The organism is Pseudoxanthomonas sangjuensis (genome assembly GCF_010211755.1).
GTDB classification, from domain to species: Bacteria; Pseudomonadota; Gammaproteobacteria; order Xanthomonadales; family Xanthomonadaceae; genus Pseudoxanthomonas_A; species Pseudoxanthomonas_A sangjuensis.
In genome coordinates this window covers 1-55,350 of sequence record NZ_PDWR01000017.1, presented here as the reverse complement: position 1 = coordinate 55,350, position 55,350 = coordinate 1, and the positions used below count along the sequence as shown (strand labels likewise).

Here is a 55,350-nt window from a genome sequence, read left to right as displayed (position 1 = left end):
GCAGCAGTGGCTCGACCTGCCCGACGAGGACGACCTGATGCTGGCCGAATCGACCGCGCCTGCGGAAGACAGGGACAACGCCAGCGGCTCGGCCGCCAACCGCGCGACCGCTTCGCCGCAGTAACCCCCGGCAGGCGGCCCACGCCGCCCGGGCCCGGGCCGCCTGGTCGGCGTCTTCGGACACCCATAAAAAAAACTCTCCCCCCGCTGGGCAACCGGGGAGAGAGTTCATTCGGGTGTTACGGTATTTCGGGGTTGTTTTTAGATCAGCGGTGCCGGGGTGACCGGGAGGGCCGCAGCGGCAGGCTTGGTCTTTTTCTTGGACTTCGCCTTCTTGGCCTTCTTGGCCGGCTTCTTCTTGGCGGCCTTCTTGGCGGCCTTCTTCACGGTCTTCTTGGCAGCCTTCTTGGCGGCCTTCTTCGCGGGCTTCCTCTTCGCGACCTTCTTGGCGGCCTTCTTCGCGACCTTCTTGGCAGCCTTCTTGGCGGCCTTCCGCACGGTCTTCTTGGCGGCCTTCTTCGCGTCCTTCTTGGCCGGCTTCTTCTTGGCGGCCTTCTTCATGGTCTTCTTGGCGGCCTTCTTCACGGCCTTCTTCGCGGCCTTCTTGGCCGGTTTCTTCTTGGCGGCTTTCTTGGTTGCCATGTGATAGCTCCTCGTCAATGAACTATGGGTTGTACAACGGGTTCAAGGCCCAGTAGCAAAAAGCGCCGCGGGAGTCGGACCCGGCGGCAGCCGTCGACGCGCCAGGCGCGCCGCAACGGATTCGGTGGGGGCTGAAACACGCCCCTCTACAAATGCGAAAACACCCGCGACGCGGACGGCGCGGGTGCTGCGTTGGATTCGGTTCGGGGTTTTTTCGGGGGAAGCGAAGCCTTCGTACTGCTTCGTCAGGGTACGGGCGGCTGGCCGTTTCGTTGTCCGTTTCGTCGCGATGACCCGGCTCACTTGCTTCCGCAGGAAAGTTCTGCTGGGGCGAAACCTAATCACGCTTTTTTCAGGTGTCAACAGTTTTGGAAAAAAATCCGGCGCTGCCGGTCGGCCGCGAACCTCGACCGACGCGCCGGCGCGGAAGCGCATGCGCGCGCGCATCGATCGCGCGCATGCGATCGACGACGCGAAGCGCGAAAAGAAAAGCGCGTTTTTCCCGAAGATTTTTCGCATGCGCTGCGCGAAGGCGTGTCGCGCCGGGCGCGCGCGAACGTCGCGCTCGACGCGAACGCGACGCCCCGGAAGGCATAAACCCGAGCTGACGCGACCACGAAAAAAAGTTCCGGGTTTCGGCGTCGCACAACGCCCCCGATCGCCGATTTGCGCAAACTTCGCGCCGCCTCGGCTTCCGCCCGGGCGGTACCGGAGACACCCGAACGACGCCGACGCGCAGCGCGCGCACGACGCGCCGGCAAGAAAAAACCCGCGCCTGGCGACGCGGGTTTCGTGACTCGCTCCGCGCTTGCGCGCGGCGGCGGCGCCGGCCTCAGTGTTCCTCTTCCTCCAGCAACGCGGCGTAGTCGTCGGGCGAGAGCAGGTCGTTGGCCTGTTCCGGATCGTCGGCCTCGAGCACGAACAGCCAGCCTTCGCCGTAGGCGTCCTCGTTGATGGTTTCCGGCTTGTCCGCCAGCGCCGAGTTGACCTCGACGATCTTGCCGGCGAGCGGGCTGTAGACGTCGGAGGCGGCCTTCACCGACTCGACCACCGCGCAGGCGGCGCCGGCGTCGACGTGGTCGCCGACGGCCGGCAGTTCGACGTAGACCAGGTCGCCGAGCAGGCCTTGCGCGTGGTCGGAGATGCCGACGGTGACGCGTCCGTCGCCCTCGACGCGGGCCCATTCGTGGGACTTGAGGAATTTGAGATCGCCGGGAATCTCGCTCATCGGGGTGCTCCAGTTTTTTCGTAGGCCCGCGGTGCGCGGGTCGGGGGCGGTGGAATTAGTTTAACGGACGAAGCGCGCCGGTAAAGCGTGCTCAGCCGAGCACGCCGGGCTGCGGCTGGCCGTCCCGGACGAACGGGAACTTGACCACGCGCACCGGGATCTCCTTGCCGCGGATGTCGACGCGCACCGCGCCCGGCGCGCCGGCCGGCACGCGCGCGAAGGCGATCGCCTTGCCCAGCGTGGGCGAGAAGGTGCCGCTGAGGATCTCGCCCTCGCCATTGGCGGTAAGCACCTTCTGTCCGTGGCGCAGCACGCCCTTCTCGTCCATCACCAGGCCGACCAGCTGGGTCGGCACGCCGGCGGCCTTCTGGGCCTCCAGCGCGGAGCGGCCGATGAAGTCGCGTCCCTCGTCGAGCGATACGGTCCACGCCAGCGCCGCCTCGTACGGCGTGGTGGCCTCGTCCATGTCCTGGCCGTACAGGTTCATGCCGGCTTCGAGGCGCAGCGTGTCGCGCGCACCGAGGCCGGCCGGCTTCACCCCGGCGGCCAGCAGCGCGTTCCAGAACGCGACCGCGGCCTCCTGCGGCAGCACGATCTCGTAGCCGTCCTCGCCGGTGTAGCCGGTGCGGGCGACGAACAGCGGCACGCCGTCGGCGCTCTGCACCTCGACCGCGGCGAAGCGCGACAGCTTGTCGGCGGCGGCGCGGTCGGACTCGCGCAGCAGGCCGAGGACCTTGGCGCGGGCGTTCGGGCCCTGCACCGCGACCATCGCGAAGTCGGCGCGCTCGGTCACCTTCACGTCGAAGGCCGCGGCCTGCCTGGTGATCCACGCCAGGTCCTTGTCGCGGGTGGCGGCGTTGACGACCAGGCGGAAGAAGTCCTCGGCCATGAAGTAGACGATCAGGTCGTCGATGACCCCGCCCTGCTCGTTCAGCATCGCGGTGTACAGCGCCTTGCCCGACGCCTTCAGCTTGTCGACCGAGTTGGCGACCAGCCGGCGCAGGAACTCGCGGGTGCGCGCGCCATGCAGGTCGACCACGGTCATGTGGCTGACGTCGAACATGCCGGCGTCGCGGCGGACCTGGTGGTGCTCGTCGATCTGCGAACCGTAGTGGATCGGCATGTCCCAGCCGCCGAAGTCGACCATCTTGGCGCCGAGGGCGCGGTGGGTGTCGTTGAGGATGGTCTTCTGGGTCATGGCGTCCGGGTCTGCGAGAGAAAGGCGGCATTATCCCAGACCGGACCCGGCTTGCGCCTCCCATGGAAGAGGACGCGGTCGTCCGCAGCGCGGATGGCGGGGGATTTCACGGGATGCGGCGAGCGGCGAATCCCCTCCTCGATTCCCCTTTTGCAAAGGAGGGGGGCTTCGTGCGTGATGCCTGGAACATCACGCCGGCGGCGCGACCGGCGTTTCCTTCAGCGCACGCAGCGCCGCACCGAACACCCGCCATGCCGAGCGCAGGAACATGACCAGCAGCGCGGCGGCCACCAGCAGGTCGGGCCAGCCGGCGCCGAACAGCCAGACGCCGATGCCGGCGGCGATCACGGCCAGGCCTTCGCGGATGTCGTTGCGCGAGCACTCGTAGGCCGAGGCAAGGTTGATGTCGCCGTCGCGGTACGGGCGGAGCAGCCACAGGCAGAAGGCGTTGGCGGCGAGGTTGAGGGCGCCGACGATGCCCATGGTCTCGAACAGCGGCGTGGCCGGCTCGAGCAGGCGCCAGACGATCTGCGCGGCGACGGCCAGCGCGGCGGCGAGGATCAGCGCGGCCTTGAGCAGGGCGACGCGGGCCTTGGCCTTCAGGCCGGCGCCGACGACGAGGAAGCTGAGCGCATAGGTGGCGGCGTCGCCCAGGTTGTCGAGGCTGCCGGACAGCAGCGACGAGGAGCGCGAATGCCACGCGGCGGCGACCATCATCGCGAAGGTCGCCAGGTTGATGAACAGCACGACCAGCAGCACGCGCTTCTGCTTCGCCTGCATACGCTGGACGTCGGCTTGGCAGTGGCCGCAGCAATCGCTCATCTTTTGTGCTCAACCGTAGGTCGGCCCTACGCGGTCGACGCACCATGCCCCTAGGGATCGCGTGCGCCGGGGGCGTAGCCCCGGCCTACAGCACCTAAAACGTCACCAGGGAATCGTACGCCAGAACAGTACGCGTTGCCCTGTTCGCTCGACCGCCAGCGCAGGAGAGCCCGGATGCTTCCAGCAATCATAGAAATCGAAACCTAGCCATTCGTCCGGTATCCAACCGCGCTTGAAGACTGGCTTGTAGATCTTGCCTTCTTCAGTTGCGCGGCAAGATTCCGGCGGCTGCCATTTCGTGCTGGTGGGCACGCGAAAGACCAATGCACTTTCGTTTGTGTCGACGTTGTGCACTTCACGCAAATTTCGTGCCTCCGACGGGATCCAATCCGGGATCCATCCTGCTCGCATCATCCCGGCAAGCTTAGCCTCTTCAGATGTTGTGAACGACGAATCAAACACGTCGTTCGTACATGACGAGGCAAACACTACTACCGCAAATAGCGACAACAGCCTGAAACATCGCGTCACGCCTCCTGCACCTTCAACGTCATCCCGTCCGTCGCCACGACGCGGACGAGCGAGCCGGCCGGCAGGTCGGGCCCCTCGACCGACCAGAACGCGTCGGCAATCTGCACCCGCCCGCCGCGGCCACTGACGATGGGCTGTTCCAGCTTCGCCACCTCGCCGACCAGCTGGTCGGCGCGACGGTTCAGCAACGGCTTGTCGCTGGCGCGGCCCTTGCCGCGGAACCACTTGACGTAGATCCCGACCGAAATCACCGCGAACACCGAGAACAGGATCGCCTGCGCCAGCCAGCCCAGTCCCGGCAGCGCCAGCACCACGACCGCCATCGCCGCGGCCGCGAAGCCGAACCACAGCATGAAGGCGCCCGGCGCCATCGTCTCCGCCGCGAACAGCAGCAACGCCAGCACCGCCCAGAATGCGAATTTGAAGCTCATCGTTTCGGTTTCCTCGTGGACTCGTGTTCGATCCAACCCGCCCATGCCCAGAACCCGTTCGTGCTGAGCGTAGTCCGCGCAGCGGACGAAGTCGAAGCACCCTTCGACTTCGCGCCTTCGGCGCTACGCTCAGGGCGAACGGGGCCAGAACAAATTACGCCCCCGGCACCCGCGGCGGCCTGGCCGCGATCGCCGCCTGCTGCTTGCCCAGCGCGTCCTTCGCCAGTTCGGCGATACCGGCCAGCGAGCCGATCACGCCGCTGGCTTCCATCGGCATCAGCACGAACTTCTGGTTCGGCGCCGTGGCCAGCTCCTTGAACGCTTCCACGTACTTCTGCGCGATGAAGTAGTTGATCGCCTGCACGTCGCCCTGGGCGATCGCCTGCGACACCATCTGCGTCGCCTTGGCCTCGGCCTCGGCCAGGCGTTCGCGCGCCTCGGCCTCGCGGTAGGCGGCCTCGCGCTTGCCTTCGGCCTCGAGGATCGCGGACTGCTTCTCGCCCTCGGCGCGCAGGATTTCCGACTGGCGCGAGCCCTCGGCTTCCAGGATCGAGGCGCGCTTGTCGCGTTCGGCCTTCATCTGCCGCGCCATCGCGTCGACCAGGTCGCGCGGCGGCTGGATGTCCTTGATCTCGATGCGGTTGACCTTGACGCCCCACGGACTGGTCGCGTGGTCGACCACGCCGAGCAGGCGCGCGTTGATCGTCTCGCGCTGGCTCAGCGATTCGTCCAGGTCCATCGAGCCGATCACGGTACGGATGTTGGTCTGCACCAGCGCGATCATCGCCTGGTCCAGGTTCGCCACCTCGTACGCCGCCTTGGCCGCGTCCAGCACCTGGAAGAACACCACGCCATCGACCTTGACCACCGCGTTGTCCTTGGTGATCACGTCCTGGGAAGGCACGTCGAACACCTGTTCCATCATGTTGACCTTGCGGCCGATGCCCTGCACGTACGGCAGCAGGAAGTGCAGGCCCGGCGACATGGTGTGGGTGTACTTGCCGAACTGTTCGACCGTGTACTCGAAGCCCTGCGGCACCACCCGCACCCCTTTGAAGAAGGTGACGATGATGAAGACGACGATGGCGGCGACGACGAATGCGCTGATCCCCATGAACTTTCCCCTTTCCTGATTGTTCGGATCGATTATAGGCGCGCTTTGCCCCTCTCCCTGCGACGGCAAAGGGAGGTCGTGGGGGGGGCGGGTCGGAGGCGGAGATTTCCCGCAACGGCCATGCGCCGCCTCCCGGCCCGGCCCCACCACCGCAGGGGAAATCCGCTGCGACGCTTTTCCCGCCCGCCGCATCTACATGGACATGCCGCCCCGCTCCAGCTTCGCCATCGACGTTCCCGCCGCCCTGCTCGCCCGCGCGCGCAACGGCCAGGCGGAGGCGTTCGAACAGCTGTACCGGCGCTTCGAGCGGCCGGTGTTCACCCTCGCCTTGCGCATCTGCGGCGACCGCGAGGAGGCGCAGGAGGTACTGCAGGACACCATGCTCAAGCTGCTGCGGCAGGTGGGCAGCTACCGCGGCGACGGCGGCAGCCCGTTCTGGGGCTGGCTTCGCCAGATCGCGGTCAACGAAGCGCTGATGCGGCTGCGGCGCGGGCGGGTGCAGGCGCTGGAAGCCGGCACCGACGACGAGGACCGCTTCGGCGAGGACCTGGCGCCGCTGCCGCCAGCCGCCGCCGACGCCGCGCTGCTGCAGCGCGCGCTGGCGCAACTGCCCGCCGCCACCCGCAGCGTGCTGTGGCTGTACCACGCCGAAGGCTATACCCACGACGAAATCGCCACGCTGATGCAACGCACGCCCAGCTTTTCCAAGTCGCAACTGGCGCGCGGCACCCGCCGCCTGCGCGCCCTGCTCCAGATCGAGGAACCGGCTCATGCCTGACGAACGCATGCCCCACGACAAACTGCCCGGCAATGGCCGCCGCGACGAACCGCGCAACTGGACGGAGGCCTTCGCCGCGCTGCCGCTGGAAACGCCGCCGCGCGACGCATGGGCGCAGCTCGCGGCCGAGCTGCGTCCGGCCACGGGGCCGAAGCGCAATCGTCGCCCGTTGTGGATGGCGCTGGCCGCCGCCGTGGCGCTGGCGATCGCGTTGCCGTTCGCGCGACTGCCGCGCGGCGACGAAACGCCGCCGAGCGTGGCCATGCAGCCGGCAACCGACGCGCCGGTTGCGAGCGCGGACAAGTCGCCCGTGGACCCGGCCGTCGAATCCCCCGGCGAAAGCCCGGCCGTCGAACCGGCTCCCTCGCCCGCACGCGTCGCCCGCACGACTGCGAAGCCGAAAACGGCGCCGACGCCGGTCGCGAAGGCGCCGGCAAACGATGCGGCCGCGCTCGCATCGCTGTACACGCAGTCCGCGCAACTCGAGGGCCTGCTCGCGCGGATGCGCGACGACCGCGTGTCCACCGGGCCGGCGGCGGTACTGGCCGACCGGCTGGAAACCCGTGTCGCGTTGATCGACGCCGCGCTGGCCGAGCCGGCATTGGACGACGCGCGCCGCACCGACCTGTGGCGCGAGCGCGTCGACGCGCTGCGCCAGCTGGCCGGATTCGAAAGTACCCAACGCTGGCTGGCCGCGCAGGGCGAAAGCTACGACGCGCAGCTGGTGGCCGTTTACTGATTGCCCGAGGAGACACAAATGAAAACTTCCCGACTTGCCGCCGCCCTGCTGGCCTGCTTCGCACTCGATGGCGGGGCAACCTTCGCCCAGTCGTCGCCGAAACCGGCCGATGCCGACAAGGAACTGGCCGCCGCGCGCGAAGACCTGGCGCGCGCCGCGCGCCGCGTGGCCGAACTCACCCGCGACACGCTGCCGCAGGCGATGGAACAGGTCCAGCAAAGCTTCCGGTTCTCGCGGCGACCGGTCATCGGCGTGGTGCTGGCGCCCGACGCCGCCGCCGGCGTGCGCATCGGCGGCGTCACCCCGGACAGCGCCGCGGCCAAGGCGGGATTGAAGGCCGGCGACCGCATCGTCAGCCTCAATGGGACGGAAATCCTCGGCAACACCCCGCAGCTGCGCATCGACAATGCGCTCCGCCTGTTCGAAAAACTGGAAGAAAACAAGCCGGTGAAGATCGGCTACGTGCGCGATGGCCGCATGGCGACCGTCAGCGCGACGCCGAAACTGGATGACCGGGTCTTCGTGTTCAATGATGCGGATGGCGGCCTCACCAAGATCTCCGGCCCCGTCTCCATCCGGCACCGCAAGGACGGGGCCATCGAAATCGAAGGCAGTGGGATCGAAGGCGCCTTCAAGGCCGACAGCGACGCCATCAAGAAACAGGTCGACCAGGCCTTTGCCGAAATCCACCGCATCGCACCCGACGGCAAGGGCGGCTTCGAGGTCGGACCGTTGGTCGAAGCCTTCCGCTGGAGCGGCCTCAACCTGGCGGCGATCGATCCGCAACTGGGCCGCTATTTCGGAACCGACAAGGGCGTACTGGTGATCAGCAGCGGCGAGGACCTCGGCGAATTGCAGGCCGGCGACGTGATCCAGAAGATCGATGGCAAGCCGGTGGACACGCCGCGCGAGGCAATGGCCGCCCTGCGCGCCAAGCCCGCCGGCAGCGCGATCGAAGTCGAATTCCTGCGCGACCGCAAGTCGCAACGCGCCAGCGTCAAGGCGCCGAAGGCAGTGCCGTTCCGCCTCCAGTTGCCGTCGCCGCCGGCACCGCCCGCCGCGCCCGCAGCGCCACCTGCGCCGGACACGGCAGCGATGCCGGCTCCTCCCGCGCCGCCTGCTGCGCCGGCGCCCATCGTCCGTTCGGAACGGCACGTGGTGATTGCCGGCGACGATGGCAAAGTGTTCGAGTGGAGCGACGGGGGCGATGGCGAACTGCCGGCGCCACCCGCCCCGCCCGCCTCGCCCGTGCCGCCGGTCGCGCCGAAGGGAGATTGATCCAAGCGCTGGCGATCGGCCTGCCTCTCTCCTCCGCATGAGAGGGAAATGCGTGCGCAGCACGCCAGGAAGAGGGTTCGGCTTTTGATGTCGCCGTCATTCCCGCGGAAGGGGGAATGACGAGCCGACAACGCTTATTTGGTCAGGATCAGCTTGTCGTTGCTGGTGTGGCGCAGGCGGTAAACGCGGTCGCCGTGACGGATCAGGATTTCGCGGTGGCCCTGCAGCAGCGTTTCGCTGCTGAAAACCGCTTCGGCGGCTTGGGGCCGGACCGCGGCGAAATGGGAAACGTTGCGGGCCGGCGACGGGAAAGCGTGGGGCTGGGCGCTCATGGGGGCATCCGGTGAATGGCTCGATTAGAATGATAATAATTCTCATTCATGAGTCAATAGCCCTGCGGCCGGCTACAATTCGCGCACTTACCTCCGGGGAGTAGCCCGTCCGCCCCGCCTCCACAGGCACCTGGCGGATGCCGCGCGTCAACACACTCGGCTCGCCGCATGGACCATGCGGCGCCGTGGCGCGCGGGGCCGAAGCATGCCGCTTCGCTGCCGGGCAAGACCGAAGGCGAGCGTCGCGCGTACCCGGGCCGGGCCGCGTGGCGTCCGCCTTCGCGTCCGCGAATGCCTGGCCCCGGGAATTCCATGCTGACCCTGCAAGCCCTGTCGGTATCGACCGCGACCGTTGCGCTGGCCGAAATCGGCGACAAGACCCAGTTGCTGGCGCTGTTGCTGGCCACCCGTTTCCGCAAGCCCTGGCCGATCGCCTTCGGCATCCTCACCGCGACCGTGGTCAACCACGGCCTGTCGGCGTGGCTCGGCGTCGGCCTGAACCAGTGGCTGTCGCCGCAACTGTTGCGCTGGATCGTCGCGACCAGCTTCCTCGCGGTCGGCGCATGGACGCTGGTCCCCGACAAGCTGGGCGAAGAAGACGAGAAACTGCCGCGGCGCGGCGCCTACCTGGCGACGACGCTGGCCTTCTTCCTGGCCGAAGTCGGCGACAAGACCCAGGTCGCGACGGTGTTGCTGGCGACCAAATACCAGCCGCTGTGGCCGGTGGTGGTCGGCACCACGGTCGGCATGCTGCTCGCCAACCTGCCGGTGGTGTGGCTGGGCCATCGCTTCGCCGACCGCCTGCCGCTGAAGCCGGCGCGGATGGTCGCCGCGGCGGTGTTCGTGCTGTTGGGACTGTGGGTGGCGTGGCGCGGGATCGGCTGACGGCCGGCGATTGAGGGTAGGCCGGCGCAGGCCTATGCTGCGCCGGCAAGGGGGGAACTTACGTGTCCCAGACGATCTCCGGTCTGCGCGACTTCTGGCGGCGCCTGCTGGCGCGCCCGGACGCGGTCATGCTGGAAATCGGCGCGGGCGGCGAACTGCTGGTGGCGCGGTTGCGGGCTCTGCTGGCGTGGCTGCTGCTGTTGCTGCCGTCGATCAATGCGCTGGCCGGCGGCACGCCCAAGGAAACGGTGATCGGCCTGTTCGGCGTGGCGCTCGCGATCTCGATGGCGCATGTCTGGCTCGCGCTGGCGCGCCAGCGCGGCCGCCACCGCTGGCTGCCCTGGACCACCACCGCCTACGACGTCACCAGTACCACGCTGGTGCTGGCGCTGCTGGCCTGGAGTTCGCCGGTGGCCAGCCTGAACAGCATGGTGGTGTGGGCGTTCTACCTGATCTCGATCTGCATGACCGCGCTGCGCAACGACGGCCGCCTGACCGTGTTCGCCGGCGCGCTGGCGCTGGTCCAGTACGCCTTGCTCGCGCTGTGCATCTTCGCCACGGTCGACGATCCCGGCCAGCTGTTTTCGGTGGAATACGGCACCGCCACCCCGGCCAACCAGATCCAGCGGCTGGTGCTGATCGGGCTGATGACCGGCCTGACCGCCACCGTGGTCTACCGCATGCAGCGCCTGGTGGAAATGTCGGGCACCGACGGCCTGACCGGCCTGCCCAACCGCACCTGGCTGGTGCACCGCTTCCCGAGCCTGCTCGCCGCCGCGACCGGCAGCGCCAACGCACTCGCGCTGTGCCTGATCGACCTGGACTATTTCAAGCGGATCAACGACGAAGTCGGCCACCTGGCCGGGGACCGCGCGCTGCGGCACGTGGTGGACGTGCTGCGCGGGCAACTGGGCCCGAAGGAATGGCTGGCGCGCATCGGCGGCGAGGAATTCACCCTGCTGCTGCCGCTCCCGGCCGGCCTGGCCTGGGAGCGGCTGGAGGCGATGCGCCGCAACGTGGCCGCGCAGCCGTTCCTGCCCGAGCACGACGCCGAGCCGATCCGCCTGACCTTCAGCGCCGGCATCGCCTGCTGGCCGCGGGATGGCGCCGATCTCTCCGCCCTGCTGCGTTGCGCCGACCTGCGCCTGCGCCGGGCCAAGCTGGAAGGCCGCAACCGGGTGCTGGCGGGCACCTCCTGAAAGGCGCCGCTGGACGCCGCCACCGCGCCTGACTACCCTGCGGGCTTTGTTGCCGGTCAGGGGAACTGCATGTTGGAAGGTCTGGGGCGCGTCGGTTTCGGCCTGTTCGGGTTGGCGGTGCTGGTCGGCATCGCCTGGTTGTTCTCCAACAACAAGCGCGCGGTCGACTGGAAGCTGGTCGGCACCGGCGTCGGCCTGCAGATCGGCTTCGCCGCGCTGGTGCTGCTGGTGCCGGGCGGGCGCGACGTGTTCGACGCGCTGGGCAGGGGCTTCGTCAAGGTGCTGAGCTTCGTCAACGAAGGCAGCAACTTCATCTTCGGCAGCCTGATGGACACCTCGAAGATCGGCTTCATCTTCGCCTTCCAGGTGCTGCCGACCATCATCTTCTTCTCCGCGCTGATGGGCGTGCTGTACCACCTGAACGTGATGCAGATGGTGGTGCGGGCGATGGCCTGGGCGATCACCAAGGTGATGAAGGTGTCCGGCGCCGAGACCACCAGCGTCTGCGCCAGCGTGTTCATCGGCCAGACCGAGGCGCCGCTGACCGTGCGCCCGTACATCCCGCGGATGACCGAGTCGGAACTGATCACGATGATGATCGGCGGCATGGCGCACATCGCCGGCGGCGTGCTGGCCGCCTACGTCGGCATGCTCGGCGGCGGCGACCCGGTGCAGCAGGCGTTCTACGCCAAGCACCTGCTCGCGGCCAGCATCATGGCCGCGCCGGCCACGCTGGTGATCGCCAAGATCCTGATCCCCGAGACCGGCGAGCCGCTGACCCGCGGCACGGTGAAGATGGAGGTGGAGAAGACCACCAGCAACGTGATCGACGCGGCCGCGGCCGGCGCCGGCGACGGCCTGCGCCTGGCGCTGAACATCGGCGCGATGCTGCTGGCCTTCATCGCCCTGATCGCGCTGCTCAACGCGCCGCTGACCTGGCTGGGCGACGTCACCGGGATCGCAGGCGTCATCGGCAAGCCGACCAACCTGTCGACGATCTTCGGCTACGTCCTCGCGCCGATCGCGTGGGTGATCGGCACGCCGTGGGCCGACGCGACCACGGTCGGCTCGCTGATCGGGCAGAAGGTGGTGATCAACGAATTCGTCGCCTACACCGACCTGGCCAACATCGTGAACGGCAAGTCGCCCGGCGTCGCATTGAGCGAGGAGGGCCGCCTGATCGCGACCTACGCGCTGTGCGGCTTCGCCAACTTCAGCTCGATCGCGATCCAGATCGGCGGCATCGGCGGCCTGGCCCCGGACCGCCGCCACGACCTGGCCCGCTTCGGCCTGCGCGCGGTGCTCGGCGGCTCGATCGCGACCTTCATGACCGCGACGATCGCCGGCGTGCTGACCCACTTCAGCTAACGATTCGCTAATCCCGCCCCGCTTACCCTCGGCATTCCTTTCATCCGCACATGGAGGTTGTAATGGCAGGCAAGTTCGTCATCAGCAAGCGCAGCAACGGCGATTTCCAGTTCGTGCTGAAGGCCGGCAATGGCCAGGTCATCCTGGCCAGCCAGGGCTACAACGACAAGGCCGGCGCGAAGAACGGCATCGAATCGGTGCGCAAGAACAGCCAGGACGACGGCAAGTTCGACCGCAAGACGTCCAGCAACGGCAAGCCGTACTTCAACCTGCTGGCAGGCAACGGCCAGATCATCGGCAGCAGCGAGATGTACGAAAGCGAGGCCGCGCGCGACAACGGCATCAAGTCGGTGCAAACCAACGCGCCGGATGCGGCGATCGCGGACGAGACCGCCTGAGCCTTCCCGCCCGCGGCATCCCGGAGGAACCCGGCTGCGGCCGGGTTTTTTCGTGCTGTCCTACAATACCGGCATGCGCATCGGGCCCCATTCCATCGACACCCCGGTCGTCCTCGCGCCGATGGCCGGGGTCACCGACAAGCCGTTCCGGCAGCTGTGCAAGCGGCTGGGCGCGGGCCTGGCCGTGTCCGAGATGACGATCAGCGACCCGCGCTTCTGGAAGACCAGCAAGTCGCGCACGCGCATGGACCACGCGGGCGAACCGGCGCCGGTCAGCGTGCAGATCGCCGGTACCGAACCCGGGCAACTGGCCGAGGCGGCGAGGTACAACGTCGCCCACGGCGCGCAGATCGTCGACATCAACATGGGCTGCCCGGCGAAGAAGGTCTGCAACGCCTGGGCCGGCAGCGCGCTGATGCGCGACGAAGCGCTGGTCGCGCGGATCCTGGCCGCGGTGGTGAAGTCGGTCGACGTGCCGGTGACGCTGAAGATCCGCACCGGCTGGAACGCGGAGAACCGCAACGCGCCGGCGATCGCCCGCATCGCCGAGGACTGCGGCATCGCCGCGCTCGCGGTGCACGGCCGCACCCGCGACCAGCAATACGGCGGCGAAGCCGAGTACGACACCATCGCCGCGATCAAGTCGCAACTGCGGATCCCGGTGATCGCCAACGGCGACATCGATTCGCCGCGCAAGGCCGCCTTCGTGCTGGCGCGCACCGGCTGCGACGCGGTGATGGTCGGCCGCGCCGCGCAGGGCCGGCCGTGGATCTTCCGCGAGATCGCGCATTACCTCGCGACCGGCACGGAGCCGGCGCCGCCGTCGCTGCAGGAAGTCCGCGACATCCTGCTGGGCCACCTGCGCGCATTGCACGCGCACTACGGCGAACAGGCCGGCGTGCGCATCGCACGCAAGCACCTGGGCTGGTACGCGAAGGACCACCCCGAGAACCTCGCCTTCCGCGCCGTGGTCAACCGCGCCGAAACCGCCGAGGTGCAGATCGCGCTGACCCGCGGCTATTTCGACGCGCTGGTTGCCGGCGTGGCGCCGGAACTGCCGGCGGCGGCATAAACGCCGGCGCCCGAACCCGGATCCCCGCTTCCCTGCCGTTCGTCGGTGTGCCTTCGAGCACATGCAACGCGCATCGCGTTTTTTCGATCCTTGGTAGCGGAGGCACTCCGTGCGCAAGACGCGCGACGGCAGCACCCTCCACCCGCAAACCTCGGAGGAAACGTCGATGAAAACTTCGTCGCTCACACTGGCGCTGCTCGTCGCGGCGGCCTCTCCCGCCCTCGTCGTCGCCGATGCGGACGCACAGGAAACCAACTTGCGTCCGATTCGCGCCGAAATGGCCGCGCCCGCCCCGATCAGCGGTTTCCGCGCCTGGCAGTTGCTTGCGCTGGAAACCAACCTGACCGCGCGGGATGTGGGTTTGGTACTGACCACGGTCGCCCACAACGAACGCTTCCGCTTCCGCGCCGACCGCGACATGGCCCGCGGATTCGAGCGCGCGTTGGGATCCGAACGGTATTCGGACCTGATCGCCGGCCTTCCGGTCGAACTGCATTCGCCGGCCGTGCTGGAAGCGGCCCGCGGCATGGCGCAGGCGGATCCGCCGGGACGGTCCGCTCCGGCGCGCGGCCTGTGGGTGGCGGTGACCCCATGATGGCCGTGCCGGGAAAGCAGACGGCCCGGACCCGCTCGCGCGAATCCGGGCCGCTGTCGGCGTTGCCGCGGTGCCGGGCGCTTACGCGAACACCTTGAAGCGGCCTTCGTCTTCGATGAAGGCCTTCTCGCCGATCGGCGCTTCGTTCGAGCCGAACGGCATCTGCGCGCGCAGCTTCCAGCTGGCCGGCACGCCCCATTCCTTCCGCACGTCGGCGTCGACCAGCGGATTGTAGTGCTGCAGGCTGGCGCCGATGCCGGCGTTGGCCAGCACGGTCCAGACCGCGAACTGGGCGATGCCGGTGGAATGTTCCGACCAGACCGGGAAGTTGTCGGCGTACAGGGCGAACTGCTCCTGCAGGCCGGTGACCACGTCCTGGTCCTCGAAGAACAGCACGGTGCCGGCGCCGGCGGCGAAGCCGTCGATGCGCTGCTCGCTGGCCGGGAAGGCATCGACCGGCACGATCTTGCGCAGCGCCTCCTTGACGAAGCCCCAGAACTTCCCGCTCTGCTCGCCGAACAGGATCACGACACGCGAGGACTGCGAGTTGAACGCCGACGGCGACTGGCGCACGGCGTCCCTGATCAGCGCGGCGGTGTCTTCCTTGCTCAGGGGCAGGTTCTTGCCCAGCGCGTACTGGGTGCGGCGGTTCTTGATCGCCTCGAGGGCGATGTTGCCCACCTTGGCGGTATCGAAGGCGAAATTGGTCATGGCGGAGTTCCTCGGCTGCGTGGCGGAATTGCTGCGGGCCGCCATGCTAGCCAGCCGCCGCGCCGGCGAAACCCGCGCCGCGGAAATGGATTGTTCCAGCGGATGACGGCATCAGGGCACGCCTGCGCCCGCGGCCGGCTCGACGCGGATGCGCCGCCACGTCGCATCGAACAGCGCGCCGGCATCGCGCGATGCCGGCAACTGTCGCGGCGGCACCGCGCGCCAGCCCGGGTTTCCGTGCTCGGCGACGATGAAGCGGAAGAAGTAGTCGGGCTCGCTGCCCATGCGCAAATCGCTGAGCACGAGCTCGCCATCGCGCAGCTCGGCCTTCTGGAATCCGTGGTTGAACCAGGTCAGCCGTTGCACGGTTGGAACAGCCCGTGCCGCGTCCAGCACGGTCGCGTCGCTGGCATGGCGCCGGAAGCGCATCGGCCCGCGGTCGGCGACGAGCGATCGGAAACCTTCGACGTAGCCGTCCGGGGTCATCGCGACCACCCGCCACAGCAGGGTGTTCATCGGCGTCGGCACCGAGAAGCGCGGCGCGACGCCGAGTCCCATCGCGACGAGGGAGCGTTGCGCCTCGCGCTCGACCAGCGCCTTGGCGACCAGCGACCAGCCGAGATAGGCGGTGCCGAGCGCGACGCCGGCCAGCAGCGCGCGCCGGCCGACGGAACTTTCGCGCGCGAACCACGCGACCACGCAGGCGGCGAACCACGGCAGGGTGAACAGCGGATCGACGATGAACAGGCTGCCGCCCATCAGCGGCCGCACCGGCAGCGGCCAGAACAGCTGGGTACCGTAGATGGTGAAGCTGTCGATCAGCGGGTGCGACATCAGGCAGGCGAAGATGGCCCACCACCAGCGCACCGGCGATTGCGCCACGCGCCCGCCGCGACGCTTGAACCAGGCCCACAATGCCCAGGCGACGAACGGCAGCACGAACCACGAATGCGTCGCCGCGCGATGGCTGGTCATCTGCGCGACCGGGTCGGCGAACAGGACCAGCGGGATCACGTCGAGGTCGGGCAAGGTATTGAGCGCGGCACCGGCCAGCAACGCGGCGCGGCGGTGCTGCTTCGGGGCGATGGCCGCGGCGATCGCGCCGCCGTAGAACAGGTGGGTGATCGAATCCATGCCTGAATGCTAGCAGGCCGGAATCCGCGCCCGACCGCCGACCGCGCGCATCGACGCAGCGGATGCGTGCCGATGCGGGTATCGTGGCGGCCGGCCTTTCCCGGAGCTGCCAACGATGAACCCGCGTCGCCGCCTGCTGATCGCTTCCGTCGCCATCGTCCCGTTCGCGCTGGCCGGATGCGCCGGCCTGGACACCATGGCCGCGCTGCTCGGCAACCAGTTCTCCCTGTCGCAGATGCAGATCCAGCAGTCGCTCAACGGCAACTTCCCGAAGCGCTACGACAAGCTGGGCGGACTGATATCGCTGAGCCTGATGAATCCGCGCCTGAGCATTCCGGCCGACAGCCATCGCATGCGCGTCGACTTCGACCTCGGCATCGGCACCTTCGGCGGCGGCAGCAAGCCCAATGGCCACTTCGCCCTGTCCAGCGGCGTGCGCTTCGACGCGCGCACGCTGGGCATCCACCTCGACCAGCCGGCGATCGAAAGCGTCGACGTACCGGCGCTGGGCGGCGCGATGAACTCGACCGTGCGCGGCGCGCTGAACGCCTGGCTGGCCGACTACTCGCGCGACGAGCCGATATACGAGTTCGACAACACCCTGCTCGGCCGCATCGGCTCGCGCCGGGTCGGCAGCACCGAGATCGCCAACGGGCAGGTGGTGGTCAAGCTGCAGTGACGCGCGGCCATCCGGCAGCGCAGCCGGTTGGCCGGGTTGTCGGCGGACACGGGGTCTTGAGGAAAGCGGCCGCGCAACCGCCACGGGAGCCGTTCGGCGAATCGCAGCTCCAGTGCCCGCATCGCGCCGGGGCTTCCCGGCCGCCCCCGGCGACCGTCCCGGTGGGGCGACCCGGGCCTGCGGTGCGACAGCGTCGCCGCGGCTTTGCGGCAACGCGGCGGCAAGCCGCCGTTTAACCCCGCTGCCATGCTGAACGGCGCACAATGCACGCCGCCGCGCGGCCGTGTATCATGCGCGCCCATCTTTTCATCCGAATAAAGGGATATAAGCCGATGTCCAGCTACCTCTTCACCTCGGAATCGGTCTCGGAAGGCCATCCGGACAAGATCGCCGACCAGATCTCCGATGCCGTGCTCGACGCCATCCTGGCCCAGGACAAGCGCGCCCGCGTGGCCTGCGAGACCCTGGTGAAGACCGGCGCGGCGATCGTCGCCGGCGAAGTGACCACCACCGCGTGGGTGGACATCGAGGCGCTGGCCCGCAGCGTGATCAACGGCATCGGCTACGACAATTCCGACGTCGGCTTCGACGGCCACACTTGCGCCATCATCAACATGCTCGGCAAGCAGTCGCCGGACATCAACCAGGGCGTCGACCGCAAGAAGCCGGAAGAACAGGGTGCGGGCGACCAGGGCCTGATGTTCGGCTATGCCTGCAACGAAGCCCCGGAATACATGCCGGCGCCGCTGTACTACAGCCACCGCCTGGTCGAGCAGCAGGCCAAGGTGCGCAAGAACGGCAAGCTGCCGTGGCTGCGCCCGGACGCCAAGTCGCAGGTCACCCTGCGCTACGACGGCAACAAGATCCTCGGCCTCGACGCCGTGGTCCTGTCGACCCAGCACGATCCGGACATCAAGCAGAAGGACCTGGTCGAAGCCGTGCGCGAAACCATCCTCAAGCCGGTGCTGCCGAAGAAGTGGCTGGAATCGCTGGCCAAGAACAAGGTGCACATCAACCCGACCGGCAAGTTCGTCATCGGCGGCCCGGTGGGCGACTGCGGCCTGACCGGCCGCAAGATCATCGTCGACACCTACGGCGGCATGGCCCGCCACGGCGGCGGCGCGTTCTCGGGCAAGGATCCGTCGAAGGTCGACCGTTCGGCCGCCTACGCCGCCCGCTACGTGGCCAAGAACATCGTCGCCGCCGGCCTGGCCGACAAGTGCGAAGTGCAGGTTTCCTACGCCATCGGCGTGGCCGAACCGACCAGCATCTCGGTCACCACCTTCGGCACCGGCAAGGTCGGCGACGACGTGATCGAAAAGCTGATCCGCAAGCACTTCGACCTGCGCCCCTACGGCATCACCCGGATGCTGGACCTGGAGCACCCGATCTACCAGGCCACCGCCAGCTACGGCCACTTCGGCCGCAAGCCGAAGGAAATCTCCTACGTCGACGGCGCCGGCAAGAAGCACACCGCCACCGCCTTCTCGTGGGAAAAGACCGACAAGGCCGAGGCGCTGCGTGCGGCGGCGAAGCTGAAGTAGGCGACACGCACCATCGCAACACCGGGACGGGCCGCGCAAGCGGCCCGTTTTCGTCGGGCGCCATTGGTTATGATCCCCACCATGTACACCCTCCTCATCGGCAACAAGAACTACTCTTCGTGGTCGCTGCGGCCGTGGCTTGCGCTGCGCGCGGCGGGCATTCCCTTCGCCGAGAAGAAGCTGTGGCTGGACACGCCGGAATTCGCCGCGCAGTTGCAGGGCCTCACCCCGGCGTTGCGCGTGCCGGTGCTGCTGGACGAAGGCTTCGCGGTGTGGGATTCGCTGGCGATCTGCGAATACGTGGCCGAACGCCACCCCGATGCCGGCCTGTGGCCCTCGGACGCAAGGGCGCGGGCGCGCGCCCGCTCGCTGGTCGCGCAGATGCACAGCGGCTTCGGCCAGCTGCGCTCCACCCTGCCGATGAACGTCGAGGCCAGCCTGCCGCACGTGGACGCGTCGCCCGCGCAGGCCGACATCGACGCCGTGCAGGCGCTGTGGCGCGACACGCGCGTGGAATTCGGAGGCAATGGCCCGTTCCTGTTCGGCCGGTTCTGCATTGCCGATGCCTTCTTCGCCCCGGTGGTGTCGCGCTTCGCCACTTACGCCATCCCCGCCGAAGGCGAAGCCCGCGCCTACCGCGATGCGGTGCTTGCCCTGCCCGCGATGCAGGACTGGTGCCGCGACGCGCGGGCCGAGGCCACCTTCGTCGCCATCGACGAACCGTACCGCACGCATCGCTGACGGCGGCGGGCCGCGCGCCGCCGGTACAATGGCGGCATGTCCCTGCTCCAACTCCAGCGCGTCGACTACGGCGTCGGCGGCCCCCTGCTGCTCGAACAAGTCGATCTTTCCATCGAGGCCGGCGAGCGCGTCTGCGTCGTCGGCCGCAACGGTGCCGGCAAGTCGACGTTGATGCGGCTGGTCGCCGGCGAGCTGCAGCCGGACGACGGCGAGGTCCGCCTGCAGTCCGGTACCGTCGTCGCGCGCATGGCGCAGGAAGTGCCGCAGGAAACGCACGGCACGGTGTTCGACGTGGTTGCGCAGGGACTCGGCGACCTCGGCGAACTGCTCGCCCGCTACCACCACGCGCTCGACGCCGGCGACATGCTGGCGCTGGGCGAGTTCCAGGCGCGGATCGAAGCGCGCCACGGCTGGGACCTGGACCGCCGCATCCAGCAGGTGATCGACCAGCTGGAACTGCCCGGCGCCGCCGATTTCGCCGCACTGTCGGGTGGCATGAAGCGCCGCGTGCTGCTGGCGCAGGCGCTGGCGCGCAAGCCCGACATCCTGCTGCTGGACGAGCCGACCAACCACCTCGACATCGAGGCGATCGCATGGCTGGAAGGTTTCCTGAAGTCGTTCGCCGGCAGCCTGGTCTTCGTCACCCACGACCGCAGCTTCCTGCGCGCGCTGGCCACGCGCATCGTCGAGATCGACCGCGGCCGGGTCACCAGCTGGCCCGGCGACTACGACAACTACCTGCGCCGGCGCGAGGAACGCCTGCACGCCGAGGCGATGGAAAACGAGCGCTTCGACAAGCTGCTGGCGCAGGAGGAAGTCTGGATCCGCCAGGGGATCAAGGCCCGGCGCACCCGCAACGAGGGCCGCGTGCGCGCGCTGAAGGCGATGCGCCGCGAACGCGCGCAACGCCGCGAGCTGTCCGGCAACGTCAGGATGGAAGTCGCCGAGGCGCAGGCGGGCGGACGCAAGGTGATCGAAGCCGCGCGGGTATCGCAGTCGTTCGGCGGCCGCGCGCTGCTGCGGGACGTCTCGACCACGATCATGCGCGGCGACCGCGTCGGCATCATCGGTCCCAACGGCGCCGGCAAGTCGACCCTGCTGAAGATCCTGCTCGGCGAACTCAAGCCGGATGCAGGCGAAGTGAAGCTCGGCACCGGCCTGCAGGTCGCCTACTTCGACCAGCACCGCAGCCAGCTGGACGAAACCCGCAACGCGCTGGAGAACGTCGCCGAGGGCCGCGACTACGTCGAGATCAACGGCAGCCGCAAGCACGCCATCGGCTACCTGCAGGATTTCCTGTTCACCCCCGAACGCGCCCGTGCGCCGATCACCCGCCTGTCCGGCGGCGAACGCAACCGCCTGCTGCTGGCGCGGCTGTTCGCGCAGCCGTCGAACTTGCTGGTCATGGACGAACCGACCAACGACCTCGACGTGGAGACGCTGGAGCTGCTCGAGGAGCTGCTGGCCGACTACAAGGGCACGCTGCTGCTGGTCAGCCACGACCGCGACTTCCTCGACAACGTGGTGACCAGCACGCTGGTGCTGGAAGGCGACGGCAAGCTGGGCGAATACGTCGGCGGCTATACCGATTGGCTGCGGCAGCGGCCCGCGCCCCTGGCGCCGAAGCCGGAAGCCGCTGCGACGCGGCCGGCCACGGCCCAGCCAACCGTGCCCGCCGAAGCCGCCGCCGCTTCGAAGAAGAAGCTGAGCTACAAGGACCAGCGCGAGCTGGAGCAACTCCCGGCCAGGATCGAAGCGCTCGAAGCCGACATCGCCGCACGCAGCGACGCGATGAACGACCCGGCCTTCTACCAGCAGGACAGCGCCGCGATCCTGGCCGCCAACCAGCAATTGGCCGGGCTGCAGGCGCAACTCGACGCGGCGTACGCGCGCTGGAGCGAGCTGGACGGCTGACCCGCCTCCCGGATGCACGGACCGGCCCCGATGCGCTAGCTTCGTGGCGTTCGACGAGAGGGAACGCGATGGACGACACCCGACCGCCGCAGGCCAGGTTCACGCTGCACGACGGCACGCGGCTGCAATGGCACGACTGGCCGGCGCCGCAACCGCGCGCGCGATTGCTGGTCGTGCACGGCCTCGGCGAACACGCCGGGCGTTACGCGCGACTCGCCGCCGATCTCAACGCGCTCGGCATCTCGGTGCGTGGCTTCGACCTGCGCGGGCACGGCCTGTCGGACGGCAGGCGCGGCGTGGTCCCGGCGCGCGAGGCCGCGTTGTCGCACGACCTGCTCGAAACCTTCGCCGCCTATGCCGCCGAAGGCGACGACCTGCCCTTCCTGCTCGGCCACAGCCTCGGCGGCCTGGTCGCCCTGCACGCGGTGGCCATGCTCGGCTTGCGGCCGCGCGGCCTCGTCGTTTCGTCGCCGGCATTGGCCACCCACGCCGGCCGTTTCGACCGCTGGCTGGCGCGCGCGCTGCTGCGCATTGCGCCAGACCTGGCCGTGGCCAACAAACTGGAAACCGGCCGCCTGTCGCACGATCCGGCGGTCGGGCCGGCCTACCGCAGCGACCCGTCCGTCCACGACCGCATCAGCGCGCGGCTGGCGCAGTACATCTTCGAGACCGGCCCACGGGCGATCGCCGCCGCGTCGCGACTGGCGGTGCCGACGCTGCTGCAGTTCGCCGGCAGCGACGCGCTGGTCGATCCGGCGGGCGCACGCGAATTCGCCGCACTGGCGCCGCCCACGCACCTGACCGCGCACGAGTATCCCGCGCTGTACCACGAGATCTACCACGAGGCCGAACCGGGACGCGGCGAAGTGCTGCGCGATCTCGGCGCGTGGCTGCGCGCCCGGCTTTGAAGCCCTCCCCCTCCTGCACGGGGCCGGACACGCGGGAACGCTGCATTTCATGGCGGCCCGCCGCCACGTTGACGGGCCATGGATTAGATTGTCGGTCCCCCTTGGATCGACACAGGAACCGCGCATGCCCAACGTTCCCACCCTGGCCTTTTCCGACGGCCGCAGGATCCCGCAATTCGGCCTCGGCGTGTTCCAGACCCCGGCCGACGAAACCGCGCAAGTGGTTGCCACCGCCTTCGGGCTGGGCTACCGCCACATCGACACCGCCGCGATCTACCGCAACGAGTCCGGCGTCGGCCAGGCGATCGCCGGCTCGGGCATTCCGCGCGACGAACTGTTCATCACCACCAAGCTGTGGAACGCCGACCAGGGCTACGACAGCGCCCTGCACGCGCTCGACAGCAGCCTCCTGAAGCTGAAACTCGATTACGTCGACCTGTACCTGATCCATTGGCCCTGCCCGGCCAACGGCAGGTTCGTCGACAGCTGGAAGGCACTGATCCAGGCGCAAAAGGACGGCAAGGCGAAATCCATTGGCGTGTCGAACTTCCGCATCGCCGACCTCGAGCGCATCGTCGGCGAGACCGGTGTGGCGCCGGTGGCGAACCAGATCGAACTGCACCCGCTGTTCCAGCAGGCGGAACTGCGCGAATACCACGCCCGGCACGGCATCGTCACCGAGTCGTGGAGCCCGCTGGCGCGCGGCGGCGAGCTGCTGGGCGACGCGACGCTGCAGGCCATCGCGGGAAAGCACGGCAAGAGCGTGGCGCAGGTCGTGCTGCGCTGGCACGTGCAGCTGGGGCTGGTCGTGTTCCCGAAGTCGGTGACGCCGTCGCGGATCAAGGAGAACATCGAAATCTTCGACTTCGAACTCGACGGCGACGACCTCGCCGCGATCGCCGGGCTGGACCGCGGACAACGGATCGGCCCGGATCCTGCGACGCTGAACTGATCCGGTCCAAGCCCCTCTCCCGCCGGGAGAGGAGTTGGGGTGAGGGTACGGCGAAGTCCACGATGATTCGGACGTCGCTGACTTCGCCATACCCTCATCCGCCCCTTCGGGGCACCTTCTCCCGGCGGGAGAAGGGAAAGATCACCCGGTGTTCTGCACGCCCTGCGACACGCCGTTGACGCTGGCGACCAGCGCGCGCAGCAGCTGGTCGTCCTCGCGGCCGGCATCGCGCCAGCGCTTGAGCAGGTCGACCTGCATCACGCTGATCGGGTCGACGTAGGGATTGCGCAGGCGGATCGACAGTTCCAGGCGCTGGTCGTGCTGCAGCAGGGTGTCGCTGCCGTTCAACGCCAGCACCCACTCGCGGGTCAGCGCGTGCTCGCGCTCGATGCGCGGGAAGAATTCGTCGTGCAGCGGCCCGGCCATGCGCGAGAACATCGCGGCGATGTCCATGTCGCCCTTGGCCAGCACCATCGCGATGTCGTCGAGGAAGATGCGGAAGAACGGCCAGTCGCGCGCCATCTCGCGCAGCGCATCCTCGCCGCCGGCATCGGCCAGCGCCTGCAGGCCGCTGCCGACGCCGTACCAGCCGGGGATCGCCGCGCGCGCCTGGCTCCACGCGAACACCCACGGGATCGCGCGCAGGTTCGACAGCGCGGCGTCCTGGCCGAGCCGGCGCGACGGGCGCGAGCCGAGGGTCATGCGCTCGATCACGTCGATGGGCGTGGCGCTGCGGAAGTAGTCCATGAAGCGCGGCGCGGCGACGAACTCGCGGTAGACGCGGCTGCTTTCCATCGCGACCTTGTTCATCGCCTCGCGCCAGCGCGCCTCGCGCGGTTCCGGCGGGCGCGGGCGCAGGCTGGCCAGCAGCACCGCGCCGGCGGCCTGCTCCAGCGAACGCAGCGCCAGCGCGCGGATCCCGTACTTGCGGTGGATCACCTCGCCCTGTTCGGTGACGCGCAGGCGCCCGTCGACGCTGCCGCGCGGCGAGGCGTCGACCGCGCGCGTGGTCTTGCCGCCGCCGCGGCTGATCGAACCGCCGCGGCCGTGGAAGAAGGTCAGCTTGATGCCCAGCTCGTTCGCCGCTTCCAGCAACTCGACCTGGCCGCGCTGCAAGCCCCAGCGCGACGCGGCGATGCCGCCGTCCTTGCCGCTGTCGGAATAGCCCAGCATCACCATCTGCACGCCGCCGCGCGCGGCCAGGTGCGCGCGGTAGACCGGGTCGGCGGCGAGGTCGCGCAGCACGTCCGGGCCGTGGCGCAGGTCGTCGACGGTTTCGAACAGCGGCGCGATGTCGAGCGGCACGTGGCCGTCGCCATCGACCAGGCCGCCGCGCCGCGCCAGCGCCAGCACGGTCAGCACGTCGGCGCGGTTGTGCGCCATGCTGATGATGTAGGCGCCGAGCGCGTCGCCGCCGTGGATGCGCCGCGCCTCGGCCAATGCGGCGAACACCGCGTCGAGCTTCGGGTTGCCCCCGGCATCGCTGGGCGGGAGGGCCTTCGCGCCGCTAGCGTAGTCGGCGAGCAGCGCGGCGCGCTCGACCGCGTCGCGGTCCTCCCAGCCGCCGTCGCCGAGCGCCGTGGCGACCGCACGCGCGTGCACGCTCGACTCCTGGCGCACGTCGAGCCGGGCCAGGTGGAAGCCGAAGGTGCGCACGCGCCACAGCAGGCGGCGCACCGAGAACCAGCCGGCATGCACGCCGCGATTGGCTTCCAGGCTGCGCAGGATCAGTTCGATGTCGGCGGCGAATTCGTCCGGCGCCGCGTAGCCGTGCGCCGCACCGTCGCGCGTGCCCCGCAGGCGCGCGCGCATCAGGTCGTTGAGCAGGCGGTACGGCATGTCGGCGTGGCGCGGGCGCGACAGCGAGGCGGACTGCGGGACCAGCGCGCGGTATTCGTCGATGCGCCGGCGCACCTCCGGCGCGACGTCGACGATCGTGTCCGACTGGCTCAGCAGCGTGGCCAGTTCGTCCATTTCCTTCAGGTACTTGCGCAGGATCGCGCGGCGCTGCGCCAGCAGGGTCTCGCGGATCGTGTCCGCGTCGACGTTCGGATTGCCGTCCATGTCGCCGCCGACCCAGGTGCCGAAGCGCAACAGGCGCGGCAGTTCGACCGTTTCGCCGTAAACCTCGCGCAACGCGGCTTCCAGCGTTTCGTAGAACACCGGCATCACCCGGTACAGCACCTCGGTCAGGTAGAAGCCGACGTGCTCGCGCTCGTCCTCCACGCCCGGCCGCACCGGCGACGAGTCCGCGGTCTGCCAGGCCGTGGTCAGCGCCATCCGGAAGCGCGCGGCGTCGACTTCCTTCTCGTGCGGGGTCAGGTGGTCGTCGAGGCCGTTGATCAGGCTCGCCGCCATCAGCTGCTCCTTGGTCAGCAGCGCGCGCCGCACCGCCTCGGTCGGGTGCGCGGTGAACACCGGCTCGATGTCGATGCGCGGCAGCCATGCGCGCAGCTCGTCCAGGCCGACGCCCTGCGCCTTCAGTTTGAGCAGGCTTTCGTGCACGCCTTCCGGCTGCGGCGCGCCGCCGCGGCGCTGGTAGTCGCGGCGGCGGCGGATGCGGTGCACGCGTTCGGCCAGGTTCACGACCTGGAAGTAGGGGCCGAAGGCGCGGATCAGCTGTTCGGCGTGCCGCGGCGACAGCCCCGCCAGCAGCCCGGCCAGCGACGCCATCGATCCGCCGTTCTGCCGCCGCGCCTGCTCGCGCCGGGCGATCGCGGTGGTGCGCACGCGCTCGACTTCGGCGAGGAACTCCGGCGACGCCTGTTCGGCCAGCATGTCGCCGACCCAGGCGCCGAGCCTGCGCACGTCCTCGCGCAACGGGATGTCGACGGCGGCGAATTCGAGGGGGCGCTCTGCGGAGGGGCGGCTGGCGTTCATCGGGTTCGCAGTGGGGGCTCGCGGAAAGAAGGGCGGACGCGGCGCGGCTCGCACGGAGCGGCGCCAATCGCAGACCAGTTACAGGCCATTTGCTGCATGGCAGCGAACCACTGCAAGCCTACCCAAACCCTTCCGGCAAAGCATTTATCGTTTCATCCGCAACAAGAGATATAATGCCGCGTCCCCGCCGAGGGGCGCTGCGACCGTCGTATGTGGATCCCTCCACGGGAGTTCGTGCATCCATGCGCGGACTTCCTATCTACCCGGCCAGGCTCGGCGACATGACTTCGCAACAACGGCGCCCGTAATGTCTGAGCCATGCCGGCTCGCCACTACGGAGAAATGCCATGAACGCGCAAGTGAAAACCTTCTCGACCGAGGGCGACTACAAGGTCGCCGACATCAAGCTGGCCGACTGGGGCCGCAAGGAACTGGACATCGCCGAGCACGAGATGCCGGGCCTGATGTCGATCCGCAAGAAATACGCCGCGACCCGGCCGCTCGATGGCGTGCGCGTGACCGGTTCGCTGCACATGACCATCCAGACCGCGGTGCTGATCGAGACGCTGAAGGACATCGGCGCCGACGTGCGCTGGGCCTCGTGCAACATCTTCTCGACCCAGGACCACGCCGCCGCCGCGATCGCCGCGACCGGCACGCCGGTGTTCGCGTGGAAGGGCGAGACGCTGGAGGAATACTGGGACTGCACGCTGGACGCGCTGACCTTCAAGGCCGCCGACGGCACCCTGCTCGGCCCGCAGCTGGTCGTCGACGACGGCGGCGACGTGACCCTGCTGATCCACAAGGGCTACGAGCTCGAGAACGGTTCGGACTGGGTCGATTCGCCCTCGTCCAGCCACGAGGAGCAGGTGATCAAGAACCTGCTCAAGCGCGTCGCCAAGGAGCGCCCCGGCTACTGGCACCGCGTGGTGCAGGACTGGAAGGGCGTGTCCGAGGAAACCACCACCGGCGTGCACCGCCTGTACCAGCTGGCCGAGGCCGGCAAGCTGCTGGTGCCGGCGATCAACGTCAACGACTCGGTCACCAAGTCGAAGTTCGACAACCTGTACGGCTGCCGCGAATCGCTGGCCGACGGCCTGAAGCGCGCGATGGACGTGATGCTGGCCGGCAAGGTCGCGGTGGTCTGCGGCTACGGCGACGTCGGCAAGGGTTCGGCGCACTCGCTGCGCGCCTACGGCGCCCGCGTGATCGTCACCGAGATCGACCCGATCTGCGCGCTGCAGGCGGCGATGGAAGGCTACGAGGTGAAGACGGTCGAGGACACCCTCGGCATCGCCGACATCTACGTCACCACCACCGGCAACAAGGACATCATCACCCTGGCGCACATGAAGGCGATGAAGGACCAGGCCATCGTCTGCAACATCGGCCACTTCGACAACGAGATCCAGGTCGACGCGCTGTACGCCTCGGGCGCGAAGAAGACCAACATCAAGCCGCAGGTCGACAAGTTCACCTTCGACGACGGCAAGGCGATCTTCCTGCTGGCCGAGGGCCGCCTGGTCAACCTGGGCTGCGCCACCGGCCACCCGAGCTTCGTCATGTCGAACTCGTTCTCGAACCAGACCCTGGCGCAGATCGACCTGTGGGCGAACAAGGACTTCTACGACCCGAAGGTCTACATCCTGCCGAAGAAGCTGGACGAGGAAGTCGCCCGCCTGCACCTGGAGAAGATCGGCGTGAAGCTCACCAAGCTCACGCAGGCGCAGGCCGATTACCTCGGCGTGAAGGTGGACGGCCCGTTCAAGCCGGACCACTACCGCTACTGATCGATGCGAACGGGCGGCTTCGGCCGCCCGTTTCCTTCCCGTTCCGCACGAGGCATGGCGATGGCAGCGGTTCCGCTTTCCTTCGAGTTCTACCCACCGAAAAACGACGAACAGCGCGCGCAGCTCGACCGCACCGCGGCCAGGCTGAAGGAATACGCGCCCGAATACGTGTCCTGCACCTTCGGCGCCGGCGGTTCGACGCTGAGCTACACGTCGGAAACGGTCCGCCACCTGAAGCAGGACCACGGCTTCGATGCGGCGCCGCACCTGTCCTGCGTCGGCGGCACGCGCGAGCAGATCCGCGAGCTGCTGAAGCTGTACCGCGCGATCGGCTGCAGGCGCATCGTCGCGCTGCGCGGCGACCTGCCCTCGGGCATGGGCCATCCGGGCGACCTGCGCTATGCGTCGGAACTGGTCGGATTCATCCGCGCCGAACACGGCGACCATTTCCGCATCGAGGTCGCCGCGTACCCGGAAACCCATCCGCAGGCGGACGACGCGCTGAGGGACCTGCAGCATTTCAAGGCCAAGGTCGATGCCGGCGCGGACGGCGCGATCACCCAGTACTTCTACAACGCCGACGCCTATTTCGGTTTCGTCGATGCGGTGCGCAAGCTGGGCGTGGACCTCCCGATCGTGCCCGGGATCATGCCGATCTCGAACTTCAGCCAGCTGCGCCGCTTCTCCGAGCAGTGCGGCGCCGAGATCCCGCGCTGGATCGTGAAGCGCATGCAGGCCTACGGCGACGACGCCGACGGCATCCGCGAATTCGGCGCCGACGTGGTCGCGAAGCTGTGCGAGCGGCTGGTGGCGGGCGGCGCACCGGCGCTGCACTTCTACGCGCTGAACCTGGCCCGGCCGACCCAGGCGGTATTGGCGCGGCTGGACTGAATCCCGCCCGGCGCGGCGCGAACGCGACCGGGCGCCGGCGCTCCCGGCGCGGTTACACTCGATCGCTCCCGATAGCCGTGCCGGATCGATGCGCATCGCCCGACTCCAACCGGTCCTGATCCTCGCGGCGCTGGCCGCGTGGCAATCCCCTGCACCGGCACGGGCGCAGGACACCGCCGTCCATCGCTGCACGCTGATGGACGGCGAGACGGTCTACACCGACAAGCGCTGCGAGGACGTCGGCGGCATGGACCGGTTGCCGGAAACCGGCGACGCTTCGGCCAGCACCCGTCCCTACCTGCGCGGCGGCTGCTCGCGCACGCTCAGCGGCCTGGTCTACGAAATCACCGCCGCCATCGACGCGCACGATGTCAACCGCCTGGCTGGCGTCTACCAGTGGGCCGGAACCTCCAACGACGTGGCCAACCGCATCCTCGACCGCCTGGAAGACGTGGTGCAACGGCCGCTGGTCGACATCGTGCCGATCCGCCCCGCGCCGCCGCCGATCGTCGACGACGCCGGCAACGTGGTCGACGACAACGCCGACGGCTATTACCCGCAGACCGCGTCGGCGCAGCCACGCCCGACCGGCCTGCGCCTGGAACAGACGCTGCGCAACGCCAGCACGCCGTCGCGGACCGTGTTCGGGCTGCGCCGCGAATACGGTTGTTTCTGGATCACCCTGTAGGTCCGCAGGCTCGTCCGGTTCCGCGGTCGCGCCGGGTGCGCCCCTACGCGTGCGAGAACTTCAGCGTGGCGACCACGCCGCGGTCCGCGCCGGGACGCACGCCGACCTGCCAGCCATACAGTTCGCACAACCGGCTGACGATCGACAGGCCGATGCCGCCGCCCTGCGAACCGCCGGCATGGGTGCCGCGATAGCCGCGCTCGAACAGCCGTGCCGCATCCTCCTCGCTCAGGCCGGGGCCGGTGTCGACCACCTCGACCGCGCCGGGCAGCAAGCGCACCAGCACCCCGCCTTCCTGCGTGTACTTGACCGCGTTGCCGATCAGGTTGCCCAGCGCCACCGACAGCACCGCCTCGGGCGCGTCCACGGTCAGGCCGCTTTCGCCTTCCATGCGCAGCTCCAGCGGCTTGCCGCCGAGCTGCGCGCGATGCGATTCGAGCAGTTGTTCGACCACCTTGGCCACCAGCGTGTTGCCGTGCCCGCGCTCGTTGCGCGACAGCAGCAGCAGCGAGCCGATCAGGTCGGTGCATTGCTGCTCGGCGCGCTGGATGCGCAGCACGCGTTGCCGCAGCTTTTCGTCCAGATCGGGCCTGCTCAGTAGCAACTCGGTCGCGCCGCGGATCACCGCCAGCGGCGTGCGCAGTTCGTGGCTGACGTCGGCGTTGAACTCGCGGTCGCGCTGCACGACGTGGGTCAGCCGTGCGGAATAGCCGTCCAGCGCCTTGGCCAGCTCGCCGACCTCGTCTTCCGGGAAATGCGTGGCCAGCGGCCGGGGATTCTCGCTGCCGCGGTAGGCGCGCAGGCGCGCGGCCAGCTCCGAAACCGGGCTCATCACCCGCGCTGCCGACCACCAGCCGATCAGCAGCGACAGTGCGCCGAACAGCACCACGGCGACGTACAGCCAGCGCTTGAGCTGAACCTCGCCCTTGCGCGTCTGGGTCATGTCGTAGGCGAGGAAAAACCACTCCGACGGCTCTTTGCGCACCGCAAGCTTGTAAGCGAACTCGTTGCCGTACTGATCCGTACCGAAGACGTTGTGGTTGCCGTCCGGCAGCGAGACCCACTCGGGGAATTCGTTGCGCAGGCGCTCACTGTCCGGCGAGAACACGTACGCCCTCATCTGCTGCACTTCGATTTCCGGATTCGCGGTCCGATCCAAGTAAAACTGGCGCCTGTACTCGTCGATGTTGCGATTCATGACGTCTTCGACCAGCTGCGTTTCCACGCGCTGGCGCGCCACGTCGGTCAGGTAGGCGAACAGCGCGGTCAGCCCGGTGCCGAGCAGGAAGAACGACAGGATGATGCGGGTGCGCAGCCGGCGCCGGAACGCGCGGCGCCGGGCCGGTCTCGCGGGGCTTTTCGCCGGGTCGCCGTTGGCGGGATCAGTTGCTGCCATCGGGCGCGGCGATGCGGTAGCCGATGCCGTGGCGGGTCTGGATCAGCGGTACGTCGAAAGGCTTGTCCACCACCGCGCGCAGGCCGTGGATGTGCACGCGCAACGAATCGGAGTCGGGCAGTTCCTCGCCCCAGACGCGGGTTTCCAGTTCCTGCCGGGTCACCACCGCCGGCGACGCCTCCATCAATGCCTGCAGGATCTTCAGCGCGGTCGGGTTGAGCTGCAGCAACTTGCCCTGGCGGCGCACTTCCAGCGTGTCCAGGTTGTATTCGAGGTCGCCGACCTCCAGCAGCCGGGTCTGCACGCCCTTGCCGCGGCGCGACAGCGCATTGAGGCGCACCTCGACTTCCTGCAGCGCGAACGGCTTCACCAGGTAGTCGTCGGCGCCGGAATCGAAGCCGGCCAGCTTGTTGTCCAGCGAGTCGCGCGCGGTCAGCATCAATACCGGGGTCTGCTTGCGCGCTTCGTTGCGCAGCTTGCGGCAGACCTCCAGGCCGTCCATGCCCGGCAGGTTCAAGTCGAGCACGATCGCGTCGAACTCGTGCACCACCGCCAGGTGCAGGCCGGTGACGCCGTCGGCGGCGAAGTCGACGGTGTGGCCGCGTTCCTCGAGGTAGTCGCCCAGGTTGGCGGCGATGTCGCTGTTGTCTTCGATGACCAGAATGCGCATGTGGGGTTTCCTTTCGCGTGAGCCTTATCGACAGCGCGGCGGCCGGCCGGTTCCCGGTTCGGCCAACGAAATTAACAAATTGAACTTAACAAATCCCGCGTCGGCCGCGTGCATGCGCCGGCCGTCTTGCCGGCAGGCATAAAAATGCCCGGGCCGGCGTTCCCGGCCCGGGCCAAAGTACAACCCCGATTACCGTAATCCTGTCGTTTCCCAAGTGATCGCACACGAGGAGCGTGCAGAGTTGCGGCAGGGGCAAGCCTACCCGGCCGGCGATTAAACCCGGGTTAAAAATTCCGTTAAGCTTGGGGCAAAAGCCTGCCAGCCGGCCCGGACACGGGCGATTCAGCCGATTTTAGCTACACATTCGGCGACGTAGTCCATTATATCGACGCAGATGTCGTGGCCGCAGGCGGCTTCGATGCCTTCCAGGCCGGGGGTCGAATTGACCTCGAGCACCAGCGGTCCGCGCAGCGAGCGGATCAGGTCGACGCCGGCCACGCCCAGTCCCAGCACCTGCGCGGCGCGCACCGCGACCGCCTTTTCCTCGTCGCTCGCCACCACCGCCTCGGCGCTGCCACCACGGTGCAGGTTGGAACGGAAATCGCCTTCCGGCGCCTGCCGGCGCATGCTCGCGACCACGCGGTCGCCAACCACGAAACAGCGCAGGTCGGCGCCCTCGGCTTCGGCGATGAACTCCTGCACCACGAAGTTGGCGTACAGCCCGCGCAGCGCTTCGACCGCGGCGCGCGAAGCCGACGGCTTCTCGGTCAGCATCACTCCGGCGCCCTGCGTGCCTTCGTTGAGCTTGATCACGTGCGGCGGCGGGCCGAGCATCGACAGCAGGTCGGCGGTGTCGTCCGGGTTGTCGCCGAACACCGTCGCCGGCAGGCCGATGCCCTGCTTGGCCAGCAGCTGGTGCGCGCGCAGCTTGTCGCGCGCGCGCAGGATCGCGTCGGACGGGTTCGGCGTGTAGCTGCCCATCAGCTCGAACTGGCGCAGCACCGCGGTGCCGTAACGCGTCACCGAGGCGCCGATGCGCGGAATCACCGCGTCGTAGTCGGCGATCGCCCGGCCCTTGTAGTGCAGGGCGAAGCCGTCGCTGGCAATGCGCATGTAGCAGCGCAGCGGATCGAGCACGCGCACGCTGTGGCCGCGCGCGCGCGCGGCCTCGACCAGCCGGCGGGTCGAATACAGCTTGCTGTTGCGCGAAAGGATGGCGAGTTTCATGCGGGCGTCCCTGGCCGGTTCCGCCAAGCATGACATGCCGCGGCGGCGCCGCGACGGCAGACGCGGAGGCCCCGGGATGAACCGGGGCCTCGACGGGAATGCGTGGAGCGGGCGATGGGAATCGAACCCACGTCAGTAGCTTGGGAAGCTACAGCTCTACCATTGAGCTACGCCCGCGCGGGGTGGCAGTGTAATCGCCGGCCGAACGCCGGCGCAACGCGGGCCGTGCCCGCGCCGGCCGGCGCCCCGCGGCTCAGAAGCTGCCGCCCACGGTCAGGAACACGGTGGCGTTGTCGCCGCCGTCGCGTTCGAAGGTGCTGCTGGCGCCGATATCGGCCTGCAGGCCGAACAGCTGCGTGCGCACGCCGAAGCGCAGGGTGCCGTAGTCGTCGTCGACCGCCAGCCCCGGCACGGCGTATTCGCCGGCCTGCGGGATGCTCTGCAACTGCGCATGGGCCTGTTCCGGCGCGTCCTCGAACTCGTGGTCCCAGGTCAGCCGCGCGTACGGGCGGGCGTGCTCGTTGATCGCGAAACTGGCCTGCCAGCCGGCGCTGCCGACCAGCGAATCCAGTTCCTGCTTCGGATAACTCAGCGCGGTCGAACCGCCGCCGCTTTCCGCGTAGCCGTCCACTTCGATCGACTGCGACACCACGCCGGCCACCGGGCCGTGGCGGAACGCGCCGTCGCCGAACTCGTAGCCGGCGGCGATCGCCGCGGTCAGGTTGTCGCCGTCCGGCGAACCGCTGTGCCGGCGCTTGACCGGCCCCAGCTGCACGTCGCGATCGACGTCGAAGGACAGCTGCGTGTAGCTGACCTGGCCGTTGACCCAGAGGTTGTCGCCGTACCAGCCGATGAAGCCGCCCAGCGTCGCGTCCGCCTGGTCGAAGCCGCCGGTGCTCGGGCCGAAATCGAGCTTGCCGCGGCCGTAGCCGACGAAGCCGCCGAACACCATGCTGCCGCGCGCCCAATCCACGCCGAAGCTGCCGGCCGGGGCCAGGCCGTCGTAGAGGTCGCCGTTCTCGTAGCGCTGGTTGTCGCCGCGCAGGTCGCCCCACCAGCGCATGCCGTCGGACGCGGGCTTGCCGTCCACGTGCAGCGCGACCATGTCGGCGCGGGCGCGGCCGGTGTTGGCGGCGGACAGCGGCAGGATCGCGATCTGGCGCGGACCTTCCAGCACCGATTCGGCGTACTGCGCCAGGATCTCGTGCGTGCGCGTGGTCGGGTGCACGCCATCGGCGAACAGGTAGCTCGACGGCGCGTTCGGATCGACGTAGTTCGCCGGGCTGCAGGTCAGCGACGACGTCGCGCCGCAGGCGGTACCGGTGACGTTGGAGTAGCCGTAGGCGGCCGGGTTGGCGATGACTTCGCCGAGGAAGCCGAAGGTGTCCAGCGGGATCACCTGCAACCCGGCCGACTGCAGGCCGGCATACAGCGCGTTGTTGTAGGCCATCGCCAGCTGCGTGCCGCCGGCGGAACCGGCGGCGCCCTGCGCCAGGAACGACGGGGTCTTGCCGAGGTCGGGGATGTTCGGCACCAGCACGTATCGCGCGCCGGCCTGCTGCAGCTGGCCGATCAGGCCGATCTGCGTGGTCACCGCGGTGACGATGGTGGTCTGCGGCTCGCCCGCCGCCACCGCGAACAGGTCGTTGGCGCCGCCCCACACCGTGTACAGCGCGTTCGGGTCGGCGCGACCGCCATTCGCAGTCAGATACGCGCCGACCTGGGTGGCCAGCGACGGGATCGGGCCGAACGGACTGGTGCCCTCGGTCGCCACGCGCGCGCCGCCGACCGCGTAGTTCTCGCCGCCCTGGTTGAGCGCGACCGCGTCGCCGGGATGGCCATAGAAGTCGGCCAGGAACTCGGACCAGACCAGGCCCGGGTTGGTAGTGAAGCGGCCCAGCGCCACCGCCTGCGACCCGCCCACCTGTACCAGCCCCGGCCGGAACGCGCCGGAATCGGTCAGGCTGTCGCCGAAGAACACGGTGCCGCTGTACTCGCTCTGCGCGAAGGCGGGTGCCGCCGCCGCCAGCGCCAGGGCCAGCACGGAACGGACGGGAATTCTGGACAAGGACATGTTGGTTTACCCCAGGTGATGGATGCTTCGGGAAAGGCGGTCGGTCGTGCGCCGTACGGCGGCGCATGGCATGTAATGGTTTCATTAAGCGGTGCGCCTGACACGCTGCGCCGCGTCATAAGGGCGCGGGATCGACGACAATAGACACATGGACATCCGACTCAATGGCGAAACCCGGCAGCTGGCCGACGGCGGCACCGTCGCCGACCTGCTGCGCAACGAACACCTGGCCGAGCGCCGCGTCGCGGTCGAGGTCAACGGCGAGATCGTGCCGCGCTCGACGCATGCGACGCACGCCCTGCGCGACGGCGACCGGGTCGAGATCGTGCACGCCCTGGGCGGCGGCTAGCCTGGCCGGCAGGAGCGCGCCAGGGCGCTGCTGCGGAAACCCGCCGTCGAATGTCCCATGGGTTTTCGGCGATAATCCCGGCATGAACGACGCACTTCCCCACGACCCGCTCGTCATCGCGGGCAAGCCCTACCGTTCCCGCCTGATCACCGGCACCGGCAAGTTCAAGGACTTCGACGAAACCCGCCGCGCCACCGACGCCGCCGGCGCGGAGATCGTCACCGCGGCGATCCGCCGCATCAACCTGGGCCAGTCGCCGAACGAACCGAGCCTGCTCGACGCGCTGCCGCCGGAAAAATTCACCCTGCTGCCCAACACCGCCGGCTGCTACACCGCCGAAGACGCGGTGCGCACCTGCCGCCTCGCCCGCGAGCTGCTCGACGGCCACAAGCTGGTGAAGCTGGAAGTGCTGGGCGACCAGAAGACGCTGTACCCGGACGTGGTGCAGACGCTGAAGGCCGCCGAACTGCTGGTCGCCGACGGCTTCGACGTGATGGTCTACACCAGCGACGACCCGATCCTGGCCAAGCGCCTGGAGGAAATCGGCTGCGTCGCGGTGATGCCGCTGGCCGCGCCGATCGGCTCGGGCCTGGGCATCCAGAACAAGTGGAGCCTGCTGGAAATCATCGACAACGCCAAGGTCCCGGTGATCGTCGACGCCGGCGTCGGCACCGCGTCGGACGCCGCCATCGCGATGGAACTGGGCTGCGACGGCGTGCTGATGAACACCGCGATCGCCGGCGCCAAGGACCCGGTGCTGATGGCCAGCGCGATGAGGAAGGCCGTGCAGGCCGGCCGCGAGGCCTTCCTCGCCGGGCGCATCCCGCGCAAGCGCAACGCGAGCGCGTCGAGCCCGATCGAGGGGCTGATTGGATGACACGCCGGTAGGACGGGTCGCGACCCGCCATCGCCATCCCGACACCACGCGCAAAAGCTGGCGGGTCAAGACCCGCCCTACCCGAGACGATGACCGACCCTTTCTCCAGTCCCGGCGCAAAGATTCCTCCGAAGCCCTTCACCAAGACCGAAGGCCGCCGCGAGATCCGCAGCTTCGTGCTGCGCCAGGGCCGCTTCACCGAGGCGCAACAGCGCGCGTTCGACGAACAGTGGCCGCGCTTCGGCATCGACTACCAGGGCGGTATCCGCGACTACGCGCAACTCTTCGGCCGCGAAGCGCCGCTGGTGCTGGAAATCGGTACCGGCAACGGCGAGGCGCTGCGCTTCGCAGCGAAGCAGGACCCCTCGCGCAACTACCTCGGCATCGAGGTGCACGCGCCCGGCGTCGGCCGCCTGCTCAACGCGCTGGCCGAGGACGGCAGCGGCCACGTCCGCGTCTATCACCACGATGCGGTCGAGGTGCTGAAGCACGAAGTCGCCGACGGCGCACTCGACGAGGTGCGCATCTACTTCCCCGACCCTTGGCACAAGAAGCGCCACAACAAGCGCCGCCTGGTCCAGCCCGAGTTCGCCGCGCTGCTGGCGAGGAAGATCCGCACCGGCGGCCGCCTGCACCTGGCGACCGACTGGGAGCCCTACGCCGAACACATGTGGGACGTGCTCGACGCGGCGCCGGGCTTCGCCAACCGCGCCGGCGCTCGCGGCCACGTGCCGCGGCCGGAATGGCGGCCACAGACCCACTTCGAGACGCGCGGGCAGAAGCTGGGCCATGGCGTCTGGGACCTGCTGTACGACCGCGTCGGGCCCTGAGCGCGATGCCGGTCGCCGGGCTGGACCATTTCAACCTCCGCGCCCCGCGGGCGCTGCTCGACGAATTGCGCCGCTTCTATGTCGAAGCGATCGGGCTGGAGGAAGGCTGGCGCCCGCCGTTCCGCAGCCGCGGCCACTGGCTGTACGCGCAGGGCCGCGACATCCTGCACCTGACCGAAGCCGGGCCGGGCGAAGCGCGCGCCACGCACGCGGCGACCGTCTTCGACCACATCGCCTTCGCCTGCACCGATGCGGACGATGCCGAGGCGCGGCTGCGGCGGCACGGCGTCGATTACCGCATCGCCGAGGTGCCCTCGACGTCGCAAAAACAGATCTTCCTGCGCGACCCGGCCGGCAACGGCATTGAGTTGAACTTCGCCTTGGGCGCACAATCCACCGAACCAGACGGAGCATCCGGCGCGTAATGGACACCGCCCTGACGTTGACCACCGACATGAAGCTCGTCCTCGGGCTGGTGGTCTTCACCATGGCGATGTTCGTGTTCCCGCGCATCCGCAGCGACCTGGTCGCGCTGGTGGTGCTGGTGGTGCTGGGCCTGAGCGGCCTGATCGCGCCGGAAGAGATCTTCGGCGGCTTCTCCGGCAACGCGGTGATGAGCATCATCGCCACGATGATCCTCGGCGCCGGCCTCGACCGCACCGGCGCGCTGAACCGCCTGGCCAGCTGGCTGCTACGCCGCGGCCACGGCATCGAGCGGCGCCTGCTGACGATGACCACCGCGATCGCCGCACTCAATTCGTCGTTCATGCAGAACCCGTCGGTGATGGCGCTGTTCATGCCGGTGGCCGCACGCCTGTCCTCGCGGACCTCGCTGTCGCTGCAGCGCCTGCTGCTGCCGCTCGCCGCCACCATCGTGATGGGCGGCGCGCTGACCATGGTCGGCAACTCGCCGCTGATCCTGCTCAACGACCTGCTGCAGTCGGCCAACAACAACCTGCCTTCGGGCATGGCCACGCTGGAGCCGCTGCGCATGTTCGCGCCGCTGCCGGTCGGCGTGGCCCTGGTCGCGGCGTCGCTGCTGTACTTCCGCTTCCACGGCGACCGGAAGCTGCGCGACGGCGACGGCACCAGCGTCGCCCCGACCCGCGTCGAGAACTACTTCGCCGACACCTACGGCATCCACGGCGACGTGTTCGAACTGGTGGTCGGCGCGGAAAGCCCGCTGGTCGGCATGAGCGTCGGCGACGCCGAACTGCTGCACGGCGCGCCGCTGGTCCTGGCCCTGCAGAGCGGCGACGACACCCGGCTGTCGCCGCCGGTGGACATGCGCATCTGGGTCGACAGCGTGATCGGCGTGATGGGGCCGAAGCAGGAAGTCGCCGATTTCGCGCAGAACAACTTCCTGCGCATGTCGTCGCGGCTGCGCCACCTCGGCGACCTGTTCAACCCCAGCCGCTCGGGCATCTCGGAGGCGGTGATCCCGCCGAACTCCAGGTACATCGGCAAGAGCGCGGCCGACCTGCGCCTGCGCAAGCAACTGGGCATCAGCCTGCTGGCGATCAACCGCGACAAGCACGTGCTGCGCGACAACGTGCGCCAGGTCAAGCTGCGCGCCGGCGACATGCTGGTGTTCCACAGTATCTGGACCGACCTGGCGCAGGCGGCGGAAAGCCACGACTTCGTCGTGGTCACCGACTATCCGAAGGACGAGCAGCGCCCGCACAAGTTCAAGATCGCGATGGCGATCTTCGCGATGACCGTGCTGATCGCGCTGACCTCGAAGCTGCCAGTGGCGCTGACCCTGATGACCGGCGTCGCCGGCATGCTGCTGACCGGCGTGCTGCGCATGGACGAGGCCTACGCGGCGATCAACTGGAAGACGGTGTTCATGATGGCCGGGCTGATCCCGCTGGGCTGGGCGATGGACAGCAGCGGCGCGGCGGCGTGGGTCGCCGGGCACACCGTCGAGCGCCTGCCCGAAGGCATGCCGGCGTGGCTGCTGGAACTGGCGGTGGCGCTGCTGACCACCGCGTTCTCGCTGGTGATCAGCCACGTCGGCGCGACCATCGTGATGGTGCCGATAGCGATCAACCTGGCGCTGGCCGCCGGCGGCAACCCGACCGCGTTCGCGCTGATCGTGGCGCTGTCGGCGTCGAACAACCTGATGACCGCGTCGAACCCGATCATCTCGATGATCATCGGCCCGGCCAACTACACCAGCAGGCAGCTGTGGCGCGTCGGCGGCCCGCTGTCGCTGATCTACACCACCATCGTGGTGCTGGCGATCAACCTGATGTTCTGGTGGCAGGCGCGCGGCGGCTGAAATGGCGCCGTCACCGCAGCTCGAGCTCGAACTGCTGCCCGCGCGCTACGCGGTCGTGCGCCTGCCGCCCGACGCCGCGCTGCCAGCCTGGCTGCAGCCGGAGGGATTCCGCAACGTGGCGTGGACCGCGGACGAACTGTCGATCGTCTGCGATGAGGCGATGCCGCCCGGCGACGCCGGCGCCGAACGCGGCTGGCGCTGCTTCAAGCTGCGCGGTCCGTTCGACTTCGCCCTGACCGGCATCCTGCTTGCCGTGCTCGAACCGCTGGCCGGAGCGGGCATCGGCATCTTCGCCGTCTCGACCTTCGACACCGACTACGTGCTGGTGAAGCAGGCGAAGCTGCAGGTCGCCATCGAAGCGCTGGCCGCGGCCGGGCATCGCCTCCTGTAGCCCCGGGCCGGCGCTGGTGCGATGCCCGGATCGGCGCAAGAATGGCGCGCCGCCCCCTCCCCGACGACCGGGCCGTCCATCCAACGCGAGGAGAAACCCGATGCTGAAGAAGATGCTGACGTACGGCGCCATCGCCGGCCTGGTCGCCGGCGGCGCGCTGTCCCTGGTCGTCGTCGCGCTGGGAGAGGACGCACCGCACGGCGGACTGGGCATGCTGGTCGGCTACCTGATCATGCTGGCCGCGCTGAGCCTGGTGTTCGTGGCGATCAAGCGCCACCGCGACGACGCCCCCGGCGGCACGATCCGCTTCTGGCCGGCGTTCGCGCTGGGCCTGGGCGTCAGCTTCGTCGCGGGGGTGATCTACGCGCTGGCCTGGGAAACCACGCTGGCCGTCACCGGCATGGACTTCGCCGGCTCCTATGCCAACTCGATCATCGAGCAGCAGAAGGCCAGGGGCGTCAGCGGCGAAGCGCTGGCGAAGCTGGTCGCCGAGTTGGAGCGCTTCAAGGCCAGCTACGCCAACCCGGCCTACCGCCTGCCGATGACCTTCATCGAAATCTTCCCGGTCGGCGTGCTGGTGTCGCTGCTGTCGGCCGTCATCCTGCGCAATCCGCGCGCGCTGCCGGCGCGGCGCGGCTGACGACGCGCCTTCCGCGGGGCGGGCCCCGCCCTGCGGCGCGTCAACGGACTGTTTCGCGGATGGACCGGCATCGCGGGTCGATTCCGCTACGCTGGCAGCCATGTCCACACTGCCTTCCCTGTTCGTTTCGCACGGCTCGCCGATGACCGCGCTGGCGCCCGGCCGGGTCGGCGCGCAGCTGGCCGGATTGGCCGCCGCGCTGCCGCGCCCGCGCGCGATTGCGGTCGCCACCGCGCACTGGCTGGCGCGGCAACCGCTGGTCGGCGGCGCGGCGCAGCCGGAGACCGTGCACGATTTCGGCGGTTTCCCCCGCGAGCTGTACGAACTGCAGTACCCGGCGCCGGGCGATGCGGCGCTGGCCGACGAGATCGCGCAGCGGATCGCGCGTGCCGGCCTGCCGGCGACGGTCGACCCGCGGCGCGGCCTCGACCACGGCGTCTGGGTGCCACTGCGCTTCCTGTATCCGCAGGCCGACATCCCGGTGGTGCCGGTGTCGATCCAGCCGATGCTGGGCCCGCGCCACCAGTTCGAACTGGGCCGTGCGCTGGCGCCGCTGCGCGACGAGGGCGTGCTGTTGCTCGGTTCCGGCAGCATCACCCACAACCTGCACGATTTCCGTGCCGGCTACGGCGACGGCAACGAAGCGCCGTACGTGAAGCCCTTCATCGAGTGGATCGGGCAACGGCTGGCGGCGGACGACGTCGACGCGCTGCTCGACTACCGCCGGCAGGCGCCGTTCGCCGAGCGCGCGCATCCGACCGACGAACACCTGCTGCCGCTGTTCTTCGCGATGGGCGCGGCGGGAAGCGACGCGCTGGGCGCCCGGCGCATCGACGCCGGCATCGACCTGGGCTTCCTGGCGATGGATATCTACCGCTTCGACGGCGCGGCGGCCTGAGCCTCAGGCCAGGCGTACTTCGCCATCGACGACGACGACTTCGACCGCGCGCAACGCGTCGCCGCGGCACGGCCCGGCCACGCAGTCGCCGTTGGCCAGTTCGAACGAAGCGCCGTGCGCGGCGCAGACCAGCAGCCCTTCCTTGCTGCGCAGGAACTTGCCCGGCGCCCAGTCGAGGCGGCGGCCGGCGTGCGGGCAAACGTTGAGCCAGGCGCGGACGCGGTCGCCCTCGCGGTACAGGACCAGCGATTCGGCATCGCCGTCGATCATGGCCTCGACCTCGGCCAGTTCGCCGTCCTTCAATGCGTCGAATGCGATCAGCGGCATGGTTTCTTAACGAAGTTCTCACACTGTCATCGTCCGGTCATCCGATACTTTCAGTCACCGGTCCGGCCCGACCGCATTCTGTCACACGCCACCCGCATGTTCCGAACCTTCCGCTTCGACGGTTTCCGTCTGCGCTCGGTCTTCGCCCCGCGCAAACCCCGCCATCCGCTGCTGCGCCTGCTCCTTGGCCTGGTCGGCGTGGGCCTGCTGTGCCTGCTGCTGGTGTTCGGCCTGTTCGTCGGCGTGGCCATGCTGGCCGGCGGACTGCTGTTCAGGGCGCTGCGCCAGCGCCGCAAGCCGGCCGAACCCATCGCCGGCGATGGCGGCCGCGTGGTCGAAGGCGAATACCGCGTGGTGCGCAAGCCGGCGCTGCCGCTGGCGCGTTGACGCCGGCGTGCCGGCGTGGAATCGTCGCGCTTTTCGCAAGCGCGACGCCATGGCCGACCCTGCTTCCAACGACGTGATCCCCGCCCCTGCGCAACCGCGCGTTCCCGTGCGCGGCGGCGGCTTCTTCCCCGTGCACCGCATCTACTGCGTGGGCCGCAATTTCGCCGACCATGCGCGCGAAATGGGCGCGACGCCCGCCAGCGAGCAGCCCGATCGCGGCATACCGATGTTCTTCGCGAAACCGGCCGACGCCATCGTCACCGGCAACGCCGACGTGCCGTATCCGCCCGGCACCAACCAGCTGCACCACGAAGTCGAACCGGTGGTCGCACTCGGCGCCGACGCGCCGCCCGGCGTACTGCCGGTCGAAGCGGCGATGGAACTGGTGTTCGCCTGGGGCGTCGGCCTGGACCTGACCCGCCGCGACCTGCAGGCCGCGGCCAAGGCCAAGGGCCATCCGTGGGACATCGCCAAGGGCTTCGACCATTCCGCGCCGGTCAGCGAACTGGTCCCGGCGGCGGCGGTCGCCGATCCGTATTCGCTGCAGCTGGACCTGTCGGTCAACGGCGAACCGCGCCAGCACGGCGCGCTGCGCGACCTGATCTGGAACGTGGCCGAGATCCTGCACGAGCTGTCGAAGCTGTACGCGCTGAAGGCCGGCGACCTGGTGTTCATGGGCACGCCGGCGGGCGTCGGCCCGCTGCGGCCGGGCGACCGCTTCGCCGCTGCGCTGGGCGGCGTGGCCACGCTTCAGGGACGCGTGACCGGCGCCGCGGTATAGTCCCGCGCGGGAGAACCAGTTCCCGGAATTCAGCCAACAAGGAGCGTAGCAATGAGCGTAGTCAGCGAGTTCAAGGAATTCATCGCCAGGGGGAACGTCATCGATCTGGCCGTCGGCGTCGTCATCGGTGGCGCATTCGGCAAGATCGTCACGTCCCTGGTGGAAAAAATCATCATGCCGGTGGTGGGCCTGCTCACGGGCGGCGTGGATTTCTCCAAATGGTCGATCACGCTCAAGGAAGCGGTGGTCGATGCCGCCGGCGAGGAAACCGCACCGGCGCTGGTGCTGGGCTTTGGCGATTTCGTCAATACCATCATCCAGTTCCTCATCATCGCCTTCGTCATTTTCCTGGTGATCAAGGCGGTCAATCGGATCAGGAAACCGGCCGAGGAAGCGCCCGCCGGCCCGTCCGAAGACGTGCTGCTGCTGCGCGAGATCCGCGATTCGCTGAAGAAGTAAGCCAACTTCCGTCACGGTGCACCGGAGCCGCGGGCTGCTAAGCTCGCGGCTTCTTCATTTTTCGGAGCCCCCGCATGCGCCGCCTGCCGCTGCTGCTCGCCCTGACCTGCGCCATCGCTTCCGCCGCCGCGGCCGAACGCGAAACCCGCATCGCCGACGCCGCGCTGGCGACGGCGGCGAAACTGCGCGAGGCCGCGCTGGCCGACGACACCGGCTGGAAGGTCACCGAATCGCTGACCACCGAGGTCGGCCCGCGCATGGGCGGCAGCGAGGGCGATGCGCGCGCGGTGGCGTGGGCGCAGGCGAAGTTCAGGGAACTCGGCTTCGACAAGGTGTGGACCGAGCCGGTGACCTTCCCGAAATGGGTACGCCGCAGCGAACGCGCCGAAGTGCTCGGCGCGCATTCGCAGCCGCTGTACGTGACCGCGCTCGGCGGCAGCCCCGGCGGCACGGTCGAAGGCGAAGTGGTGCGCTTCGAGGGCCTGGAGGCGCTGCAGGCCGCGCCGGAGGGTTCGCTGAAGGGCAAGATCGCCTTCGTCGACTTCACGATGGAACGCAAGCGCGACGGCGCCGACTACCGCATCGGCGGCGGCATCCGCGGCCGCGGCCCGTCCGAGGCGATCCGCAAGGGCGCGATCGGCTACGTGATGCGCTCGGCCGGCACCGATTCGCATCGGGTGCCGCATACCGGCATGACCCGCTTCGCCGACGGCCTGACGCCGATCCCCTCGGCCGCGCTGTCGGTGCCCGACGCCGAACAACTGTCGCGGCTGGTCGCGCTGGGCCCGACCCGCATCCGCCTGTCGCTCGATTGCGGCATCGACGGCGAATACACCTCGTACAACGTGATCGGCGAGATCACCGGGCGCAAGAAGCCGGATGAGGTCGTGCTGATCGGCGGCCACCTCGATTCCTGGGACCTCGGCACCGGCGCGATCGACGACGCCGCCGGCATCGGCATCAGCATGGCCGCCGCCAAACTGGTCAAGCCGCTGAAGCCGGCGCGCACGATCCGCGTGGTCGCCTTCGCCAACGAGGAACAGGGCCTGCACGGCGGCTTCGCCTACGCGAAAAAGCACGCCGCCGAGATCGAACGGCACGTCATCGCCGCCGAGAGCGATTTCGGCGCAGGACGCATCTACGCCTTCGACAGCAGCGCGCCGGACTACGCGCAGAACGCGATCCGCCGGATCGCCGGCGTGCTGGCGCCGCTCGGCATCGAGCTGCAGCCGGGCGAAGGCGGGCCGGAATCGGACATCGGCCCGTTCGCGGCGCAGGGCATGGCCTGGGCCTCGCTGAACCACGACGGCACGCAGTACTTCGACCTGCACCACACCGCCGACGACACGCTGGACAAGATCGATCCGAAGGACCTGGCGCAGAACGTCGCCGCCTATGCGGTGTTCACCTACCTGGCCGCGGAAGCGCAGGGCGATTTCGGCAGCGCGCCGAAGGCCGAGGCGCCGCCCGCCCGCTGAGCGGTCAGCGGATCGCGCGCAACACCCACTGCCCTTCCGGCAAGCCGGCGTCCGCGTCCCAGACGCGGCACGCCGCCGCGTCGGAAAATCCCGCCTCGCGCATCGCATCGAGCAGGTCCCAGCCGAAGTGGTGGAAACACAGCGCGCCGCCGTGGACCGGATCGCCGTGGTATTCGGGCTCGCCGAGGAATTCCAGGCCGCCCTTCCCGTCGGGCCACGCCACGCGCGTGCTTTGTTGCGCATCGTGGTACCAGGGCACGGTCAGCACCAGCACGCCGCCGGGTTTCAGCACCCGGGCGAATTCGCGCAGCGCCGCGGCATGGTCCGGCACGTGCTCGAGCACGTCCTGGCAGACGATGCCGTCCAGGCCCGCGTCCGCGAAGCTCAGCGCGGTGACGTCTTCGAGGCGGACCAGCTCGCAGGCCCCGCTGCGCCACAACCAGCTCGACATCTGCAGGCGCCGGCGCCAGCCGATGCCGTACTCGCTGCCGCGCAGGCGACCGACCCGGTTGCGCAACTGCACGTAGAAACTGCTGGCGTTCTCGGTGGCGTAGACCCGCGCCCGCGCCGGATCCGCGAGCGCGTCGAACAGCACCATCGCGACCGCGCGCTGCCGCGCGAACACGCCGCAGGCGCTGCAATGCAGGGCCTCGCGGATCGATCCGGCTGCCGGACCCGCGCGGAATACCGTCGTCTTGCCGCAAAGTCCGCAACGCCCTTGCATCCGCCCCTGCGCGCGCATCGCCGCAACCGGCCCGGCTTCGCGCGCGAGCGCGGCCGCGGCATCCGCCGACCAGCCGGCCAGGCCGCGCCAGTGCGGCCACGGGATATCGTTCACCGGCGCCATTGCGCGAGGAACACCGCGGTCGCCGCCGCGACGTTGAGGCTTTCGACCGCACCGGTACCCGGGATCGACAGGCGCAGGTCGCATTGCGCGGCGAGGTTCGCGTCCATGCCATCGCCTTCCGCGCCCATCACGTAGACCAGCCGCTGCGGCAACCGCTGCGCGAACAGGTCGCTGCCGCCGCGCACCACCGTCGCCGCCAGCGCGAAGTCCGCCCCGCGCAGTTGCGCCATCGCCTCGCGCGACGCGGGCAGGCGCACCAGCGGCACGCTTTCCGCGCCACCCTCGGCCACGCGCGCGGCCGCACCGGACAACGCCAGCGTCGAATTCTCCGGCAGCAGGATCGCGGCGACGCCGAAATGCGCGGCCGAACGCAGGATCGCACCGAAGTTGTGCGGGTTGCCGACACCGTCCAGCCAGATCGCCAGCGCCGGCCCATCGGGCAATCCGCGCAGCCACGACGACAGCGGCGCCGGTTCGACGCGCAGCACGTCGGCGACCACGCCTTCGTGGTGCGAGCTGGCGGCGAGCCGGTCGAGGTCGGTTTCTTCGACCACGCGATAGCCGATGCGGTTCTTCACGCACCAGGCCAGCAGTGGCTTCAGGTCGCCGATGCGCGATTCGGCCAGCCAGAGCTTGCGGATCGCCTGCGGCCGCCGCTCGAACACCGCGCGCACGGCGTTGAAGCCGTACAGGCGCAACTCGTTCTTCTGCCCTTCGCCCCTGCCCTTAAGCCCTTCCCCCTTGACGGGGGACGGGTTGGGATGGGGGTGCGCCGAAGTACGCTCGCGCGCACCCCACGGCGATCTTTCCGAAGCCGGTGGTCCCTGATGCTTTTTCAATTCAGCCTCGATCGTCTGGTAAACGCCGTCGGTGTTCGACAACACATCATGGTTACAAAAACGCAGCACGACAAATCCCTGCCCACGGAGCCAGGCATCGCGCCGATGGTCCGCCTCGTCGCCATGTTGTCCGCCATCGACTTCGAGTACCAGTCGCGCCTCAAGACAGATGAAATCGACGATGTAATTCCCAAGCGGTTGCTGGCGGCGGAATTTGAAACCGCGAATTTGGCGTTCGCGCAGGATGTCCCACAGGCGGCGTTCAGCATCCGTCATCTGCGAACGGAGTTCCCGGGAACGTTGCTTGAGCCAGCTGGGCACGCCAAGCATCGTAGCGTGTCGATGGCTGGCTTGGGAAAAAATCCGGAACACCGACTTCGCCAGCTCCGGCGCGCCCCCATCCCAACCCTTCCCCCCCCTCAAGGGGGGAAGGGCTTCCTACTCGTGCCCGCCCACCGGCGGCACTTCGGCATCGAGTTCGGCCAGCTTGTGCGCCACCGCCTCCGGCGACTTCGTGTACGGCGCCAGCAACGAATAGAACGCCGGCACCACGAACAGCGACAGCAGCGTCGAGAAGGCCACGCCGAACACGATCACCACGCCGATGCTGGCGCGGCTGGCGGCGCCGGCGCCGCTGGACAGCATCAGCGGCAGCGCGCCGCAGATCATCGCCACCGAAGTCATCAGGATCGGGCGCAGGCGCACCGTCGCGGCCTCGACGATCGCTTCGGCCACGCTGCGGCCCTCGTCGCGCAACTGGTTGGCGAATTCGACGATCAGGATGCCGTTCTTCGCCGCCAGGCCGACCAGCATGACGATGCCGATCTGGCTGTACAGGTTCAGGCTGACGCCCCAGATGGCCAGGCCGAGCAACGCACCGAGCATCGCCAGCGGCACGGTCAGCATGATCACCAGCGGATGCAGGAAGCTCTCGAACTGCGCGGCCAGCACCAGGAACACCACCAGCAGGGCCATGCCGAAAGTGAAGAACACCGCGCCGCTGGACCTCATGAACTCGCGCGACTCGCCCTTGTAGTCGACCTGCGCTTCCGGCGGCAGCTCCTCGGCGGCGATGCCGCGCAGGTATTCCAGCGCCTCGCCGACGGTGTAGCCGGGCGCCAGGCCGGCGCTGAGGGTGATCGCGCGCATGCGGTTGAAGCGGCTCAGCGTGCCGGCCTCGGCGTTCTCGGTCAGCTTGACCAGGTTCGACAGCGGGATCAGCTGGCCGGTGGTGGCGGAGCGCACGTACAGGCCGGAGATGTCGGTCAGGCTGCGCCGGTTCTCCAGCGGCGCCTGCATGACCACGTAGTACTCCTCGCCGTCCTTCTCGTAGGTGCCGGCGCGCAGCGAGCCAAGCATGGTCTGCAGGGTGCTGCCGATCGCCTGCACCGGCACGCCGAGGTCGGCGGCGCGCGCCCTGTCGATGTCGACGCGGATCTGCGGCAGGGTTTCCTTGTAGTCGGAATCGACGTTGAGCAGGCGCGGGTTCTCCTCCATGCGCAGCAACATCCGGTTGCGCCATTGCGCCAGTGTTTCGTAGGTCGGGCCGCGGATGACGAACTGCACCGGCCGGCCGGAACCGCGCACCAGGCCCTGCCGCGCCTCGGTGGTGATGCGCACGCCGGGGATGTCGGCCAGCCGCTTGCGCACGTCCTCCATCACGTCCTGCGTGCTGACGTCGCGCTCTTCCCAGCGCTTGAGGAACACGGTGGCGCGGCCGCTGTTGAAGGCGGAACCCTGGCCGCCGAAGCCGCCGGGCACGCGGGTGATCACGCGCGAGACCGGCTTGTCGTCGCCGGCATAGGTCAGCAGGCGCTTCTCGATCTCGGCCATCTGCCCGACCATGTAGTCGAAGCCGGCGCCTTCCGGGCCGGTGATCGACACGTTGAAGTCGCCGCGGTCCTCGGCCGGCGCCAGTTCCGACGGCACCAGCTTGAACAGCACGCCGCTGGCGGCGAAGGTGGCGAGCATCACCGCGGCAAGCAGCCAGCCGCGACCGACCACCTTGCCGACCAGGCCGCGATACCAGCGGGTCAGCGCGTCGAGGCGGTCGTTGACCCAGTTGTTGAAGCCCTTGCGGTGCGTATGCGGGCGCAGCAGGATCGAGCACATCGTCGGCGTCAGGGTCAGCGCGACGAAACCGGAAATCGCCACCGCGCCGGCCACCGCGACGGCCAGCTCGCGGAACAGGCGCCCGGTGTTGCCTTCCATGAACGCGATCGGCAGGAACACCGCGATCAGCACCACCGTGGTCGCGATCACCGCGAACGCGACCTGCCGGGTGCCGCGCTGCGCCGCCAGCAGCGACGGCTCGCCGAGGTCGGTGCGGCGCTGGCAGTTCTCCAGCACCACGATCGCGTCGTCGACCACCAGGCCGATCGACAGCACCAGCGACAGCAGGGTCAGCTGGTTGATCGAGAAGCCGCAGGCATACAGCGCCATGAACGCGGCGGTGACGCACACCGGCACGGTCACCGCCGGGATCAGCGCCGCGCGCACGCTGCCCAGGAACACGAACACCACCAGCAGCACCAGCGCGATCGCTTCGGCCAGGGTCTTGTAGACCTCGTGCACCGCGGCCTCGGTGAACACGGTGGTGTCGTAGGGCACGGTCATCTGCATGCCCTTGGGCAAGCTGGGCGACACCCGCTCGACCAGCGCGCGGACATTGCGCGCCACTTCCAGCGAATTGGCGGTGGACGTGGCGACGACGCCGAGTCCGATCTGCGGCACGCCGTTGCCGTGGTAGTAGGCGCGCCTCTCCTCCGAGGCCAGCTCGACCCTGGCCACCTCGCCGAGGGTGATGACGTGGCCGTCGCTGCCCTTGCCCACCACCAGGGTCTGGAAGCTCTCCGGGGTCTGGTAGCCGCGCATCACCCGCAGCGCGAACTCGCGGGTCCGCGATTCGATGCTGCCGCCGGGCAGCTCGATGTTCTCGCGGCGCAGCGCGGTGCCGACGTCGTCGGCGGTCAGGCCGCGCGCGCTCAGCGCGTCCGCGTCCAGCCACACCCGCATCGCGTAGCGCTTGCCGCCGCCGATGAACACCGACGACACGCCGTCGATCGAAGAAAGCTGGTCGACGAGGTTGCGTTCGGCGTAGTCGGTCAGTTCCTCCGCGCTCAGCCGTGGTTCGCTGAGGTTGAGGTACATGATTGGCCTGGAATCGCTGTCCTGCTTGGCCACCCGCGGCGGGTCGACGTCCTCGGGCAGGCGGTTGCTGACCCGGCTGATCGCGTCGCGCACGTCGTTGGCCGCACCCTCGATGTCGCGGGTCAGGGTGAACTCGATGTTGATGTCGGAACGACCGTTGCGGCTGGTCGCGGTAATCAGGTCGACGCCCTCGATGCCGCTGATCGCGTCCTCGAGGACCTGGGTGATGCGGCTCTCGACCACCGCCGCCGACGCGCCGGTGTAGCTGGTGTTGACCGACACCACCGGCGGGTCGACGTCGGGCAACTCGCGCAGCGGCAGGCGGGTGAACGAGACCACGCCGAGCACGATCAGGATCAGCGACATCACCGTCGCGAAGACGGGGCGCTTGATCGAGACGTCGGACAGCAGCATGGCTCAGCGCTCCCCGGCGGGCTTCGCAGCGCCTTCGTCGCCCGCGGCCGGTTTCGCGCCCACGTCCTTGATCTTCGCGCCGTCGCGCAGCTTGACCGTGCCTTCGACGACGATGCGGTCGCCGGCCTTCAGGCCTTCGACGACCTCGACCTGGCCGAAGCGGCGCGCGCCGATCTTCACCGGCGTTTCCCTGACCTGCTCGCCGGCGTCGACCAGGAACACGCTGGCGACCGCGCCGTTCTGCTGCAGGGCGAGCTCGGGAATCGCGAGCGTGTCGCGCGCGGCGCGTTCGACGCCGACGTCGAGCAGCATGCCCGGGCGCAGCTTGCCGTCGGGGTTCGGGATCTCGGCACGCACGGTGACCGCGCGCGACACCGGGTCCACGCGCGAATCGATGCTGGCGATAACGCCGGTGAAGGTTTCGCCGGGCCACGCCTCGCTGCGCGCGTTGACGCGCTGGCCGACGGCGAGCTGCGACAGCGCCGATTCGGGGACGGTGAAGTCGAGCTTGATGACCGAGACGTCGTCGAGCGTGGTGATCGGCGTGCCCGGCGTGACCAGCGAGCCGGCGCTGACCAGGCGCAGGCCCAGTACGCCGGCGAACGGCGCGCGGATCACCCGGTCGGCGACGGTGGCGCGCTGCGTGGCCACGCGCGCGCGCGCGGCTTCCAGCGCGGCGCGTTGCGTTTCCAGGTCGGCGCGCGCGATCAGTTGCTGGTCGGCGAGCCTGCGGCTGCGCTCGTACAGCTGCTCGGCGTTGCGCAGATCGGCCTGGGCCTCGGCGACGCTGGCCGCCTGCTGGCCCTGGACCAGGGTCACCAGCGGCTGGCCCTTCCGCGCGTACTGGCCGCTGTCGAACTCGACCGAGGCGATGGTCTGGCTGACGCTGGCGGTGACCGTGACCGATTCGCGCGCCTTGGCCGTGCCCAGCGCCTCGAGTTCGTCGCTCCAGCGCACCGGCTGCACGCGCATCGTCGTCACCGTCGCCGGCGGTTGGCCGCGACCGGCGTTGGCGTCGCCTTCACCGCAGGCAGACAACGCGGAAGCGAGTGCGACGCAGGCGATCGCTCGCAGGAACAGGGGCTTGAACATGCAGGGATCCGGGGCCGGAATGGGTCGAGTTTACCGAGTTCGAATGAACGCTCGGGTGCGGCCCGCGGATGACATGACCATCGGCATATTCCCTCGCCCGGCCGAATTCATTCCGCGCCGGCATAAGCGCATAACCAGTCGCCGTTTCAACCGGCCGCCGCCGCTGCCTAACATCGCTCGCCCCCCCTCACGAACGTGGCCCCGATGTCCGCGCAGCCAGCATCCCTGCCGCCCTCTCCCTTGCCCGAAGACCGCAAGGCTCCACTGGCACGTGCGCTGGAAGGCCTTGATGCGCCGTCGCTGTGGTGGTTGTCCGGCTACGCTGCAGGTCTGGCCCAGGCCGCCGCGCCTGCGGTCGCGCTGGCGAAGCCGTCCGTGGCCGCCCCGCCCGCCGCATCGCTGCGCGCGACGGTGGTCTACGGCAGCCAGACCGGCAACGCGCGCCGCGCCGCCGAGCAGTTGCTGGGCGATCTGGAAGGGGCCGGCCTGGCCGCGCGCCTGGTCCGCGCCGATGCCTACCCGACCCGCGAACTGACTCAGGAGAAGCTGCTGTTCGTGGTCATCAGCACCCAGGGCGAAGGCGATCCGCCGGACGATTCGATCGGCTTCGTCGAATTCCTCAATGGCAAGCGCGCGCCGAAGCTGGCGGAACTGAAGTTCGCCGTGCTCGGCCTGGGCGATTCCAGCTACGCCGATTTCTGCGGCATCGCCCGCAAGCTGGACGCGCGCCTGGCCGCACTGGGCGCGCAACGCCTGTTCGCGCTGGGCGAAGCCGACCTGGACATCGACACCGCCGCCGCTCCATGGCGCCGGCAGGCGCTCGAGCAGGCGCGCGAACTGCTGAAATCCGCCACGCCGTCGGCCACGGTCACGCCGTTGCGCCCGCACGCCAGCGCCGCGGCGCATTCGCACGACAAGCCCTTCGCCGCCGAAATCCTGCTCAACCAGCGCCTGACCGGCCGCGCGCCGAAAGGCGCCCGTTACGGCGAATACGGCGCCGTCGGCAAGGACGTGCGCCACATCGAACTGTCGCTGGAAGGCAGCGGCCTGCATTACGAACCGGGCGACGCACTCGGCATTCGCCACCGCAACCCGGCCGCGCTGGTCGAGTCGGTGCTGGAAGCCGCGAAGCTGGACGGCAATGCCGACGTCGCCATCGATGGAGAACCCCGCCCGCTGCACGAATGGCTGTCGGACAGGCGCGAACTGCCCCGCCTGTCGCGCCCGTTCCTCGCGGCGCTGGCCGAACGCGGCGGCGACGCCTCGCTGGCCGCGCTGCTGCAGCCGGAACAGCGCGCCGGATTCGCCGGGCTGGTCGACACCCACCAACTGGTCGACGCGCTGCGCCGCTGGCCGGCCGCATGGGACGCGAATGCGCTGGTATCGGCCCTGCGCGCGCCGACCACCCGCCTGTATTCCATCGCCTCCAGCCGCAAGCGCGTCGGCGACGAAGCCCACCTCACCGTCGACGTGCTGCGCTACGACGCGCACGGCCATGCCCACGGCGGCGCGGCCAGCGGCTTCCTGTCGGCGCTGGACGAAGGCGACCGCGCCGAGGTCTTCGTCGAAGCCAACGAGCGCTTCCGCGTGCCGGCCGACGCCAGCCGCGACATCCTGATGGTCGGCCCGGGCACCGGCGTGGCGCCGTTCCGCGGCTTCGTGCAGGAACGCGCGGAAACCGGCGCTTCCGGCCGCAACTGGCTGTTCTTCGGCGCGCAACATTTCGATGCCGACTTCCTGTACCAGGCCGAATGGCAGGACGCGCTCAAGCGCGGCGAACTGCAGCGCCTGGACCTGGCCTTCTCCCGCGACCAGGCCGAAAAGATCTACGTGCAGCAACGCCTGCGCGAACGCGGCCGCGAGGTCTGGGACTGGCTGCAGGGCGGTGCGCACTTCTACGTCTGCGGCGCGATCGCCATGGGCAAGGGCGTGCATGCCGCGCTGATCGACATCGCCGCCGAACACGGCGCGCTAGACCGCGACGCGGCCGGCGAATACCTGACCGGGCTGCAAGCGGAAGGCCGCTACCTGCGGGACGTGTACTGACATGAGCCATCCTTCCGTCGAAGACATCAAGGTCAACAGCCGCGGCCTGCGCGGCACCCTGCTGGAAGGCCTGGCCGACCCGGTGACCGGCTCGCTGTCCTTCGAGGACCAGCGCCTGGTCAAGTTCCACGGCAGCTACCAGCAGGACGACCGCGACCTGCGCGACGAACGCCGCCGGCAGAAGCTGGAGCCCGCGCACCAGTTCATGATCCGCGTGCGCGCACCGGGCGGCGTGTTCACGCCCGCGCAATGGCTGCAGCTGGACGCCATCGCCACCACCTACGCCAACCGTTCGCTGCGCATCACCACGCGCCAGACCTTCCAGTTCCACGGCGTGGTCAAGCGCGAACTGAAGGCGACCATGCAGGCGATCAACGCCGCGCTGCTGGACACCATATCCGCCTGCGGCGACGTCAACCGCAACGTGCTGGCCGCCAGCAACCCGCTGCAATCGCGCCTGCACGCCGAGGCGCACGCATGGGCGCAGCGCCTGTCGGAAGCGTTCCTGCCGAAGACCCGCGCCTACTACGAAATCTGGCTGGACCAGGAAAAGCTGGCCGACAGCGGCGAAGAGGAGGACGCGCTGTACGGCAAGGCCTACCTGCCGCGCAAGTTCAAGATCGCGATCGCGGTTCCGCCGTACAACGACGTGGACGTGTTCGCGAACGACCTCGGTTTCATCGCCGTGGTCGAGAACGGCAGGCTCGCCGGCTTCAACGTCGCCATCGGCGGCGGCATGGGCGCCAGCCACGGCGATGCCAAGACCTATCCGCGCCTGGGCAACGTGATCGGCTTCGTCGAACCCGAGCGCACGATCGAACTGACCGCGGCGATCATCGCCGTGCAGCGCGATTACGGCGACCGCGTGGAGCGCAAGCATGCGCGCTTCAAGTACACCATCGACGAGCACGGGCTGGACTTCATCGTCGCGCAGATTCAAACCCGCGCCGGATTCTCTCTCTCCCCCGCGCGGGCCTTTTCTTTCGACCACAACGGCGACCGCTACGGCTGGGTCGAAGGCGAGGACAGCCGCTGGCACCTGGGCCTGCACCTGTTCTCCGGGCGCATCGCCGACCGCGACGGCGCGCCGCACCTGACCGGCCTGCGCGAGATCGCGAAAATCCACCAGGGCGAATTCCGCGTCACCGCGAACCAGAACCTCATCATCGCCGGCGTGCCCGCCGACCAACGCGGGCGCATCGACGCACTGGCGCGCGAATACGCGCTGGACGACGGCAGCGCGCGCGGCAGCACCCTGCAACGCAACGCGATGGCCTGCGTCGCGCTGCCGACCTGCGCGCTGGCGATGGCCGAGGCCGAGCGCTACCTACCCGATTTCACCGCGAAGCTCAACGCGCTGCTGGAGAAGCACGGCCTGCTCGATTCGCCGATCCTGCTGCGCATCAGCGGCTGCCCCAATGGCTGCTCGCGGCCGTACCTCGGCGAAATCGCCCTGGTCGGCAAGGCGCCGGGCCGCTACAACCTGATGCTCGGCGCCGACCATCGCGGCCAACGCCTCAACACGCTGTACCGCGAGAACATCGCCGAGGCCGACATCCTCGCCGCGCTGGACCCATTGCTGGCCCGCTACGCCGCCGAACGCAACGACGGCGAAGGCTTCGGCGACTTCCTGCACCGCAGCGGCATCGTCGCCCTGCCCGCCTACCCCACCCACAAACGGATCGCCCTGGAACTGCAAGCATGACCGTCGTCGCCCTCCAGCAACCCCAGCCAGACATCGCCGAGCTCAACGCCGCGCTCGAAGCCATGGACGCCGGGCAGCGCGTCGAATGGGCGCTGGCGAACGGCCACGGCGCGCACGCGATGACCACCAGTTTCGGCGCGCAGTCGGCGGTGTCGCTGCACCTGCTGACGCAACGGAAAGCGGACATTCCGGTGATCCTGGTCGACACCGGCTACCTGTTCGAGGAAACCTACCGCTTCGCCGACGAACTGGTCGAACGCCTCAAGCTCAACCTGAAGATCTATCGCCCGCTGCTGAGCCGCGCATGGATGGAGGCGCGCCATGGCCGCCTGTGGGAACAGGGCGTGACCGGCATCGAGCGCTACAACGACCTGCGCAAGGTGGAACCGTTGCGCCGCGCGCTGGAGGAACTGAAGGTCGGCACCTGGTTCACCGGCCTGCGCCGCAGCCAGTCCGAGAGCCGCCGCAACACGCCGATCCTCGAAGTCCGCAACGGCCGCTGGAAGCTCAACCCGATCGCCGACTGGAACGACCGCGACATCTGGAACTACCTGAAGCGGCACGACCTGCCCTATCACCCGCTGTGGCACCAGGGCTACGTGTCGATCGGCGACTTCCACACCACCCGCCCGTGGGAGCCGGGCATGCGCGACGAGGACACCCGCTTCTTCGGCCTCAAGCGCGAGTGCGGCATTCACGAAGGGCTGTAGCGCGGGCACTGCCCGCGCTACAGCCCTTCGTGAATGC

Annotated in this window: 55 protein-coding genes, 1 tRNA gene, 1 pseudogene and 1 riboswitch (1 of these 58 only partly in view); of the genes and pseudogenes, 34 read left to right on the top strand and 23 right to left on the bottom strand. The window is 69.0% G+C overall.

From position 1 onward, the window contains the following. Positions 1 to 124, top strand: the 3' portion of a protein-coding gene (locus CSC71_RS10295) for a serine hydrolase domain-containing protein (RefSeq protein WP_162374289.1). The gene continues 1,277 nt to the left of window position 1, outside the view; the window shows 124 of its 1,401 coding nt (coding positions 1,278–1,401); the start codon falls outside the window, past its left edge; it ends in the stop codon at positions 122 to 124. A 137-nt stretch (positions 125 to 261) separates the two neighbouring features. On the opposite strand, the gene CSC71_RS10290 is transcribed toward CSC71_RS10295, so the two are convergent. From CSC71_RS10290 to CSC71_RS10255, 8 genes are all read right to left on the bottom strand, one after another. Then, positions 262 to 642 (bottom strand): histidine biosynthesis protein HisIE, encoded by a 381-nt coding sequence (locus CSC71_RS10290; RefSeq protein ID WP_162374288.1) that lies wholly within the window; start codon positions 640 to 642, stop codon positions 262 to 264. A gap of 42 nt (positions 643 to 684) precedes the next feature. Then, positions 685 to 1,161 (bottom strand): hypothetical protein, encoded by a 477-nt coding sequence (locus CSC71_RS10285; RefSeq protein ID WP_162374287.1) that lies wholly within the window; start codon positions 1,159 to 1,161, stop codon positions 685 to 687. Between the two features lie 313 nt (positions 1,162 to 1,474). Beyond that, positions 1,475 to 1,870: a glycine cleavage system protein GcvH gene (gcvH, locus tag CSC71_RS10280; protein WP_162374286.1), complete on the bottom strand. Its 396-nt coding sequence runs from the start codon at positions 1,868 to 1,870 to the stop codon at positions 1,475 to 1,477. Positions 1,871 to 1,961: 91 nt separating this feature from the next. Beyond that, positions 1,962 to 3,068: a glycine cleavage system aminomethyltransferase GcvT gene (gene gcvT, locus CSC71_RS10275; RefSeq protein ID WP_162374285.1), complete on the bottom strand. Its 1,107-nt coding sequence runs from the start codon at positions 3,066 to 3,068 to the stop codon at positions 1,962 to 1,964. A 189-nt stretch (positions 3,069 to 3,257) separates the two neighbouring features. Further along, positions 3,258 to 3,890, bottom strand: coding sequence for a cation efflux transmembrane domain-containing protein (locus tag CSC71_RS10270; protein ID WP_162374284.1), 633 nt, complete (start codon positions 3,888 to 3,890; stop codon positions 3,258 to 3,260). A gap of 102 nt (positions 3,891 to 3,992) precedes the next feature. Further along, on the bottom strand, positions 3,993 to 4,352 hold the full coding sequence (locus CSC71_RS10265) for a YbbD-related protein (RefSeq protein WP_162374283.1): 360 nt from the start codon (positions 4,350 to 4,352) through the stop codon (positions 3,993 to 3,995). A 65-nt stretch (positions 4,353 to 4,417) separates the two neighbouring features. Beyond that, positions 4,418 to 4,852, bottom strand: a complete 435-nt coding sequence (locus CSC71_RS10260) for an NfeD family protein (protein ID WP_162374282.1) — start codon at positions 4,850 to 4,852, stop codon at positions 4,418 to 4,420. A 154-nt stretch (positions 4,853 to 5,006) separates the two neighbouring features. Further along, positions 5,007 to 5,966 (bottom strand): SPFH domain-containing protein, encoded by a 960-nt coding sequence (locus tag CSC71_RS10255; RefSeq protein ID WP_162374281.1) that lies wholly within the window; start codon positions 5,964 to 5,966, stop codon positions 5,007 to 5,009. Between the two features lie 196 nt (positions 5,967 to 6,162). Between CSC71_RS10255 and CSC71_RS10250 the strand changes: the two genes are divergently transcribed. From CSC71_RS10250 to CSC71_RS10240, 3 genes are read left to right on the top strand one after another with little or no spacing between them, the layout of a single operon-like run. Continuing rightward, positions 6,163 to 6,744, top strand: a complete 582-nt coding sequence (locus CSC71_RS10250) for an RNA polymerase sigma factor (protein WP_162374280.1) — start codon at positions 6,163 to 6,165, stop codon at positions 6,742 to 6,744. Then, a complete protein-coding gene (locus CSC71_RS10245) occupies positions 6,737 to 7,483 on the top strand; it encodes a hypothetical protein (RefSeq protein WP_162374279.1) in 747 nt (248 codons plus the stop codon). The genes CSC71_RS10250 and CSC71_RS10245 overlap by 8 nt, the downstream gene beginning before the upstream one ends. An 18-nt stretch (positions 7,484 to 7,501) precedes the next feature. Then, entirely contained in the window at positions 7,502 to 8,761 is a 1,260-nt protein-coding gene (locus CSC71_RS10240) for a PDZ domain-containing protein (protein WP_162374278.1), read from the top strand. Between the two features lie 134 nt (positions 8,762 to 8,895). Here the strand turns inward: CSC71_RS10240 and hemP are convergent, their stop codons facing one another. Then, a complete protein-coding gene (hemP, locus tag CSC71_RS15755; RefSeq protein ID WP_162374277.1) occupies positions 8,896 to 9,093 on the bottom strand; it encodes a hemin uptake protein HemP in 198 nt (65 codons plus the stop codon). Between the two features lie 312 nt (positions 9,094 to 9,405). On the opposite strand from hemP, the gene CSC71_RS10230 reads away from it, so the two are divergent. The 6 genes from CSC71_RS10230 (at position 9,406) to CSC71_RS10205 (ending at position 14,610) form a co-directional block, all read left to right on the top strand. Next, the gene (locus CSC71_RS10230; protein WP_211367963.1) at positions 9,406 to 9,978 is read left to right on the top strand and encodes a TMEM165/GDT1 family protein; all 573 of its coding nucleotides are present in this window, start codon (positions 9,406 to 9,408) and stop codon (positions 9,976 to 9,978) included. Between the two features lie 62 nt (positions 9,979 to 10,040). Further along, a complete protein-coding gene (locus tag CSC71_RS10225; protein WP_162374276.1) occupies positions 10,041 to 11,177 on the top strand; it encodes a GGDEF domain-containing protein in 1,137 nt (378 codons plus the stop codon). A gap of 69 nt (positions 11,178 to 11,246) precedes the next feature. Further along, entirely contained in the window at positions 11,247 to 12,545 is a 1,299-nt protein-coding gene (locus tag CSC71_RS10220) for a NupC/NupG family nucleoside CNT transporter (protein ID WP_162374275.1), read from the top strand. Positions 12,546 to 12,607: 62 nt separating this feature from the next. After that, complete coding sequence (locus CSC71_RS10215; protein WP_162374274.1) at positions 12,608 to 12,943, top strand: YegP family protein; 336 nt, start codon at positions 12,608 to 12,610, stop codon at positions 12,941 to 12,943. 73 nt (positions 12,944 to 13,016) lie between these two features. Then, positions 13,017 to 14,015, top strand: a complete 999-nt coding sequence (dusB, locus tag CSC71_RS10210) for a tRNA dihydrouridine synthase DusB (RefSeq protein WP_162374273.1) — start codon at positions 13,017 to 13,019, stop codon at positions 14,013 to 14,015. A gap of 109 nt (positions 14,016 to 14,124) precedes the next feature. Next, entirely contained in the window at positions 14,125 to 14,610 is a 486-nt protein-coding gene (locus CSC71_RS10205; RefSeq protein ID WP_162374272.1) for a hypothetical protein, read from the top strand. Positions 14,611 to 14,691: 81 nt separating this feature from the next. Here CSC71_RS10205 and CSC71_RS10200 read toward each other — a convergent pair whose 3' ends face one another. Further along, positions 14,692 to 15,321, bottom strand: coding sequence for a nitroreductase family protein (locus CSC71_RS10200; protein WP_246192140.1), 630 nt, complete (start codon positions 15,319 to 15,321; stop codon positions 14,692 to 14,694). Between the two features lie 111 nt (positions 15,322 to 15,432). After that, positions 15,433 to 16,455, bottom strand: coding sequence for a metal-dependent hydrolase (locus tag CSC71_RS10195; RefSeq protein WP_162374271.1), 1,023 nt, complete (start codon positions 16,453 to 16,455; stop codon positions 15,433 to 15,435). Between the two features lie 115 nt (positions 16,456 to 16,570). Here CSC71_RS10195 and CSC71_RS10190 point away from each other — a divergent pair, with 115 nt between their 5' ends. The 6 genes from CSC71_RS10190 to CSC71_RS10165 all read left to right on the top strand — a co-directional run bounded on the left by CSC71_RS10190 (position 16,571) and on the right by CSC71_RS10165 (position 23,193). Next, a complete protein-coding gene (locus CSC71_RS10190; protein ID WP_162374270.1) occupies positions 16,571 to 17,134 on the top strand; it encodes a YceB family lipoprotein in 564 nt (187 codons plus the stop codon). A 332-nt stretch (positions 17,135 to 17,466) separates the two neighbouring features. Continuing rightward, positions 17,467 to 18,678, top strand: a complete 1,212-nt coding sequence (gene metK, locus CSC71_RS10185; protein WP_162374269.1) for a methionine adenosyltransferase — start codon at positions 17,467 to 17,469, stop codon at positions 18,676 to 18,678. Positions 18,679 to 18,759: 81 nt separating this feature from the next. After that, positions 18,760 to 19,419: a glutathione S-transferase family protein gene (locus CSC71_RS10180; protein ID WP_162374268.1), complete on the top strand. Its 660-nt coding sequence runs from the start codon at positions 18,760 to 18,762 to the stop codon at positions 19,417 to 19,419. Positions 19,420 to 19,455: 36 nt separating this feature from the next. Further along, positions 19,456 to 21,333, top strand: coding sequence for an ATP-binding cassette domain-containing protein (locus CSC71_RS10175; RefSeq protein WP_162374267.1), 1,878 nt, complete (start codon positions 19,456 to 19,458; stop codon positions 21,331 to 21,333). A gap of 68 nt (positions 21,334 to 21,401) precedes the next feature. Continuing rightward, a complete protein-coding gene (locus CSC71_RS10170) occupies positions 21,402 to 22,241 on the top strand; it encodes an alpha/beta hydrolase (protein WP_162374266.1) in 840 nt (279 codons plus the stop codon). A 124-nt stretch (positions 22,242 to 22,365) separates the two neighbouring features. Further along, positions 22,366 to 23,193, top strand: coding sequence for an aldo/keto reductase (locus CSC71_RS10165; RefSeq protein WP_162374265.1), 828 nt, complete (start codon positions 22,366 to 22,368; stop codon positions 23,191 to 23,193). A 141-nt stretch (positions 23,194 to 23,334) separates the two neighbouring features. Here CSC71_RS10165 and ppc read toward each other — a convergent pair whose 3' ends face one another. Beyond that, on the bottom strand, positions 23,335 to 26,073 hold the full coding sequence (ppc, locus tag CSC71_RS10160; protein ID WP_162374264.1) for a phosphoenolpyruvate carboxylase: 2,739 nt from the start codon (positions 26,071 to 26,073) through the stop codon (positions 23,335 to 23,337). 183 nt (positions 26,074 to 26,256) lie between these two features. Then, positions 26,257 to 26,384: riboswitch (S-adenosyl-L-homocysteine riboswitch) on the top strand. Positions 26,385 to 26,420: 36 nt separating this feature from the next. On the opposite strand from ppc, the gene ahcY reads away from it, so the two are divergent. From ahcY to CSC71_RS10145, 3 genes are all read left to right on the top strand, one after another. After that, on the top strand, positions 26,421 to 27,863 hold the full coding sequence (gene ahcY / locus CSC71_RS10155; protein ID WP_162374263.1) for an adenosylhomocysteinase: 1,443 nt from the start codon (positions 26,421 to 26,423) through the stop codon (positions 27,861 to 27,863). Between the two features lie 60 nt (positions 27,864 to 27,923). After that, the gene (gene metF, locus CSC71_RS10150; protein WP_162374262.1) at positions 27,924 to 28,754 is read left to right on the top strand and encodes a methylenetetrahydrofolate reductase [NAD(P)H]; all 831 of its coding nucleotides are present in this window, start codon (positions 27,924 to 27,926) and stop codon (positions 28,752 to 28,754) included. Positions 28,755 to 28,842: 88 nt separating this feature from the next. Next, entirely contained in the window at positions 28,843 to 29,442 is a 600-nt protein-coding gene (locus tag CSC71_RS10145) for a hypothetical protein (RefSeq protein WP_162374261.1), read from the top strand. A gap of 43 nt (positions 29,443 to 29,485) precedes the next feature. On the opposite strand, the gene CSC71_RS10140 is transcribed toward CSC71_RS10145, so the two are convergent. From CSC71_RS10140 to CSC71_RS10120, 5 genes are all read right to left on the bottom strand, one after another. Continuing rightward, positions 29,486 to 30,838 (bottom strand): sensor histidine kinase, encoded by a 1,353-nt coding sequence (locus tag CSC71_RS10140; protein WP_162374260.1) that lies wholly within the window; start codon positions 30,836 to 30,838, stop codon positions 29,486 to 29,488. Next, on the bottom strand, positions 30,825 to 31,508 hold the full coding sequence (locus CSC71_RS10135) for a response regulator transcription factor (RefSeq protein WP_162374259.1): 684 nt from the start codon (positions 31,506 to 31,508) through the stop codon (positions 30,825 to 30,827). The genes CSC71_RS10140 and CSC71_RS10135 overlap by 14 nt, the downstream gene beginning before the upstream one ends. A gap of 342 nt (positions 31,509 to 31,850) precedes the next feature. Continuing rightward, positions 31,851 to 32,735, bottom strand: coding sequence for a 30S ribosomal protein S6--L-glutamate ligase (gene rimK / locus CSC71_RS10130; protein ID WP_162374258.1), 885 nt, complete (start codon positions 32,733 to 32,735; stop codon positions 31,851 to 31,853). Positions 32,736 to 32,838: 103 nt separating this feature from the next. Beyond that, positions 32,839 to 32,912: transfer RNA gene (locus tag CSC71_RS10125), tRNA-Gly, on the bottom strand. A gap of 76 nt (positions 32,913 to 32,988) precedes the next feature. Beyond that, positions 32,989 to 34,809 carry an autotransporter domain-containing protein gene (locus CSC71_RS10120; RefSeq protein ID WP_162374257.1) on the bottom strand — a complete coding sequence of 607 codons (1,821 nt, stop codon included), beginning with the start codon at positions 34,807 to 34,809 and terminating at the stop codon, positions 32,989 to 32,991. A gap of 148 nt (positions 34,810 to 34,957) precedes the next feature. Here CSC71_RS10120 and thiS point away from each other — a divergent pair, with 148 nt between their 5' ends. From thiS to CSC71_RS10080, 8 genes are all read left to right on the top strand, one after another. Then, positions 34,958 to 35,158, top strand: a complete 201-nt coding sequence (gene thiS, locus CSC71_RS10115) for a sulfur carrier protein ThiS (RefSeq protein WP_162374256.1) — start codon at positions 34,958 to 34,960, stop codon at positions 35,156 to 35,158. 82 nt (positions 35,159 to 35,240) lie between these two features. Further along, the gene (locus tag CSC71_RS10110; RefSeq protein WP_162374255.1) at positions 35,241 to 36,035 is read left to right on the top strand and encodes a thiazole synthase; all 795 of its coding nucleotides are present in this window, start codon (positions 35,241 to 35,243) and stop codon (positions 36,033 to 36,035) included. An 89-nt stretch (positions 36,036 to 36,124) separates the two neighbouring features. After that, complete coding sequence (gene trmB / locus CSC71_RS10105; RefSeq protein ID WP_162374254.1) at positions 36,125 to 36,865, top strand: tRNA (guanosine(46)-N7)-methyltransferase TrmB; 741 nt, start codon at positions 36,125 to 36,127, stop codon at positions 36,863 to 36,865. 5 nt (positions 36,866 to 36,870) lie between these two features. Then, positions 36,871 to 37,290, top strand: a complete 420-nt coding sequence (locus CSC71_RS10100) for a VOC family protein (protein WP_162374253.1) — start codon at positions 36,871 to 36,873, stop codon at positions 37,288 to 37,290. Next, a complete protein-coding gene (locus CSC71_RS10095) occupies positions 37,290 to 39,149 on the top strand; it encodes an SLC13 family permease (protein WP_162374252.1) in 1,860 nt (619 codons plus the stop codon). The genes CSC71_RS10100 and CSC71_RS10095 overlap by 1 nt, the downstream gene beginning before the upstream one ends. Position 39,150: 1 nt before the next feature. After that, positions 39,151 to 39,540, top strand: a complete 390-nt coding sequence (locus CSC71_RS10090; protein ID WP_162374251.1) for an ACT domain-containing protein — start codon at positions 39,151 to 39,153, stop codon at positions 39,538 to 39,540. A gap of 100 nt (positions 39,541 to 39,640) precedes the next feature. After that, complete coding sequence (locus CSC71_RS10085; protein WP_162374250.1) at positions 39,641 to 40,180, top strand: DUF4199 domain-containing protein; 540 nt, start codon at positions 39,641 to 39,643, stop codon at positions 40,178 to 40,180. 100 nt (positions 40,181 to 40,280) lie between these two features. Continuing rightward, positions 40,281 to 41,078, top strand: coding sequence for a dioxygenase family protein (locus tag CSC71_RS10080; protein WP_162374249.1), 798 nt, complete (start codon positions 40,281 to 40,283; stop codon positions 41,076 to 41,078). 3 nt (positions 41,079 to 41,081) lie between these two features. Here CSC71_RS10080 and CSC71_RS10075 read toward each other — a convergent pair whose 3' ends face one another. After that, complete coding sequence (locus CSC71_RS10075) at positions 41,082 to 41,405, bottom strand: Rieske (2Fe-2S) protein (protein WP_162374248.1); 324 nt, start codon at positions 41,403 to 41,405, stop codon at positions 41,082 to 41,084. Positions 41,406 to 41,501: 96 nt separating this feature from the next. On the opposite strand from CSC71_RS10075, the gene CSC71_RS10070 reads away from it, so the two are divergent. From CSC71_RS10070 to CSC71_RS10055, 4 genes are all read left to right on the top strand, one after another. Further along, positions 41,502 to 41,792: a hypothetical protein gene (locus CSC71_RS10070; RefSeq protein ID WP_162374247.1), complete on the top strand. Its 291-nt coding sequence runs from the start codon at positions 41,502 to 41,504 to the stop codon at positions 41,790 to 41,792. Between the two features lie 49 nt (positions 41,793 to 41,841). Continuing rightward, entirely contained in the window at positions 41,842 to 42,573 is a 732-nt protein-coding gene (locus CSC71_RS10065; protein ID WP_162374246.1) for a fumarylacetoacetate hydrolase family protein, read from the top strand. Positions 42,574 to 42,624: 51 nt separating this feature from the next. Continuing rightward, on the top strand, positions 42,625 to 43,032 hold the full coding sequence (mscL, locus tag CSC71_RS10060) for a large-conductance mechanosensitive channel protein MscL (protein WP_162374245.1): 408 nt from the start codon (positions 42,625 to 42,627) through the stop codon (positions 43,030 to 43,032). A 74-nt stretch (positions 43,033 to 43,106) separates the two neighbouring features. Continuing rightward, a complete protein-coding gene (locus tag CSC71_RS10055; RefSeq protein ID WP_162374244.1) occupies positions 43,107 to 44,510 on the top strand; it encodes a M28 family peptidase in 1,404 nt (467 codons plus the stop codon). 4 nt (positions 44,511 to 44,514) lie between these two features. On the opposite strand, the gene CSC71_RS10050 is transcribed toward CSC71_RS10055, so the two are convergent. The 5 genes and pseudogenes from CSC71_RS10050 to CSC71_RS10035 form a co-directional block, all read right to left on the bottom strand. Continuing rightward, positions 44,515 to 45,348, bottom strand: coding sequence for a class I SAM-dependent methyltransferase (locus CSC71_RS10050; RefSeq protein ID WP_162374243.1), 834 nt, complete (start codon positions 45,346 to 45,348; stop codon positions 44,515 to 44,517). After that, on the bottom strand, positions 45,345 to 46,196 hold the full coding sequence (locus CSC71_RS15420) for a TrmH family RNA methyltransferase (RefSeq protein ID WP_211367969.1): 852 nt from the start codon (positions 46,194 to 46,196) through the stop codon (positions 45,345 to 45,347). Before CSC71_RS15420 ends, CSC71_RS10050 begins: the two co-directional genes overlap by 4 nt. Positions 46,197 to 46,205: 9 nt before the next feature. Further along, positions 46,206 to 46,526: pseudogene (locus CSC71_RS15415) on the bottom strand (endonuclease domain-containing protein); the annotation flags it as partial. Between the two features lie 108 nt (positions 46,527 to 46,634). Continuing rightward, complete coding sequence (locus CSC71_RS10040) at positions 46,635 to 49,760, bottom strand: efflux RND transporter permease subunit (RefSeq protein WP_162374241.1); 3,126 nt, start codon at positions 49,758 to 49,760, stop codon at positions 46,635 to 46,637. Positions 49,761 to 49,763: 3 nt separating this feature from the next. Then, positions 49,764 to 50,852: an efflux RND transporter periplasmic adaptor subunit gene (locus CSC71_RS10035; protein ID WP_162374240.1), complete on the bottom strand. Its 1,089-nt coding sequence runs from the start codon at positions 50,850 to 50,852 to the stop codon at positions 49,764 to 49,766. A gap of 204 nt (positions 50,853 to 51,056) precedes the next feature. Here CSC71_RS10035 and CSC71_RS10030 point away from each other — a divergent pair, with 204 nt between their 5' ends. From CSC71_RS10030 to CSC71_RS10020, 3 genes are read left to right on the top strand one after another with little or no spacing between them, the layout of a single operon-like run. Further along, a complete protein-coding gene (locus CSC71_RS10030; RefSeq protein ID WP_162374239.1) occupies positions 51,057 to 52,898 on the top strand; it encodes an assimilatory sulfite reductase (NADPH) flavoprotein subunit in 1,842 nt (613 codons plus the stop codon). 1 nt (position 52,899) lies between these two features. Next, positions 52,900 to 54,603, top strand: a complete 1,704-nt coding sequence (gene cysI / locus CSC71_RS10025; RefSeq protein ID WP_162374238.1) for an assimilatory sulfite reductase (NADPH) hemoprotein subunit — start codon at positions 52,900 to 52,902, stop codon at positions 54,601 to 54,603. Beyond that, on the top strand, positions 54,600 to 55,313 hold the full coding sequence (locus CSC71_RS10020) for a phosphoadenylyl-sulfate reductase (RefSeq protein ID WP_162374237.1): 714 nt from the start codon (positions 54,600 to 54,602) through the stop codon (positions 55,311 to 55,313). The genes cysI and CSC71_RS10020 overlap by 4 nt, the downstream gene beginning before the upstream one ends. The last annotated feature ends 37 nt before the right edge of the window (positions 55,314 to 55,350 follow it).

Excerpts from the sequence above, each read along its gene's own strand:
- CSC71_RS10200 (WP_246192140.1), bottom strand. The coding sequence starts at position 15,321 with ATGACCAATTTCGCCTTCGATACCGCCAAGGTGGGCAACATCGCCCTC.
- trmB (WP_162374254.1), top strand. The coding sequence starts at position 36,125 with ATGACCGACCCTTTCTCCAGTCCCGGCGCAAAGATTCCTCCGAAGCCC.
- CSC71_RS10055 (WP_162374244.1), top strand. The coding sequence starts at position 43,107 with ATGCGCCGCCTGCCGCTGCTGCTCGCCCTGACCTGCGCCATCGCTTCC.
- CSC71_RS10110 (WP_162374255.1), top strand. The coding sequence starts at position 35,241 with ATGAACGACGCACTTCCCCACGACCCGCTCGTCATCGCGGGCAAGCCC.
- thiS (WP_162374256.1), top strand. The coding sequence starts at position 34,958 with ATGGACATCCGACTCAATGGCGAAACCCGGCAGCTGGCCGACGGCGGC.
- CSC71_RS10220 (WP_162374275.1), top strand. The coding sequence starts at position 11,247 with ATGTTGGAAGGTCTGGGGCGCGTCGGTTTCGGCCTGTTCGGGTTGGCG.
- CSC71_RS10070 (WP_162374247.1), top strand. The coding sequence starts at position 41,502 with ATGTTCCGAACCTTCCGCTTCGACGGTTTCCGTCTGCGCTCGGTCTTC.
- CSC71_RS10040 (WP_162374241.1), bottom strand. The coding sequence starts at position 49,760 with ATGCTGCTGTCCGACGTCTCGATCAAGCGCCCCGTCTTCGCGACGGTG.
- rimK (WP_162374258.1), bottom strand. The coding sequence starts at position 32,735 with ATGAAACTCGCCATCCTTTCGCGCAACAGCAAGCTGTATTCGACCCGC.
- CSC71_RS10140 (WP_162374260.1), bottom strand. The coding sequence starts at position 30,838 with ATGGCAGCAACTGATCCCGCCAACGGCGACCCGGCGAAAAGCCCCGCG.
- CSC71_RS10240 (WP_162374278.1), top strand. The coding sequence starts at position 7,502 with ATGAAAACTTCCCGACTTGCCGCCGCCCTGCTGGCCTGCTTCGCACTC.
- CSC71_RS10190 (WP_162374270.1), top strand. The coding sequence starts at position 16,571 with ATGAACCCGCGTCGCCGCCTGCTGATCGCTTCCGTCGCCATCGTCCCG.
- CSC71_RS10035 (WP_162374240.1), bottom strand. The coding sequence starts at position 50,852 with ATGTTCAAGCCCCTGTTCCTGCGAGCGATCGCCTGCGTCGCACTCGCT.
- CSC71_RS10120 (WP_162374257.1), bottom strand. The coding sequence starts at position 34,809 with ATGTCCTTGTCCAGAATTCCCGTCCGTTCCGTGCTGGCCCTGGCGCTG.
- CSC71_RS10255 (WP_162374281.1), bottom strand. The coding sequence starts at position 5,966 with ATGGGGATCAGCGCATTCGTCGTCGCCGCCATCGTCGTCTTCATCATC.
- CSC71_RS10260 (WP_162374282.1), bottom strand. The coding sequence starts at position 4,852 with ATGAGCTTCAAATTCGCATTCTGGGCGGTGCTGGCGTTGCTGCTGTTC.
- CSC71_RS10075 (WP_162374248.1), bottom strand. The coding sequence starts at position 41,405 with ATGCCGCTGATCGCATTCGACGCATTGAAGGACGGCGAACTGGCCGAG.
- CSC71_RS10100 (WP_162374253.1), top strand. The coding sequence starts at position 36,871 with ATGCCGGTCGCCGGGCTGGACCATTTCAACCTCCGCGCCCCGCGGGCG.
- CSC71_RS10090 (WP_162374251.1), top strand. The coding sequence starts at position 39,151 with ATGGCGCCGTCACCGCAGCTCGAGCTCGAACTGCTGCCCGCGCGCTAC.
- gcvT (WP_162374285.1), bottom strand. The coding sequence starts at position 3,068 with ATGACCCAGAAGACCATCCTCAACGACACCCACCGCGCCCTCGGCGCC.
- metK (WP_162374269.1), top strand. The coding sequence starts at position 17,467 with ATGTCCAGCTACCTCTTCACCTCGGAATCGGTCTCGGAAGGCCATCCG.
- CSC71_RS10020 (WP_162374237.1), top strand. The coding sequence starts at position 54,600 with ATGACCGTCGTCGCCCTCCAGCAACCCCAGCCAGACATCGCCGAGCTC.
- CSC71_RS10180 (WP_162374268.1), top strand. The coding sequence starts at position 18,760 with ATGTACACCCTCCTCATCGGCAACAAGAACTACTCTTCGTGGTCGCTG.
- ahcY (WP_162374263.1), top strand. The coding sequence starts at position 26,421 with ATGAACGCGCAAGTGAAAACCTTCTCGACCGAGGGCGACTACAAGGTC.
- CSC71_RS10170 (WP_162374266.1), top strand. The coding sequence starts at position 21,402 with ATGGACGACACCCGACCGCCGCAGGCCAGGTTCACGCTGCACGACGGC.
- CSC71_RS10230 (WP_211367963.1), top strand. The coding sequence starts at position 9,406 with ATGCTGACCCTGCAAGCCCTGTCGGTATCGACCGCGACCGTTGCGCTG.
- CSC71_RS10145 (WP_162374261.1), top strand. The coding sequence starts at position 28,843 with ATGCGCATCGCCCGACTCCAACCGGTCCTGATCCTCGCGGCGCTGGCC.
- CSC71_RS10065 (WP_162374246.1), top strand. The coding sequence starts at position 41,842 with ATGGCCGACCCTGCTTCCAACGACGTGATCCCCGCCCCTGCGCAACCG.
- metF (WP_162374262.1), top strand. The coding sequence starts at position 27,924 with ATGGCAGCGGTTCCGCTTTCCTTCGAGTTCTACCCACCGAAAAACGAC.
- hemP (WP_162374277.1), bottom strand. The coding sequence starts at position 9,093 with ATGAGCGCCCAGCCCCACGCTTTCCCGTCGCCGGCCCGCAACGTTTCC.
- CSC71_RS10175 (WP_162374267.1), top strand. The coding sequence starts at position 19,456 with ATGTCCCTGCTCCAACTCCAGCGCGTCGACTACGGCGTCGGCGGCCCC.
- CSC71_RS10215 (WP_162374274.1), top strand. The coding sequence starts at position 12,608 with ATGGCAGGCAAGTTCGTCATCAGCAAGCGCAGCAACGGCGATTTCCAG.
- gcvH (WP_162374286.1), bottom strand. The coding sequence starts at position 1,870 with ATGAGCGAGATTCCCGGCGATCTCAAATTCCTCAAGTCCCACGAATGG.
- CSC71_RS10135 (WP_162374259.1), bottom strand. The coding sequence starts at position 31,508 with ATGCGCATTCTGGTCATCGAAGACAACAGCGACATCGCCGCCAACCTG.
- CSC71_RS10270 (WP_162374284.1), bottom strand. The coding sequence starts at position 3,890 with ATGAGCGATTGCTGCGGCCACTGCCAAGCCGACGTCCAGCGTATGCAG.
- CSC71_RS10165 (WP_162374265.1), top strand. The coding sequence starts at position 22,366 with ATGCCCAACGTTCCCACCCTGGCCTTTTCCGACGGCCGCAGGATCCCG.
- CSC71_RS10080 (WP_162374249.1), top strand. The coding sequence starts at position 40,281 with ATGTCCACACTGCCTTCCCTGTTCGTTTCGCACGGCTCGCCGATGACC.
- CSC71_RS10030 (WP_162374239.1), top strand. The coding sequence starts at position 51,057 with ATGTCCGCGCAGCCAGCATCCCTGCCGCCCTCTCCCTTGCCCGAAGAC.
- CSC71_RS10085 (WP_162374250.1), top strand. The coding sequence starts at position 39,641 with ATGCTGAAGAAGATGCTGACGTACGGCGCCATCGCCGGCCTGGTCGCC.
- dusB (WP_162374273.1), top strand. The coding sequence starts at position 13,017 with ATGCGCATCGGGCCCCATTCCATCGACACCCCGGTCGTCCTCGCGCCG.
- CSC71_RS10095 (WP_162374252.1), top strand. The coding sequence starts at position 37,290 with ATGGACACCGCCCTGACGTTGACCACCGACATGAAGCTCGTCCTCGGG.
- CSC71_RS10285 (WP_162374287.1), bottom strand. The coding sequence starts at position 1,161 with ATGCGAAAAATCTTCGGGAAAAACGCGCTTTTCTTTTCGCGCTTCGCG.
- CSC71_RS10250 (WP_162374280.1), top strand. The coding sequence starts at position 6,163 with ATGGACATGCCGCCCCGCTCCAGCTTCGCCATCGACGTTCCCGCCGCC.
- CSC71_RS10290 (WP_162374288.1), bottom strand. The coding sequence starts at position 642 with ATGGCAACCAAGAAAGCCGCCAAGAAGAAACCGGCCAAGAAGGCCGCG.
- mscL (WP_162374245.1), top strand. The coding sequence starts at position 42,625 with ATGAGCGTAGTCAGCGAGTTCAAGGAATTCATCGCCAGGGGGAACGTC.
- CSC71_RS10195 (WP_162374271.1), bottom strand. The coding sequence starts at position 16,455 with ATGGATTCGATCACCCACCTGTTCTACGGCGGCGCGATCGCCGCGGCC.
- cysI (WP_162374238.1), top strand. The coding sequence starts at position 52,900 with ATGAGCCATCCTTCCGTCGAAGACATCAAGGTCAACAGCCGCGGCCTG.
- CSC71_RS10245 (WP_162374279.1), top strand. The coding sequence starts at position 6,737 with ATGCCTGACGAACGCATGCCCCACGACAAACTGCCCGGCAATGGCCGC.
- ppc (WP_162374264.1), bottom strand. The coding sequence starts at position 26,073 with ATGAACGCCAGCCGCCCCTCCGCAGAGCGCCCCCTCGAATTCGCCGCC.